This is a genomic window from Sporichthya brevicatena (assembly GCF_039525035.1).
Classification (GTDB): Bacteria; Actinomycetota; Actinomycetes; order Sporichthyales; family Sporichthyaceae; genus Sporichthya; species Sporichthya brevicatena.
Genome location: NZ_BAAAHE010000005.1, coordinates 25,930 through 73,639 on the forward strand (window position 1 = coordinate 25,930; position 47,710 = coordinate 73,639).

Here is a 47,710-nt window from a genome sequence, read left to right on the forward strand (position 1 = left end):
CCGGGAGCGGTCGTCCCTGGCCCGGACGCGCCGGCGGCGGCGGGCGCAGGTCCCGCCACCGCCACCGACACCGCCGCCACCGGCGACAAGAACAAGCCGGCGACGACCAACGGCACCGGCGCCACGGCCACCAAGCCGGCCGGCGGCACCGTCGCGTGCGGCGCGGCCGCACCGGCCGGCGGCAACGGCGGCGCCACCGACACCGGGGTCACCGAGACGACCATCAAGATCGGCGCCACGTTCTTCAACGGCGGCTTCCTGGACAAGTACAGCCAGGTGTCGCAGAACGCGGCCACCGCCTACTTCAACTACATCAACAGCCAGGGCGGCATCTGCGGGCGCAAGATCGTCTACTCACCGTGCGACACCGGTGGGACCGCCGACGGCACGACTGGCTGCCTGTCCAAGCTGGCCGCCCAGGACAAGGTCTTCATGATGGGCCCGTCCCTGGACTTCAACCTGGACATCGTTCAGAAGACCCTCGCCGACAACAAGCTGCCGTGGGTCGGCTCCTCCGGTCTGTACGACCAGGAGTTCACCAGCCCGTGGATGTACCCGACGCAGATCCCCGGCGGTTCGGTCGGCGCTCTCATCACCACCCACGCGGTGAAGGCGCTGGGCGTCAAGCGCATCGGCGTCTCGCAACTCCGTAACGGCGCCGGTCCGTCCTGCACCGGCAAGGTCAAGTCCACCGCCGAGGCCCTCGGCGCCCAGATGGTGTCGGTCGCCCTCAACGCCGACGTGGAGACCAGCCTCGACAGCCAGGTCGCGGCGCTGAAGAACGCGAACGTCGACTCGGTCCTGTTCTGCAACGACCCGGTGAACACGATCAAGTTCATCCAGGCCGCGCAGCGCACCGGTTGGAAGCCGATCTTCTTCGGCGGGTTCGTCGCCGCGGACGACGTGCCGCAGGCCGCCGGCGCGTACGGCAAGGGGATGTACGGCCTGACGATGTACGACTTCTACAAGTCGGACTCGCCGGGGCTGCGCGAGTACAAGAAGATCACCGAGTTCTACTACCCGAACACCTTCCACCACTTCTACGAGCAGGCCGCCTACGTCGGCGCCGCCGCGATCGTGGCCACGCTGAAGGCGATCGGCCCGAACGTGAACCGGACGGACTTCGTCAAGCAGCTCAAGACGATGCGCTCGTTCGACGTCGGTCTGGGCCTCAAGCTCGACTTCGCGAACCTGAAGAACGCCGTGCCGAGCGGGATCATCCTCAAGGCCGACGACAACCTGCAGTGGCAGATCGAGTCCAAGCGGTTCTCGCCGTCCGGCGCGAAGTCCAGCGTCTCGGAGAGCGTGCGTCCGGACTTCGTCGCGGACCGGACGCGCAGCCGGATCGCCCCGGCGCGGACGTTCTGATCCATGGAGAGGTTCTTCGGATATCTCGTCACGGGGCTGGCCAACGGCGCGATCTTCGCCCTGGTCGCCCTCGGGGTGGTGGTGATCTACCGGGTCAGCCGGGTGATCAACCTCGCCCAGGGTGCGATCGGCGTCTTCTCGGCGTTCGTCTTCCACTACACGCTGATGGGTGACTTCGGCCTTCCGGTCGCGGTCGCCACGGCGGGGGCGATCCTCGTCGGAGCCGTGCTCGGCGCGGGCGTCGAGAAGTTCGTCGTCCGGCCCGTGCAGTCGCGCGGCGCCCTGGCCACCCTGACCGCGACCACGGGCGTCCTGCTGCTGCTCACCGAGCTGACCGTGCAGCTGTGGGGCCCGAACAACCCGGTCATCGCCTCGGTGTTCCCGGACACGCTCGTCCGTATCGGCAACACGGGTGTGACGGTCCACCAGATCGCCACGGCCGGGCTGGTCATCCTCCTGGCCGGCGGGCTGTACTGGATGCTCGCCAAGACCTGGGTGGGCGTGGGCATCACCGCCATCGCGCAGGACCCAGGTGCGGCCCGCATCGTCGGGCTGCCGGTCCGCTCCATCGTCACACTGACCTGGGCGATCGGTGGTGCGAGCGCCGCGCTGGCCGGCCTGATGTACATCCACCTCAACAGCCTCGACCAGATCAGCCTGACGTTCGTGCTCATCTCCTCCCTGGTCGCGGCGGCCCTCGGCGGGTTCAACAGCCTGCCGCTGGCCGGCGCGGGTGGGGTCGCGGTCGGGCTGATCTTCAGCTTCGGCCAGGGGTACCAGCCGGTCGCGGGCATCGGTCAGCTGCTGGTCTTCATCGCGCTTCTGGGAGTGCTGCTGGTGCGGTCGAACAAGCCGACCCTCGACGTCGTTTCGGAGTTCTGATGGCTCGGGGCGTGCAGGCGGGCGTGGACAGCGTCAGGGACGCCGCGGATCGCGGCGTCCGGCTCACCGGCGGTCCGCTGATGAACGGCAAGGCCCTCGAAGTGGGCACGGTCGCGGCGATCGCGATCGGCCTGCTGGTCTGGCCGCTGCTGACTCCGCAGGTCGCGCACTTCTACGGGAGCCTGTCGGCGATCTACGCGTTGATCGGTCTCTCCCTGGTGATCCTCGTCGGGTGGACGGGCCAGATCAGTCTCGGGCACGCCGCCTTCGTCGGTGTCGGGTGTTACTTCGGCGCCAAGCTGCTGAACAACGACGTGCCCCTGGTTCTGACGGTCCCTCTGATCGGTCTCATCGGTGCCGCCGTCAGCCTGATCCTCGGCATCCCGTCCCTGCGGCTTCGCGGCGTGTACTTCACGATCGCCACCCTGGCATTCGGCGCGGCGTGCCAGCAGTACTTCTTCACCCGGCCCGAGGTCCGGGGCATCGCCGCCGACCAGGTCCCGCGCGCGGACCTGGTGGGCATCCAGACGACCTCCGACCGCGGTCTGTACTACGCGGTGCTGGTGGTCCTGGCGATCGCGCTGGTGCTGGCCTACAACACCCGGCGCACCGACGTGGGCCGCGTGCTGTTCGCCATCCGCGACTCCGAGCAGGCCGCTCAGGCCATGGCGATCAAGATCGCGCCGTACAAGATCGGCCTGTTCGCGGCGTCCGCCGCCCTGGCCTCGATCGCGGGTCTGTTCTACGGGATGTTGTTCCAGGCGACGCCGGCCCCCGAGCAGTTCAGTGTCCTGCAGTCGCTGTTCTACCTGGCCATGCCGGTGCTCGGCGGCGCCGAGGCGCTGCTCGGTGCCCTGGTCGGCGGGACCTTCCTGGCGGTCGGTCAGCCACTGGTCAACATGTTCGACGTCCGACTGTTCCTGGTGACGTCGATCGCGCTGCTCCTCACCCTGCTCTCCGGCTACGACGGCGTCACGGGCGCCCTGAAGGCGGCGCGCAAGGCGGTGGCGGACGCGGTGCGCGGCGAACCGGTGCGCTACGGCTCGTTCGTCCCGCACGAGGAGGTCGACCACACCCCGCCGCGGGTGCACGCCACGGTCGCGGACAGCCCACCCCCGGTGGGCAGCGTGGTTCGGGTTCGGATCGTCCCGGGGGTGCGTTCATGAGCGGCCATCTGATCGGCACCGGCCTGACGAAGCGTTACGCCGGCCTTGTCGCCAACGACAACGTCGACATCGAGGTCCGCCCCGGCGAGATCGTCGGGCTGATCGGCCCGAACGGCGCCGGCAAGACGACCTGCTTCAACTGCCTGACCGGGGCTCAGAAACTGACGTCGGGTTCGATCACGCTCGACGGCACGGACATCTCCTACATGCCCGCGAGCGAACGGGCGAAGATGGGCCTGGCCCGTACCTTCCAGCAGGCGCAGCTCTTCAAGCACCTGTCGGTGGAGGAGAACCTGCTGCTGGGGCGTCACCGGCACTACGGCGCCGGCGCGCTGCGCGCGGCGCTCGGCCTCGCCGGCGCCGCCGAGCGCAAGTCGCGCGGGATCGTCCACTCGATCGCCGACCAGTGCGGGCTCACCGAGGTGCTCGACGCCCCCGTGGGCGACCTGCCCTTCGGCACGCAGCGCATGGTGGAGGTGGCACGGGCGATCGTGCTCGAACCCACGGTGCTGCTGGTCGACGAACCCGGCGCCGGGATGGACAGCACCGAATCGGCCTATTTCGGGGCACTTCTTGCCCGAATCAGCCGTGAACGGAACATGTCGGTGCTTATCATCGAGCACGATGTCGCGATGATCCTGTCGATCTGCGACCGAATCTACGTTCTGAATTTCGGCAAGTTGCTCGCCCAGGGCACCCCGGCCGACATCCGGGCCAACGCCGAGGTCCGCGCGGCGTACTTCGGGAGCACGGTCCAGGAGGCCGCCGTATGACCGTCACGTCGCACAGCGGTGCCGCCGGCTCCCCGGCTCCCGACGCGGTCAAGGCCGTGACCGGTGCGGCCAAGCCGATTCTCGCCACCCGCGCGCTCGATGTCGGGTACGGCAACGTGCTGGCCGTCCGCCGGCTCACCCTCCAGGTCAACCCCGGCGAGATCGTCGCCCTCCTCGGACCCAACGGCGCGGGGAAGACGTCCAGCCTTCGTGGCATCACCGGTCTGGTGCGGCCGCAGGCCGGGACCGTCAGCGTCAACGGCGTCCGGATCGACAACCGCGGCCCGGCCGTGGCGGTCCAGGCCGGTCTCGCCCACGTGCCCGAGGGCCGTCGGGTGTTCCCCGAGATGAGCGTGACGGACAACCTGCGCCTCGGTGCCTGGTCCGTCCGTCGCCGCTCGAAGGTCGTCGAGTCGCGCCTCGCCGACGCCTACGCGTTGTTCCCCCGGCTGGCCGAGCGCCGTGCGCAGCTCGCCGGGTCGATGTCCGGCGGCGAGCAGCAGATGCTCGCGATCGCCCGGGCGCTCATGAGTGACCCGAAGCTGCTGCTCATCGACGAGCTCAGCCTCGGTCTGTCCCCTCTCGTGGTCGACGAGATCCTGGCTCGGCTCCTGGAGCTGAACAAGGAAGGACTGTCCATCCTGCTCATCGAGCAGTTCGTGCACCGGGCCATGGACGTGTCGGACCGGGTGTACGTGTTGAAGAAGGGGCACGTGGCGTTCAGCGGAACACCGGCGGCTGCCATCCGGATCGGCGCGGTCGAGGAGGCCTACCACCTATGAGCAACTCCAAGAGAGAGCTGCTGCGAAAGCGGGGAGTGCAGACCGCGGCGGGATCCACCGCCCTGCTGCTCACCGCCGGCGTGGCCTTCGTGTGGAACGCGCCCGCCCAGGCGGCGGCGCCGGACAACCTCGCGGTGTACTACGCCTCCAGCCACGCAACCCCGGCCAGCGTGGTCAGCCGCGTGCCGGTCGAGACGGCCGGCGGCTACCTCGTCTCGCAGAGCTCGGTCCAGATCGGCAAGTCCCAGGCCCTGGCCGCGGGCTTCACGTTGGGGCCGCTCGGCGACGCGTTCGTGGTGACCTCGGCGCCGCCCGGCACGATGACCCAGTTCCCGACCGTCGTCAACGCACAGGACCCGCCGTCGGAGACCGCCCCGCGGGAGAACTCGCTGTCCGCCGGCAACGGCGGCGGACCGAGCCTGGGCAGCGAGGTCCGCAACGCGGACCTGTCCGCGCGCGCCAGTGACAGCCCGAACGCGATCGCCAGTGCCTCCGGGCAGAGCATCACGACCCCGATCTACACCGCCGGCGCGGGCATCTCGCGCAGCGAGAGCGCGGTGCTGCCGGACGGCACCGTCCAGACCAAGGCGATCAGCTCGATCCAGAACCTGCTGATCGGCGGTCCGACCGGCCTGAAGATCGCGAACGTCGACAGCATCGCGACGATCACCATCGCGCCGGGCCAGAAGCCCGTCACGTCACTGCAGGTGCACACGTCCGGAGCGTCGTTGGCCGGCGTGCCGGTCATCCTCGACAAGAACGGCCTGCGGATCTCGGACCAGATTCCGCTCCCGGCCTCCAGCATCGCGGCCTTCAACGCGGGCGTGGCCGGACTGGCCGAGCAGGGCCTGACGTTCATCGCCTCGACCGAGACCGTGAAGGTGGGCGAGGGAGAGGCCGAGCTGTACGGGTCCGCCTTCACCTTCCGCTACAAGCTTCCGGACTCGGAGATCGAGCGGCCCAGTGACATCGGGTCGGACGAGACGTTCGAGTACGGCAAGGTCACCGCCAAGGTCACCTCGCGCGCCCTCGGTTCGCTCGGGGGTCCGGACCTGGCTCCGGCCGCGGGAACCGATGGTTCGGCGCTCCCGGGCGTCGACACCGCCACCGGTGCGGACCTGCCCGCCACCGCCGATCTCGGCGCGCTGCCGTCGACGGTCGGCGCGCTGCCGACCGTGGGGATCGGTGCCACCGCCCCGGCCGCGGCGGCTCCGGCCGGCTTCACCCTCACCCGGCCGAGCCTCGCCCCGGACCAGTTCAAGGACGGGTACCGCTACCTACTCCTGGCCGCCGCGCTGGGCATAGGCGGCCTGCTCGCCATCCTTCGCAAGCGCCCCATCGCATAGAGGAGCACCGATGAACGACCGCGTGAGAGATCTCCGACTGAAGGCACTCGCCGGTGCTCTGGTCCTGAGCGGCCTGGTCGGCGTGCTGCTCGGGTTCCTCGGTGTGCGCCGTAACGACGACATCGTGCTCCAGATGCCGTACCTCGCATCCGGTGGCCTGGTGGGGCTGGCGCTGATCGGCCTCGGCGCCATGGTGATGATCCAGCAGCAGATGCAGGAACAGAGCCGGCGGGCCGCGGCGGTGACCGAGTCGCTGGAGGAGTGGAAGGAGGCCGCGCTCGCGGAGCTGCGTGCCTTCCTCGAGAGTGCGACCCTCGAGCTCGAGGTCCGTAACCCGGCGCCCCCGCAGCGGCTGGAGAACAGCAGCGTCGGCGCCCCCCGGGACCACGTCTAGCAGGTACCTCCGCCGAGTCCCGTAGCGCCGCTCAGACCGAGCGGACGCTGCGGGACTTCGGTGTGCTGGGGGCCGGTGCCGCGATCGCGCTGACGCGCTTCCACAGCAGATCGCACACCAGCAGGGCCACCTCCAGGTCGAGGCGGTCGTCGCCGAGGGGCCGGCCGCGCACCTCCTCGGCCTTGCGGATCCGGTAGCTGACGGTGTTCTTGTGCAGGTGAAGCCGGGCGGCGGCCTCGGTGAAGCTGCCGTTGGCGTCGAGGAAACAGCGGACGGTGGCGCGCAGTCGCGCGGTGGAGTCGTCGGTGGCGGCGAGACCGCCGAGGACGCGCTCGGTCCAGTTCCACAGTTCGTCGGGGTGGTCGGTGAGCAACGCCGCGATCGCGACCTCGTCGAAACTGACGAGCTGGTCGTCGTCGCTCATCGTCTCGGCCACCTTGCGGGCCCGCTGGGCCTCGCGGAGCGTGCTCCGGAACCCGCTGAGTCGGGCCCCTGGCGAACCCAGCGCGATGCGCAGTCCGGGGTGGGCGATCAGGCGTTCCCGGAGCAGCGCCAGGTCGAGGAGCGGCTCGCTCGGTCCGCTGAGCCAGGCCCACATCGTGTGGTCGTCGGCCAGCAGCGTCAGGGGATTGCGGCCCGAGGCCTCGATCAGCAGGCGGTTCGCCGCCTGCAACGCCGCGTCCGGGTCGGGCGTCGCCGGCGCCACCCACACGATCGCGGCCTGGTGCCGACCCGAGAGCGGGGTGCCCAGCAGGTGCTCGGCGGAGCTGTCCGTGAGGTTCTCGTTCTCCAGGATCGTGCGCACCTGGGCGGTGCGGGCCGCACCCGTGCGGCTGTTCCAGCGCCGCAGCTCGGCCTCGTAGATGTCGATCAGCCCGGCGATGACCTGGTCGATGTAGCGGTTCACGCGCTGGGTGATCTCGGCGACGGCGGCGAGCGCACGGTCCGTCTCGAGGTCGGGCATCTCGCGCAGCAGCGCGAGGGACCACTCGGTGAGCCGGTGCTGACCGAGACGGTAGGCGCGCAGCAGAGCCTCGAGAGAGAGCTCGTGCTGGGCGAACCGACGGGCGTACTCGGCGGCGGCGGCCGGGACCGTGATGCTGTCGACGGGGATCTTGTGCGCGAGCACGTCGACGATGGCCTCCAGGTTGGAGGAGGTGCTCGCGACCATCAGCTGCCGCACGGTCTCGTCGTGCTGGAACTCGGGGATGACCTCGACGAAGTAGTCCGTCAGTTCGGTGGTCAGCTCAGGCAGGTTGGTGTCGATGACGCGCGCGATCTCGGAGACGACCGCGTCGACGTCGACTGGCATGGCGCGAAATATACGCCCGGCCCCGTGCTGAGTCCGATTCAAAAGCCCTTCGGGAGGCCTGTGAAGCAGGTGAACCGGCCTCGGTTGGGGGCGGTGTAACCGTCCGGGGTGAGGTGCAGCAGCCCGTAGCAGTCGTTGGCGCTCGGGGGAGCGGCGCGGTGGAAGGTGATGGGTGGGGCGAGCCCGTCGAGCGTCTCGTTGCGGACCAGCCACAACCCGTCGAGCAGCAGCGCGCGGGTGAGGGTGCCGGCCCGCGCGCGGTCGGCGACGAGCGCGAACGCCCGCTCGAACAGACGGCCCGAGGCGTACTGGCTGATGGTGTTCTGGTCGATCGAGGTGCCCGGCGCGAACCGTTCGTAGGCGGCGCGGAACGCGCGGACGCCGCCGCCCTCGGTCGCGAGGAACGGGACGTTGCCGGCACCGAGGAACGCACCGAGCTTGCGGACGTTGGGGTCGAGCGCGGCCTCGGCGGTGACCGCGAGCGCCGAGGTCGCGACGGCGGGGGTGTACCCGAGCGAGAGGCAGGACCGCGCGAAGCGTGCGTTGCCGGAGCCTTCGAGCGCGACGAAGACCGCGTCGGCGCCGGCGGACCTCAGGGCCTGGCACTCCGCCGTGTAGTCGGGTGAGGTGATCGAGGAGATCTTGCGCAGCACGACCTGCAGGCCCGAGGCCTTGGCCATCGCCTCGAAGTTCGCGTTGATCTGACCGCAGATCGCGGCCTCGACGCAGTAGACCAGACCGATCCGGTCCGAGCTCGCGGCCCGGGCGGCCTCCTTCATCGCCCCGGCGTACGCGGCGAGCGGACCGCCGCCCTGCGGGAAGAACCAGGGGCTGGAGAACCACGGCGCCTCGATCAGGTCGCCGCCGACGAACGGCACCTCGTTCTGCTCGGCGAACCGCTTCGCGGCGGCGAAGGTCGTCGGCACCCCGGCGCCGACGATCGCGATCGCCTTCTTGTTGTTCACGAGCTCGTTGAGGTTCGACGTCACGCGCGCGGGGTCGGCGGCGTCGTCCATCTGGTAGAGCTGCACCGGGTGGCACTGCACCCCGCCGCGGGCGTTGACGTCGCGCAGCCAGAGCGCGAGCCCGGTGCGCATGTTGAAGTTCGAGGCGCCGATGATCCCCGAGCTCGGGGCGGTCTGGCCGATGACCACCGGCGCCAGCGCTTTCGCACACGTCGCCCGCACTGGAGATGACATCTCTTGTGCAGGTTCCTCGCGGCGGGTCGGCGGCGCCGCAGCGGTCGCCGGGCCCGCGGCGGTCGCGGTGGCCGCGGGCCGGTCGGTGGCCGGTGCGCCGCCGGTCGTCGCGGGGACCGCGACGTCCGGGTCGGCCGGCAGGGGCGCGCTCGCGTGCACCGGGGCCGCGGCCGCGGCGCGCATGGCGGCGGTCCCGTCGGCGGCCTCGATCGCGTCGGTGGACATCCGCGTCCCGCACGCCCCGAGTGTCAGGCTCAGGCTCAGAACACCGACAAGAGCGGAGATCTGACGCCTCATCGGGAAGCGCGATCCTTCATCGCGTGCTGGTGCTCCTCGAACCAGATGCCCTGGCACGGGCCGAAGCCGACCCCGCCGTCGTCGGTCTCCCAGCGATAGACGCTGTCGTAGGTGAAGGCGTGCGGCCAGGAGACGATCGGGGACCCCGCGACGGCCCGTCCGGTCAGGCGCAGGACGCGACCGGTCGCGTCCTCGGCCTCGATCTCCTGGGCGAGCGGGTAGTACAGCTGCGGGTGGATCGCGGTGACGGTGCGTTCGACGAGGACGAGTTCGCGGATCTCGTCGCCGCGGCCGAGGAAGGAGAACATCGCGTTCGGCCCCTCGAACCCGACCTGGTTGAAGTACCGCCCGTCGTCGAGGTAGACCGGCGTCCACGAGATCGGGGCGTCGAAGCGGCCGCGGCGGTCCTCGGTGCGGTCCTGGTTCCACGAGCGGTCGCGGATCGTGTTGCAGTCGATCTCGTACGTCCGCCCGTGCAGCGTCAGTTCACCGACGCAGTGCATGAACTGCTCGCTGCCGCCGGGCGTGATCGTGCCCGCGAGATTCTCGCCGGGGATGACGGCGGCGCGGCCGACGAGCGGGCTCAGGGCCGTCTGCTCGATCTCGAACGCGGCGCGGCCGTCCGCGCTGCGGTAGGTGATCCGGGCCTTGCGGCCGAGCTCGCCGAACTCGATGCGGTAACCGCGGCTGGTCGTGATGACGTTGCCGTCGACCTCGGGCCACGGCAGCGTCATCGAGTAGTCGAGGTGCGCCATGTCGAGGACGCAGGAGTTGTCGAGCCCCTGGAAGATCTGGACGCTGCCCTGCATGAGCGGGAAGTACGGCTGGTAGCGGATGTAGCTGTAGCAGCCGATCTCCGCCTCGGGGATCTGAAAGCCGAAGTAGTGCGTGTGCGTGGTGTGCGGCGCGTACGCGCCGGCGTGCTCGCGGGGGTCGAGGCCGATCAGGTCGGTCTCGCCGGGCAGGACGGAATGACCCATCAGCGGTGCCCCGCCCATCCGGTGACCTCGCCGGCGGGGACGTCGACGCCGAGGTACCCGGCGAGCATGACGCTGGCCGGGTTGATCAGCCACATCGTCGACTCCGGCGGCAGGATCCCGGCCTCGGTCATCAGGTGGCCCGCGCGCATCACGGCGAGCGCGCCGAACGTCGCGGCGAAGCGCTCGTAGTAGTCCAGGTGCCGGGGCGTGAGGCCGGACAGCTCGGTCCAGCGCGCCAGAATCTCGTCCCGGTCGGGGAATCCGGGCGGACTCGGGGCGCCGTAACCCTCGGACCACAGGCGCAGCGCGTAGAGGAAGTACGCGAGGTCGAGCTCGGGGCTGCCGATCGAGGCGAGCTCCCAGTCCAGTGCGCCGACGACGGTCAGGTCGTCGGCGAAGAGCATGTTGCCGATGCGGGCGTCGCCCCAGGAGAGCGTCATCGGCTCGTCCGTCGGTGCGTGCGTGCGCAGGTACTCGAGGCCGGCCTCGATGACCGGGTGCGGACGGTTCTGATGTCCCGTCACGTAGAGGTGTTCGAGGAAACCGATCTGCTCGCCGATCCCGACGCGGCTGAGGCGGAGGTCGAGCCCGGCCCAGTCGACCTGCGCGACGGCGACGATCGTGGCGATCGCGTTGTCGATCAGGCGGTGCTGCTCGGCGGGGGAGAGGTCGAGGACCCACCCCGCGAGCGAGTACGGCGGGTCGTCCGGCGGCACCCGGCCGGCGATGTGGTCCATGACGAGGAACCGGTCGCCGAGAACGCGCGGGTCGAGTTCGACGCCCACGACGTGCGGCGTCGGCACCGGCGTCGACTCCGCCAGCGTCCGCATGATCCGGGCCTCGTCCTCGAGCCAGTAGGTCGGGAACAGCCCGGTGCCGTCCGGCGGCGCGACGCGCGCGACGTACGGCCGCTCGCCGGCGGTGAACAGGACGGTCTCGCAGGACAGGCCGCTGGCGGTGGGCACGGACAGGTCGCGGACCGGCTGCCCCATCCAGTGTTCGAGGGCCGCGGCGGCGCGCGCCGGGTCGATCCGATTCGCCAGGGCCACGTCGACTCCAAGTCCGTTGTGTAGTGCCGCACCACATCGTGGACTTGTGTAGTGTCACTAGTCAATGGCTGCGACGACGAAACGACCGCGCCGCGCGTCCGCCGACGTGCGGGAGCTCCTGCTGCGTGCCGCCCGGGACGAGTTCCTCGCCAAGGGCTACGCGGGCGCGACCACCAAGGCGATCGCCGCCCGGGCCGAGGTCTCGGAGACGGTGATCTTCAATCAGTTCGGCGACAAGACCGGGCTGTTCACCGAGGCCTTCGTCAGCCCGTTCGGCGAGGTCGTGGCCGAGTACCTCGACGCGCGGAACAACCCGCAGAACTCCTCACCGGCCGAACGTGTGGAGCGGTTCGTCGAGCACCTGTCCGCGCTGGCCCGCGAGTACCGCCCGATCCTGATCGCCGCGATCAACCATCGCCTCGACGGCACCGGCCCGGCCGAGGACGACCTGCTCGACCGTCTCGCCGCGGAGCTGCAGAAGATTCTCGGGATCGGCGAGCTCACCGACATCCCCGGCTTCGGCCCCGTCGGCCCCGCCACCCGGGCGAGCGCCGCCGCGATGGTGCTCGGAATGGCGCTGCTCGACGACCTGATTTTCCCCCGGAGCGCCGAGCGCCCCTCCGACACCCGCCTCGAGGCCGAGATGACCGCCGCGATCCTCAGCCGCCTCCGCGACCCCGAGGCCCCGCTATCCCACTGACCCGCTGACCCGCTGACCTGCATCGATGTCAAGAAAGGGTGACACCCCTTACTGCGCAGTAAGGGGTGTCACCCTTTTCAGGCCGCTCTCAGGTGACGCCGTCTCAAGCGGGTCAGACGGCGCCCTTGCAGGGGGCGTAGAGGGTGTTCCAGACGATCGCGGTGTACGCGTCGATCAGGGCCTCGACGGTGGCGTCGGGGGCGCCGCGGACGAGCTGGTGGAGACCGCGTTCGGCCATCCAGGTCAGCCACTCGGCGACCTCGGCGGCGGGGAGGTTGGGGTCGACGAAGCCCTCGCGCTGGCCGACCTTGATGTGCTTGCGCAGGCCGGCGGTGTTGTGGGCGATCAGGCCCATCGCGGCCTCGCGGACGGCCGGGTCGTAGGCGGCCGCGTCGAAGGCGGCGGCCATCAGGTTCGTGTGCGGCCGGTAGGTCAGCACGATCGACGAGAGCGCCTTGCGCAGGTCGTCGCGGTCGGCGGTCGCGTCCAGGCCCCACCAGTCGGTCGCGGAGTCGTCGAGGGAGTCGGTGATGTCCTCGAGCCAGGCGCGGAGCAGTTCGCCCTTGTCCTCGAAGTAGACGTAGAAGGTGGAGCGGGCGACGCCGGCCTGGGCGACGAGGCGCTCGACGGAGAGCTCGGTGAAGCTCTCGCCCTCGGCCAGCATCTGCTCGACGGCGGTGAGCAGCTTCGCGCGGATGTCGTCGCGCCGCTGCGCCCGGCTGCTCTGGGCCTTGCGCGTGATCGAGGGCATGGCCGCATTGTGACCGAACGGACGGCGCGGATCCACTAGGTGTCTGGACGGGATGTCCGAGATTTTGGACACTGGTCGTAGGATGTGTCTGGACGGACCGTCCGATTTTTCAGCCCTGCTGTCGAGGAGATCTGCTGTGCCCGAGGCCTACATCGTTGATGCCATCCGTACCCCGGTCGGGCGCCGCAAGGGCGGCTTCTCCGAGATCCACCCCGCGGACATGGGCGCGCACGTCATCGCCGCGGTCGTCGAGCGGACCGGCGTCGACCCCAACGCGATCGACGACGTCATCGTCGGCTGCCTGGACAACATCGGCTCGCAGGCGGGCAACATCGGCCGCACCGCGGCGCTCGCGGCCGGGCTGCCCGAGGCCGTGCCGGGCGTGACGATCGACCGCCAGTGCGGGTCCTCGCAGCAGGCGGTGCACTTCGCCGCGCAGGCCGTGATGAGCGGGACGAACGACCTGATCATCGCCGGCGGCATCCAGAACATGACGCAGTACACGATCCTCTGCGCGTTCGCCGCCGGCGAGCACTACGGCCTCGGCCGCACCGACCCGTGGACCGGGTCGGAGAAGTGGGCCGCGCGCTACGGCACCGACGTCCTCTCCCAGTTCGCCGGTGCCGAGGGCATCGCGGACAAGTGGAACATCACCCGCGAGGAGATGGAGCAGTTCGCGCTGACGTCGCATCAGCGCGCGCTCGACGCCCAGAAGAACGGTCACTTCGACCGCGAGATCCTCGCCTACGACACCATCACCGCCGACGAGGGTCCGCGAGCCGACACCAGCCTGGAGAAGCTCGCCGGCCTCAAGGAACTCGCGCCGGGCGGCAAGCTCACCGCGGGTGTCTCCTCGCAGATCTCCGACGGCGCGGCTGCGCTGCTCGTCGCGTCCGAGGCTGCGGTGAAGGCGCACGGACTCAAGCCCCGCGCCCGCATCCACCACATGTCGGTCATGGGCGCCGACCCGGTGCTCATGCTCACCGCGCCGATCCCCGCGACCAAGCGCGCCCTCGAGCGCACCGGCCTGAGCGTCGACGACATCGACCTGTTCGAGTGCAACGAGGCCTTCGCCTGCGTGCCGATGGCGTGGGAGAAGGAACTCGGCATCCCGCACGAGAAGGTCAACGTCAACGGCGGCGCGATCGCGATCGGCCACCCGGTCGGTGCGTCCGGCGCCCGCATCATGACGACGCTGCTCCACGAGCTCGAGCGCACCGGCGGCCGCTACGGCCTGCAGACGATGTGCGAGGGCGGCGGCGTCGCCAACGTGACCATCCTCGAGCGCCTGTAACAGCGTCGGTAGATCCGCGACCCGTCGGTTAGAGAGGCACCACGATGACCTGGCCCACCGAGGACGAGGCCGCACTCGCGACCGAGGTCGCGCGTCTGCTCGAGCGCACCGCCTCCCGCGAGGACCTGAAGGCGGCCGTGCAGCCGACCGACATCCGGCACGACGTCGCCTGGAAGCAGCTGGCGACGCAGTTGGGTGCGGCCGGCCTGGCGGTCGCCGAGGAGCGCGGGGGCGCCGGCGCGGACGTCGGTGCGCTGGCGGCGGTCGCGGAGCAGATCGGCAAGGCGTGCGCGGCCGTCCCGTTCCTGTCCACCGCGATCGCCACCACGGCGCTCGCGGCGGTCGACGACACCGAGGTGCTGCCGGTCGTGGCGAGCGGCGAGCGCTCCGCGGTGCTCGCCGCGCCGCTCGACGGCTCGCCGGTGACGGTGACGGCGGTCGGCGGGACGCTGACCGGCTCGGTCGACGTCGTCGACGCGGCGACCGCGGACGTCCTCGTGGTCGTGGCCAAGGCCGCCGGCGGGCTCGCGCTGTTCGTGGTCGAGGCCTCGACGGTGCGCCGCACGCCGCTGCACACCCTCGACCTCGGTCGGCCGCAGGCCCGCGTCGAGTTCGACGGCACCCGCGCCCGTGAGCTGGCGGCCGACGCGAAGCCGGCGCTGCAGGCGGCCCGTCAGGTCGCGCGCCTGTTGCTCGCCGCGGAGAACCTCGGCATCGCCGACTGGTGCGTCCAGACCGCGGTCGAGTACGCCAAGACCCGCGAGCAGTTCGGCGTGAAGATCGGCACCTTCCAGGCCGTGAAGCACCTGTGCGCGGAGATGTTCTTCGCGACCGAGGTTGCCCGCGCGCTGCTGGTCTCCGCGGTCGACCTGTGCCGCGGGGACGTTCGGGGCCCGGCCCGGACCGCGCTGAACGCGGCCGCGGTCGCGTGTGCCGAGGCCGCCGCGCAGGCCACCCAGGGGGCCGTGCAGGTCCTCGGCGGCATCGGCTTCACGTGGGAGCACGACGCCCACCTGTACTTCCGGCGGGCCCGCGCCAACGCCGTCCTCACCGGGTCGACCGCCACCGTCAAGGACGCGCTGGCCGAGCTGCTGATCGCCGGCAAGGGCATCGCCGAGCCGGTGCGCGCGACCAGCGACGACGTCGCCGCGATCGCCGAGCGGGCCCGGGCGTTCTTCGCCACTCACGGCCACGCGCGCGGCCGGGACGCCGACGAGGCGGCCCACGTCGCCGCGGCCCGGGCGTTCCGCGCCGCCCTCGCCGAGGCCGGCCTCGCGGGCGTCACCGTGCCGACGGAGTACGGCGGCCAGGGTTTGTCGATCGCGCACGACACCGCGGTCGCGCTGGCCGCCCGCGGCATGCACACCTTCGAGGACGTCTGCGGGATCGGGATCGGCATGTGCGTCCCGGTGTTGCTGACGCTGGGCACCGAGGAGCAGAAGCGCGCCTACATCGGGCCGCTGCTGCGCGGCGAGCAGATCTGGTGCCAGTTGTTCAGTGAGCCCGGCGCCGGTTCTGACGTCGCGTCACTGCGCACGAAGGCCGTTCGCGACGGCGACGACTGGGTTCTCACCGGCCAGAAGGTCTGGACCACCTACGCCCACCACGCCGACTACGGCCTCGTGCTCGCACGCACGGACCCGGACGCCCCGAAGCACAAGGGCATCACGATGTTCGTGCTCGACATGAAGGCGCCGGGGATCACGGCCCGTCCGCTGCGTCAGATGACCGGCGACGCCGAGTTCAACGAAATCTTCCTCGACGAGGTCCGCGTCCCCAACAGCGCGATCGTCGGCGAGCTCAACGGTGGTTGGACCGCGGCCCTCGTCATGCTGATGAACGAGCGCGTGCAGATCGGGCGTGACCCGCTCTCGATGAGCCCGCCGGTCAATTTCGCGATGCTGCGGGACCTCATCGTCGAGCGCGGCCTGGGTGAGGACGCGACGGCGCGCACCAAGCTCGCCGAGGTGTTCGTCCTGGAGCGGGGTCTGCAGCTGCTCGGGCACAAGGTTGCGGCGTCCCTGAAGCCGGGTCAGGACCCCGGCCCGTTCGCCTCGATCTCGAAGATGGGTGCTGCCCAGCTCGCGCGGTTCACCACGCAGGCGGCCTTCGACCTCGGCGGCAACGCCGCGGCCGCGTGGTCCGGCGACGACCCGATGGCCGGGGTGTGGTCGTACTCGATGCTCGCGGCGCCCGCCCTCGGCATCGCCGGCGGCACCGACCAGATTCAGCGGTCGATCGTCGCCGAACGCGTCCTCGGACTGCCGAAGGGCTGACCCAGCCCGGGGCGGCGTTGTCCGCCCCGGGAGCCTCAGGCTGCTGGCTCGTCGGGTGCGGGGCGGGGGTGTTTTCGTTCACCGCGTTCTTGTGGTCTGTCGGGTTCGATCAGGGGTGGGATCTCGACGTCGTAGACGGCGCCGAGGCGGGTGATCCACCGGATCTTGCGGTCGGACAGGCGGATGAGTTGCCAGCCGCCTTTCGATTTGAGGTCGTGGTCGTGCTCGCACAGGGGTCCGAGGTTCCCGGCCAGGGTGAGGCCGCCGCGGGCGTGGTCGAGGGTGTGGTCGATCTCCGCGCGGGTGGCGGGGAGGCGGCAGCCGGGGCCTTGGCAGGTGGTCATCCGCAGCTGGGTGTCCCGGCGTAGCCCTGGGCGGGGGAAACGGCGCCGGGCGTCCTCGGGGTCGGTTTCCTGGTCCTCGGTCGCCGGGGGCGCGGTGGCGGCCTGGTCGGCGATGTCCTCCAGTACCGGCCACCACGGCGTCAGTGCCGGGCTGGTGAGCGTGCCGTCCAGCAGAGCTGCCAGCAGGCCGGCGGGAATCAGGAGGTCGACGATGCCGTGGTCGTCCGCCCGGCGCCGCTGCCAGCCGGTGGGGCGGGCGCCGACGAGCCCGGAGCTGGTCGCGTAGCCGTCGGGGCCGGTGACCGCGAAGCGCCACTGCCCGGCCGAGAGCTGGCGGACCAGGTCGCGGGCGTACTCGGCGTGGACCGGTCCCTGCCCGGCGAGCCCGGCCGGGTCGCGGTCCAGCCCGAGCAGGGTGGAGACCTTCGCGGTCAGCTGCACCCCGTGGTGCGGGGACCGCGCCACCGGCGCCGGCGCCGGCGCCGGATCCCGCTCTGCCTCCGGCTCGGGCTCCGGCACGTCGGTCTCACCCATCTCCGCGTCGGCGGGGCGGGTGGTGGCGAGGTGGGCCAGGATCTGGCCGTCGGTGAGGTCGGCGTAGGTGCCGTCGAGCAGGTTGAGCGCGATTTCCGAGCGCAGGTGATCCACCGGCCGCGGATCACCGTCCCGCTTCGCATCATCAGCCAGCTTGCGGACTCGGGCGATCGCACCGGCGACCCGGGCGGGGTCCTGGTTCTGCGCGGCCAGGGTGGCGGTGCCGTCCTCGTTGCGCCAGGAGATCACCCGCCGGTCCCGGTGGGCCTCGGCGAACCGTCGCTGGGCCCAGTCCGGGTCCAGCTGGATCCCGAGTGTGCGGCACCGGGCCCCGATCTGCTCACTGGTCCACGGGCGGTCGGCGTCGATCGAGCAGTGCTCGAGGACCTCGTCGATGACGGTGTGGGCGTGCTCGTCGCTCATGTCCCGGGTCCAGAAGTGGATCACCTTCGCGCGTTCGATGCTCAACTCGCCGGCGGCCATGGCGGCGTGCAGTTTCGGGAAGCGGTGGACGACGGCCCAGGCGAAGTCGAGCAGTTCGTTGCCCGAGTACGCGGAGATCCGCAGCGCGGTGCGGACCTCGTCGGCGCCCCAGCGGTCCGGGGCCGCCAGGCGCACGATCTCGTCCTCGGAATCCAGGGCGCGGGACCCGACCTCGGCCACCAGGCCCAACCAGACCGCGTGGGCGGCGTTGAGCTGCCGCTGGGCGGCGCGCAGCACCGCGACCGACTCGGCCCCGGTCATCGACGCGCACTCGCCCTCGCCGGGCGCGATACCCAACGAGATGCCCCACGCACTCGGCGTGGGTAACCCTGCTGCTGTCGATGTCCCCGTCATTACTGATGAACCTAGACGGCACCACCGACAGTCCGTTTTCGTCGACGCCTGGGTCCGCCGCGGCCCTGGATCCCCGGCGACGCAACGTCTCTGACACCTCATCAGCACCACCGGCACCTGCACAAGAGATGTCATCTCCAGTGCGCGTCGGGCCTGCACAAGAGATGTCATCTCCAGTGCAGGTCGTGTGAAGAAAGGGTGACACCCCCAAGTTCGCGGGGGGCCGTGCGGGGGCGTTCGAGCGCTACTTGAGCCGGTTCTCCAGCCACTGATCGGTCGCGCCCAGCATCAGGTCGACGTGCTGCTCGAGGATCGGGAAGTGTGACGCGCCGGGGATGCCTGCGCGCGTCACCTCCGCGCTCCCGAAGGACCGCAGGTCCTGCTGGATGATCGCCGGCGGCGGGAAGACGGCGTCCGCCGTGCCGAAGACGAGCAGCACCGGCACGTCGATCTCGCCGAGGCGCAGGACGTCGTTGCCGATCCCGGCCATCACGGACTCGATCTGGCCGCACGGGTCCGGCGCCGGGGCCGGGACGTGCCGGCGCACCTCGGGCGACGCCGTGTTGAAGTAGAAGGTCTCGAGGGAGTCCTTCGCGAAGTGCACGTAGTCCTTGAGTGCTCCGGAGTCACCACCCTCGAAGCAGCTCGTCGAGGCCTTGAAGACCTCCTCGGCGGCGTAGGAGCTGGCCGCGAAGTCGCCGAAGCCCTGGTTGATGACGCCGTCGACGTTGTGGAAGCTGTACGCCGCGATGTTGGCGATCATCCCGCCGACCGAGGACCCGCCGAGGAAGACCTTCTCGAAGGGTGCCGCGGTGCGTCCGGCGACCTGGTAGTCGCCGGCCCTGAGGGCGTCGACCATCTGGCCGGCCACGTCCGCCTCGGAGCCGAAGCACGTGCCGAGACCCGCGGGGTGGTCGCTCTTGCCGTAGCCGAGGCGGTCGACCGCGATCGAGACGTGGCCGAGTGCGGCGAGCGAGCGCGCGTAGTTGTGGCCCGGGATGTCGAGGTGGAAGTACTCGGAGGTCCAGGTGACCGCGTGCAGGTACAGCGTCGCGGCCCGACCGCCGGCGACCGTCTCGCGGGGGCCGATGACCACGCCGCGGATCGTGTAGTCCTTCCCGTCGCTCGCGCACGGGACCGTGGTCCGATTGGTGTTCTTCACCGCGAAGCTGATCGGCACCTCGACGATGTCGAACGGGTTCTGGGTGGAGGCGGCGGAGGCGGCGGAGGTCCCGCCCGGCGCGCTGAGCAGGCCGGCGGTCAGGACGCCGGCGACGAGGCCGGACAGAAGGGGACGCATCGGGCGATCATCTGTGTTTTTCTCAGGAGATCGCAATGGTCAGATTTCGGCGGTACCCCGGACGACAATATCCGGACACGATGACTAGACACTGTGTCTGGCCTGGGCCAGAATTGCCCGCATGTCCTCTGCGAAGCGCACCGTCGACGTCCTCGTGGTCGGATCCGGGCACAACGGCCTGATCTCCGCCGCCTACCTCGCCAAGGCCGGCCTCGAGGTCCAGGTCCTGGAGGCGTACCAGTCCCCGGGCGGTATGACGTCCACGACCGAGGTCGAGGACTGCCCCGGCTACAAGGTCAACGACGCCTCGATCCAGCCGTCGCTGTTCCGGACGACGACGATCATGAAGGACCTCCAGCTCGAGGAGAAGTACGGGCTGAAGATGCGGGTCATCGACCCGGTCCACCTGCAGCTGAACTACGACCACACCTCGCTCGGCCTGTGGCGGGACGCCCAGAAGACGGCCGACGAGCTGGCGTACTTCTCGAAGAAGGACGCCGCCGCGCTCAAGGACCTCTACTCGATCATCCACGCGGCCGTGGACATCGGTCTGCCGATGATGCAGACCTCGCCGACCCGGCCGGACCCCCGGGCGATCCTCGAGCTGGCCAAGCAGTCCCTCAAGCACCGCTCCGAGCTGCTCGCGGTCGGGCGGTGGATGCGGGCGACGGAGATCGAGGTCCTCGACGAGTCGTTCGAGTCCGACCCGATCAAGGCGTGCGTGCTGATCGGTCTGCCGTTCATGTCCTACGACTCGGACTTCTCCGGCTGGTCGCTGATCTACCTCGGCATCATCACCAAGTACGGCGTCGCGATGTTCGAGGGCGGCACCGGTGAGCTCCCGCGCGCGCTGATCGACCTGATCACTGACCACGGCGGCAGCATCCGCTGCAACGCCGAGGTCGAGCAGATGGTCATGCGCAACGGCCGCTGTGTCGGTGTCCGGCTGAAGAACGGCGAGGAGATCTACGCCCGCCGGGGCGTGCTGACCGCGTTCAGCCCGAAGCGCGTGCTGCGCGACATGCTCCCGCCCGGCACCCTGCCCCCGCACCTGGCGAACCGTGTCGCGAACATCCCGACCCGGTCGCGTGGGTTCGCCGACATGAAGCTCGACGTGCTGACCAAGGGTCAGATCCGCATGGACAAGATCAAGGCCAAGCGGAAGGACGACATCGACCCGCGGCTCCCGGCCAACGGCTACCACAACTACGAGCAGGTCAAGGCGGCGCAGATCGCCTGCAAGCGCGGCGAGATGCCGCAGCACATCCCGGGCCTGGCGCAGATCTCCACGGCGCTGCCGTCGAACGCGCACTTCGCCCCGCCCGGCTGCGACGTCTTCTGGTTCTGGTCGGGCCTGACCCCCAACGACCCGCACATGGGCTGGGAGGCGGCCCGCAAGCAGGCGGCCGAGACGATCATCAGCCAGAGCGACCACTACTACGAGGGCATCGAAGAGCTGCAGATCTACAGCCGGGTCCGCATGCTGCCCGACATCGAGGAACGCTTCTTCGCGATGGACGGGTCGGTCTACCACACGGACCCGCTGATCACCCGGTTCGGCCCGAACAAGCCGGCCGTCGGCTTCGCCGGGTACTCGACGCCGATCCCGGGTCTGTTCCTCACCGGCTCCGGCACGCACCCGGTCGCGGGCATCAGCGGCATGCCCGGCCAGAACGCGGCGAAGACGATGCTCAAGGTCTTCCGCCGCGAGGACCGCAAGGGTCGGTCCGCCGCGGTCGAGGAGGCCCGGTTCTGGGAGGGCGTCGAGAGCGCCGACGCCTACACCGGCTCGACGCCGCCGGCGACGTCCTAGTCCACGCAACAGCCGTCGGCATCTGTCCGGCGTCGTGAGAGAGGTACGAGACATGGCACCGGTCGACACCCTGGGGCAGGACCAGCCGGTCGGGGACTGGGGACAGATCGTCGGGACGGGGCTCACCTTCGCCCTGGCGTTCCTGGCGGTCGGGTACGTCCTCACCGTCGCGCGGCGCGACCGGATCACCTGGCCGTTCTTCCTGCTGCTCTCCGGTGGTCTCACCTGCCTGATGGAGCCGCTGTACGACCACCTCTACGGGTTGTGGTTCCACGAGGAGAACCAGTGGAACCTGTACGAGACGTTCGGTAGCTCGCAGCCGGTGTGGGTGCCGGCGGCCTACGTCGCCTTCTACGGCGGGGCGTCGGTGTTCGTCGCGCGGACCCTGATGCGCACCCCGAACATGCGCACGGTTTGGACGATGTACTTCGCGGTCGCCGCCATGGCCATCGCCGCCGAGATCGCCTACGTCAGCGTCTTCGAGCTCTACAGCTACCAGGACGACCAGCCGTACAAGTTCTTCGGCTACCCGCTGTTCCTCGGGTTCACGAACGCGATGTCGGCGCTGGTGGCGGGCATCCTCGCCTTCCGGATCGCCCCGATGCTGCCGCGGGCGCTGGACCAGGTCGCGCTGATCGCGATCGTGCCCGGCGCCTTCGCCTTCGGCCTGTTCGGCACGGGGATCCTGTACCTGTCGGTGCGTCACGGCTTCGAGGACCCGCCGATGCCGCTGGTCTACGTCGCCGCGTTGACGGTCCCGCTGGCGATCGCCTCGACCGTCCGGTTGCTCGGGATCTGCCTGGTGCGGACCGCAACCCCGACACCGGTGGAGTCGCGCCCGACGTCGGTGTCCGTCTAGCCGTGGGAGTGCGCGACCAGCTCACCCTGACCGGATCCGTCCTGCGGGTGGGGGCCACCGTCGCGTCCGAGCGGGCGCGGGGTCGTGGCCCCGTCACCGCGCCGGACGCCGTTCCTGCTCGCGTCGAGGACCTCACGCCGGAGTGGCTCACCGCGGCGCTGTGCCGGGAGCGGCCGGGCGCCCGCGTCGTCGGCGTCGAGCTCGGCGGTGGGTCCGAGGGGACGAGCTCGCGGCGGGCGCTGACGGTGTCCTACAACCACGCAGGGGCCGGTCTGCCGACCGCGGTCTACGCGAAGTCGACTCCGCGCTTCGTCTCGCGTGTGCTCGTCGGCGTCACCGGCGCGGCCGGGGCAGAGGCGCTGTTCTACGACCGCATCCGGCAGCACCTCGACATCGGTGCGCCCGCGGGCTACGCCGGTGCCTGGGACCCGCGCAGCTGCCGGTCGATGGTGCTCGCGGAGGACGTCAGCGTCACCCGCGGCGCGACGTTCCCTGACGCCGCCGTGCAAATCGACCGCCTCGGCGCGGAGAGCATGGTGCGCGAGATGGCGCGCTACCACGGCGCGCTCTGGGAGGACCCGCGGCTGGACCGCGAGTGGACGACGCTGCGCGACGCCCTGACGTGGCAGCGGAAGTTCAACGCCTCCACCGGCATGGACGCCGGGGCGGTGTTCGCGTTCCGCTTCGCCAGCGAGGAGATCCCGGCCGCCCTGCACGCCCGACGCCGCGAGGTCCGGCCCGCGTTCGCCCGGTCACTGGAGGTCAACGTCCGGCTGCCGCGCACCCTGTTGCACCAGGACGTGCACCCGCGGAACTGGTTCCACCTGCCCGACGGGGCGCTCCATCTCTACGACTGGCAGGGCATTGCGAAGGGCAACTGGGCGCTCGACGTCGCCTACGCGCTCAGCGCGGCGCTCGACGTCGAGGACCGGCGAGCCTGGGAGCGGGACCTGATCGCGCTCTACCTCGACGAGCTCGCCGCCGCCGGCGGAAAGCCGCCCTCGTTCGAGGACGGCTTCCTCGCCTACCGGCAGCAGATGCTGCACGGTCTGGTCTTCTGGACCTACACCCTGCTCGTCGGCAAGATCTCCGAGCTCCAACCCGAGACCTACGTCCGCACCTTGATCCGGCGTACGTCTCAGGCGGTCGTCGACCTGGAGACGCTCGACCTGCTGCGGAACTGACGCTACGTCGCGGGCAGCGGCTGCTCGCTCTTCGGAAGCATCCGGAGCAGCAGCGGCACCATGACGAGAAACCAGGCGCCGAAGACCACGACCGGGATGTAGAAGCCGAGCAGGCCGTTCCAGGCGAGCGGGCCGGACTCGAAGAGCGGGATGAAGCTCGGCGGCACGAGGCCGATCGCGACCCACAGGTTGAAGTACGCGACCCATCGCGGGACCAAGGGCTTCGGCATCTGCAGGATGATCATCGCGATCGCCGCGTACTGCAGGAAGAACGGCGCGGCCGGGCTGAAGGTCAGAATGAAGCCCAGGTCGTGCAGGGTCTGGGTGGTCTCGTTCGGCCCGTCCGGGCGGAAGCCGGCGACGGCGAGGATCAGGAAGTTGAAGCTGAAGTAGACCGTCCCGAAGACACCGATGACGGTCTGCGTGATCGGCATGACCGCATCCGGCGTGCACTTGCGCAGCATGACGCCGATCGCGAGTGTGAACGTCGCGTAGAGCGTGCCGCCCATGAAGCAGACGATCATCCCGGCCTGCTTGAGACGTTGGTGGTCGTTCCAGACCTCGGCCACCTCGGCGCCCGTGAGTTCGGGGGAGGGCGGCGGGAAGAACCCGGCCATCACGAACAGGCCGAAGAAGACCATGAGGACGCAGATCGGCCCGGTCCACACGAGGATCCGGAGGTTCGTGATCGTCGCTCGCGGGAGCCCCGCGAACGGGTGGGCGGGCGCGGCGGTGCCCGCGGCGGACTGTTCGAGAACCATCGACGCCTCCACGGGCGATGACAAATCGCGCCAGATGTAAACAGAACCGCTCTGTTGTACGCTCCGAGCTGTGCCACCGTCAACCCGCACCGCGCACTCTGCGCGGGCTCAGGCGCGCGAGCAGGTCCTCGCCGCGGCCCGCGCGTGTTTCCGGCGCGACGGCGTGAAGGCGACGACGATGGAGCGCGTCGCCCGCGAGGCCGGCGTCAGTCGCCAGTTGGTCTACAAGCTCTTCCTCGGACGCCGGGAGCTCGTCGAGGCCGCGGTGTCCGCCCGGACCCGCGAGATCGCCGACGAGATCGCGGCCGAGCATGCGACCGAGGGCCCGATCGCCGATGTCGCCGAGCTGTTCACGACGGTCTCGGTCGCGGTGATCGAGCGACTGCGGTGGGATTCGGAGCTCGCCGTCCTGCTCGCCCCCGGCGGCCCGATCACCTTGCACGAGGCCCTGTGGAGCGAGGAGCTCACCGAACGCGGCGAGCGGTTCTGGTTCCCGATGCTGGAACGGGCGCGGGCCGAGGGTCTGCTGCGTTCCGACCTCTCGACCCGCGACCTGTCCGACTGGCTGCGCACGGTCTACACGTCGATGATTCTCCGCCCGGACCTGCATCCGGACGACGAGCGCGAGATCATCCAGCGCTTCGTCCTGACCTCGCTCGCGATGGTCATGCGTCCGAGCTGACCGGCCGATGAAATTCTGGCGTCGTGACTCTGCTTCCTCCTGAGCTCTTCAACTACCGCGATCTCGGCGGCCACCCCGTGCCCGGTGGGCGACTGCGGACGGGGCTGCTGTTCCGGTCCAACGCCGTCGTCGGGTTGCCGCACGACATCGCTGCCCGTCTCGGGCTGCGCACCGCGCTCGACCTACGGGAGCCGGGGGAGAAGTCGGCCGAACCGCCGACCGCCGGCTCGGCGCAGGTGCACGAGGTGGAACTGATCGCGGCCGACCCGGCCGCTCCGCACAATCTGCGGCCGTTCACCTTCTGGTTGGCCGAGAACCGTGGTCACCTGCTGGCCGACGCGGTCCGCGTCCTCGCCCGCGAACCGCTGCCGACCGTCATGTTCTGCTCGTCGGGCAAGGACCGCACCGGGGTGCTCTCCGCTCTGGTGCAGTCGGCGCTCGGCGTCGCCGAGGACGCGGTGCTCGAGGACTACGCCCGGACCGAGAAGTTGATGCCGTCGGACTATCTCGCGCTCGCTCTCGAACGGTCCCGTCGCGCCGGCCTGCCCGCGGACCAGTCGCTCGACGACTTCGGATCCCCGCCCGATCTCCTCGCCGCCGTCCTCGCCGGGATCCGGGAGCGGCACGGCGACGTCGCCCAATACCTGGTCGACCACGGGTTCGCCCCGACCGACCTCGACCGGCTGCGGGAACACCTCGTCGAGTCGTGACTGTCCCTCAGGTCAGTTTGTCGGCGCAGACCTTGTTTGCGCGGAGGTGGTGAGGAACAGTTCCGGGGCAGGATCGGTCGAGCTCAGGAGACGACGATGTCCACCTCGGGTCCACTGCCCACCGCCCTCGACGGGATCACCGCCGACTGGCTGACTGCCGCCCTGAGTGTTCGTGCGCCGGGGACGGTGGTGCGCTCGGTCGAGGTGGAGTCCGTCATCTGGGGGACGGCGACGAAGGTGTTCCTCCGTGCCGAGTACGAGACCTGCCCGCCGGACGGGCCGCCGGCGGCGCTGTGTCTCAAGGGCGGGTTCGACGACACGATGCGGGCCGTCGCCGGGATCGGGTACCAGGTGGAGGCCCGGTTCTACCGCGACATCGCCGCCCTGCTCGGTGACGCCGTCCCGCGGTGCTGGTACGCCGCCGAGGACCCGGCGGGCAACCAGGGGCTGGTCATCGTCGACGACCTGCGCGACACCGGCGTGGTCTTCGGCGGGCCTTCGGTGCGCTTCGACGTCGACCAGGTCGCGCAGGGCCTTGCGACGCTCGCGTCCGTCCACGGGCGGACCTGGCAGCGCCGGGGCGTCGGGTCCCTCGACTGGCTGACCGTCGGCTCGATGCTGTTCCGTCCGGTGGTCGAGAGCTTCCTGACCCCCGCCCACTGGGACGCGTACCAGCAGCTACCGCAGACCGGCGCCTTCGACGACGCCCTGCGCGACCGCGATCGTGTCGACCGCGCCGTGCACCTGCTGTGGGCGTCCGACGACGCCGCGCCGCTCTCGGTCTCGCACGGCGACCCGCACGTCGGGAACACCTACGTGCCCGCTGACCGCGTCCCGCGCTTCCTCGACTGGCAGACCACCTGTCTCGCGCCGTGGTCCGACGACGTCGCCTACTTCCTCGTCGGCGCGCTGGAGGTCGAGGACCGCCGCAAGCACGAGGAGGACCTGCTCCGGCACTACCTCGACGCGCTCGCCTCCGCCGGTGGCGAGGCCCCGTCGCACTCCGAGGCCTGGGACGCCTACCGGCGCCACCACCTCCACGGCCTGATGTTCGCCCTCTGCCCGCCGGAGATGCAGCCCGCCGAGGTCTGCCGGCAGATGGGGGACCGCTACGCCACCGCCGCCCTCGACCACGGCACCCTCGCCCTCGTCCTCGGCGACTGAGCACGTCGACGGGAGTGCACAAGAGATGTCATCTCCAGTGCAGGCGACGGCCCCAGCCGGCCTGCGTGTGAAAAAAGGGTGACACCCCTTACTGCGCAGTAAGGGGTGTCACCCCTAGTGCCTAATGGGTTTAGATTCGGCCTGTGACTCGATCCGAGCCGGCGACCTTCGGCGTCGCGATGCCGTTCTACGACCACCAGGCGGACTACGAGTCCCTGCTGACGTTCGCGCGGCGGGCGCACGAGCTCGGGTTCGACGGGCTCTGGGTCTCGGACCACCTCGTGGTCGGGCCGCCGCCGGAGAACTCGCGGACCTGGTACGACGTGCCGACCCTCCTCGCGGGGCTGGCGGCGCACGTCCCCGGCATGACGCTCGGGACCGACGTGCTGATCGTTCCCTATCGGCACCCGTTCCTCGCCGCGAAGATGCTGGCCACGCTCGACGTGATCAGCGGCGGCCGGCTGATCGTCGGGGTCGGGGCGGGGCACTCGCAGCACGAGTTCGACGTCCTCGACGCTCCGTTCGCCGGCCGCGGCGAGGTCATCGACGAGTACCTCCAGCTCTGGAAGGCCGTCTGGACCGACGGGCCCGCCGTCTTCACCGGCAAGCACGTCCGGCTCGACGAACCCGAGCTCGGGCCGCGGCCGATCTCGAAGCCGCACCCGCCGATCTGGGTCGGTGGCAACGGCCCGGCCGCGATCCGCCGCGCAGCGACGCACGGCGACGGCTGGCACCCGCTCGCGCTCCCGCCCGAGGTCTACGCCGCCGGTGCCGCGCAGCTGGCCGAACTCGCCGACCGTGCGGGCCGGCCCACCCCGACTCTGTCGTACAGCGGCTACTTCGGCGAGATCACGCCGAAGCCCGTCGACACCGACCGCCGCGTCCCCCTGACCGGCGGCGTCCAGCAGGTGCTCGACGACATCGGCGCCTACCGCGACCTCGGCGTCACCAACGTCGTCTTCCGTCTCGCCGCACCGCACCTGACCAGCGATCAGATCCTCGACCAGCTCGAACTGGTCGCGACCGACGTCCTGCCCCACGCCCGATAGGAGCCCCCTCGTGCCCACCGCCCTCGCCGACGTCCCGCCGGAGCTGCAGACCGACTTCGACATCTACGACCCGTCGCTCGCGGCGCCGGTCGACCGCGTCCAGGAGGAGCTGGCGGCGCTGGCGAAGCGGGGCCCGATCCTGTACTCCAGCAAGCACGGCGGGCACTGGATCGTCCTCGGCTACGACGAGGTCCACGAGGTTCTGCGCGACCCGGAGCGATTCTCCAGCTTCCCGAACAACATCATGCCCCACGGCGGCGAGAAGACCCTGCCGCTCGAACTCGATCCGCCGGAGCACACCGCCTACCGGCACGCGCTGCAGCCGCTCTTCAGTCCTTCCCGCATGCGCGCGCTCGAGGAGCAGATCCGCACCACCGTCACCGAACTGCTCGACGGGTTCGCCGCGCGCGGCGAGGCGGAGTTCGTCTCCGAGTTCGCCCACGAGCTGCCCGCGCGGGTCTTCCTGTCGCTGATGGACCTGCCGCTCGAGGACGCTCCGCTGTTCACCGAGGCGACCAACACCTACATGCTCGGCAAGCCCGGGGCGTCGGAGGAGGAGTCCAACGCCGCCCGCGAGGACGCCATGTTCCGGATGTGGAGCTACTTCGGCGCCCTCGTGGCGGAGCGGAAGTCGCGCGCGGTCCCGGGCGACGACGTCACCAGTCAGATCATCTTCGGCGACGTGACGATCGACGGCGTTCCCCGCAAGTTCACCGACGCCGAGTTGCAGAACATGTTCTTCCTGCTCCTGATCGCTGGTCTGCACACCGTGCAGGGCTCGCTCGGCTGGGCGGTCCAGCACCTGACCGAGCACCCCGACCAGCACCGCAGCCTCACCGAGGACCCGGCGCGCATCCCGTCGGCCGTCGAGGAGATCCTCCGCATCGAGGCCGCCGTGCACCCGGGGCGCCGCGTCGTCACCGACACCACCCTCGGCGGGGTCGCGCTGCGCGCCGGTGACCAGCTCCTGCTCAGCCTCGCCGCCGCCAACCGCGACGGCCGGCAGTTCGACGCCCCGGAGAGCTTCGACGGCACCCGCGAACCGAACCGCCACCTCTCGTTCGGCTCCGGCCCGCACCGCTGCCTGGGCTCGCACCTCGCCCGCGTCGAGCTGCGGATCGCACTGGAGGAGCTGCACCGCCGGATCCCCGACTACCGCCTGGCCCCCGACGCCGTGACGCTCTGGCACGCGAGCCAGGTGCGCGGCGTCCTGCAGTTGCCGATCGTGTTCACCCCCGAGGCCTGACGGCCGGTGTGACGCACTCGGGTTAGGTCCATTCTGGACGGTTGTGGTTCGATCAGGGGTTACCAGCGAGTAGAAGCGAGGAGAGCCCGTGGCTTTGTCGACCCGGTTCACCGACCTGTTCGGGGTGGAGCACCCGATCGTGTGCGGGGGTATGACCCGCGTCGGGACGCCCGAACTCATCGCGGCGGTGGCGAACGCCGGCGCCCTCGGGTTCATGCCGGCCCACAACTCGCCCACCCCCGAGGACCTGGTCAAGGACATCGCGCGGGTGCGTGACCTCACCGACCAGCCGTTCGGCGTGAACTTCACGATCCTCCCGGCGCGGCAGCCACCGCCGTGGGAGGAGTACATGCGCGCGACGGTCGAGAGCGGCGTTCAGGCGATCGAGACCGCGGGCCAGAACCCCGAGCCCTACCTCCCGCTGTTCAAGGAGGCCGGGGTCAAGGTGCTGCACAAGTGCACGAGCGTGCGGCACTCCCTCAAGGCCGAGCGCATCGGCGTCGACGCGGTGAGCATCGACGGCTTCGAGGCCGCGGGGCACCCGGGTGAGGACGACGTCCCCGGCCTGGTCCTGATCCCGGCCCTGGCCGACAAGATCGGTATCCCGTTCATCGCCTCCGGCGGCTTCGCCGACGGCCGTGGCCTGGCCGCCGCGCTCGCGCTCGGCGCGCAGGGCATCAGCATGGGCACGCGGTTCATGTGCACCGTCGAGGCGCCGATCCACGAGAACGTCAAGAACCAGATCGTCGCGAACGACGAGCGCAGCACGAACCTGATCTTCCGCCAGCTGCGCAACACCGGCCGCTACGCCAAGAACGGCGTCACCGACGAGATCGTCCGCATTCTCAACGAGGGCGGCACGTTCGAGGACGTCGCGCACCTCGCCTCCGGCGAGAAGGGTGCGGTCGTGCTGCAGACCGGCGACCTGGAGGCCGGCGTGTGGTGCGCGGGGCAGACCCAGGGTCTGATCTCCGACATCCCGACGGTCGCCGACGTCGTCACGCGCATCGTCGCCGAGGCCGAGTCGGCGCTCGACCGGGTGGCGGCGCTGCGGCGGTAGTTGCCACCCGCCGCACGCGGTTCACACCGTGAGGGGCACAGCACCGGAGACGTGCTGTGCCCCTTGACGATTCGCCTGAAATCTATACCCTGTAGGTAACGCACACAGGTATGGACTGGTCAGTGGCTGTGTGCTTACCTAAAGGAGTAAGGTTTTGTCCGAGGAGCTCGCTACAGGAGTCGGGATGGACGAGGTCGCTCTCGATCGGGAACGCCGCATCCGCCGGGCGCTGCAGTTGCTGCGTGAGAACACCACCGACAAGTTCGACGACACGCTCACCTTCACCGCCGGTGAGCACGTCGACCCCGTGGTGGCCGAGCGGGAGCGCGAGCTCATCTTCGGGCGTGTTCCGACGATCGTGGCGCACAGCAGCGAGATCCCGCAGCCCTACGACTTCGTGACGCTGCAGCTCCCGCGCAACAAGGTCATCGTCGCCCGCCAGCCCGACGGTGGCGTCAAGACCTTCGTGAACCTCTGCCGGCACCGCGGCGCCCTCCTCGAGGAGGAGAGCTTCACCGGCTGCGGCCGGGCGCGCCTGTTCTCCTGCCCGTACCACCGTTGGTCGTACAACATCGACGGCTCGCTGCGCACGATCACCCGCGGCACCACCTTCGGTGACATCGACAAGTCCAAGCAGGGCCTGATCGAGCTCCCGACCGAGGAGCGCCACGGCTTCATCTGGGTCGTCGACAACGCGAACGCCACGATCGACGTGCAGAACTGGCTCGGCCCGGACATGGACTCGATCCTCGAGGGCTACGGCCTGGCCGACCTGGTCGCCGTCCGCGCCGAGGGCTTCGACGAGCCCGTCAACTGGAAGATCATGCAGGACGCCTTCCTCGACGGGTACCACATCGCCTACGCGCACCCGAACACCGCGGCGAAGCACATCCACACCAACGTCATGGCCTTCGAGGACTTCGGCCGGCACTGCCGGTTCATCGCTCCCCGTAAGACCATCGACAAGTGGATCGACGTCGACCCGCCGGAGGACGAGAGCCTGGTCCCGCACGTCACCGAGACGCAGTTCCTCGGTCCGTGCCACACGCTCCTCAAGCAGCCGGATCACTACCAGTTGCTGACGTTCCGCCCCGACCCGGTGCACCCGGACCGCTCCTACATGGAGATGCGTCTGATGGTGCCGCCGCAGGAGCGCACGTCGCTCACGCCGGAGAAGTGGCAGCGGCTGTGGGACAAGAACTGGGAGATCCTGCTCGCCGTCCTGCACGCCGAGGACTTCCCGCTGCTGCGCGCCTCGCAGACCGGGATGGGCAGCAAGGACGCCGGCACGATGGTCATGGGTCGCAACGAGACCGCGAACCAGGTCTTCCACCGCGAGGTCCGGCGGATCATGGCCGCGGCGGACGACGAGATCGCCCCGCCCCTGCCGGCGATCTCGGCGGGCGTCGTGGCGCCGCCGGTCGTCGAGACCCCGGTCAAGTCCTGACCTGCCGACGCGACGTCAGAAACGTTGAGGTAGAACCACTTCGATGATCACGGTCGAGGTACGCGACGAGCTGTCCGAGGAGGAGAGCGCCGAGCTGTCGGCGCTCATCTCCTCCTCCGCCGTCTACGACGAAGAGGCTGGTTTCTCGACGGTCGACCTGCAGGCCGACCTCGACGACAACCATGAGGTCTTCCAGGTCCTCGCGCGCTCCACGCCGGGGTTCCACGGGTCGGAGGAGACCCCGCTCGTCGCGTACTTCCGACTGTCCGTCGACCGGGCCGGTGGTGCCGTGGCCCAGATGCTCGTGAAGCCGGAGTTCCGGTCCCTCGGCATCGCCACGCTCATGATCGAGACGCTCGCCGACCGTCCCGGCGACGGCTTCGCCGGGACGGGAGCGGTGAGCATCAGTTGCTGGGCGCGCGGGAACCACCCCGCCGCCGAGCGCATGTCCCGCCGTTTCGGCGCCGAGGTCGAGGGCGCGACCTGGATCCTGTACCGCGGTTCGGAGCAGCTGACGGTCGATCCCGCTGACGAGGGCGCGGTTCTGAGGGCCCGTCACGACGGCTTCGTGCACGACCAGACGGACGTCCGCTACGTGTGGCGCGTCCCCGCGGTCCCGCTCGTCGGCTGACGCCCGTTCGTCGAAGCGGTGCGGTCAGCCGACGCTGACGCCCGCCTGCGCCATCGCGCCGCGGAGCATCGCGCGGACGACCTCGGCGAAGAGTTCCTCCGTGGTGTTCCACGGGTTCGCGGCGACCGCGCGTGCCAGGTTGGTGTCGGTCGCGGGGTTCAGCGCGGGAAACGGCGTGCTGCGGTTCTCGGCGCCCTTGGTCGCCGTGATCAGCGCGGCGCCGACGGTCAGGGTCTCCAGGCCGTCGAGCACGAGCGCATGCACCTCGACCGGCACGCCGGCCTCGGCCAGCAGCTCGGCCGCAGCGTCGTAGAGCACGGAGAGCTGGTCACGCGGGAGGAACTCCAGCAGGATCGGCGCCACGTTCGGGTGCTTGAGGATCGTCCGGCGGAAGTTCACCGCCTGCTCGACGAACCAGTCCATCCACCGGTCCGGGTCCCGCTCCTTGGGGAACGGCGTCTGCCTGACCACGAGGCGGGCGACCTCGGCCATGATGTCCGCCCGGTCCGCGAAGTGGTGGTAGAGCGAGGGCGCCCGGACCCCGAACTCCCTGGCCAGCCGCGGTGTGCTGCACGCCGCCAGGCCCTCGCTGTCGATGATCCGCAGGGCGGCAGCGACGACGGAATCACGGGTCAGCAACGGCTGGGACGGGCGTGCCATGAGGGCAGTATGCCCTACTACCTGAAGGTTTCTGACCAAACGAACGTGATGTTTGCGCAGGTCGGAGCCCTTGGACGGAATAACCTACAGTGATAAGGTTTAGGCAGCCGAAGCGAAGGATGCTCTCCGCCCATGCATCGCTATCTGAACTTCGTCGACGGTGCCTGGAGCGACAGTGCTGCTCCGCGCCTCGACGTGGACAACCCGTCCACCGGTGAGGTCGTCGCGACCCTGCCGGACTCGACGACCGCGGATGTCGACGCCGCGGTCGCGGCCGCCCGCCGTGCCTTCGTCGACGGTCCCTGGGCACGGATGTCGCCGGCCGACCGCGCCGACGTCGTGCGCGCCCTCGCCGCTGCGCTCGAGGCCCGGTTCGACACCCTGGCCGACGGCCTGGTCGCCGACACCGGGACCACCGCCCGCCTGGCCCCGATGCTGCAGGCCGGCGCCCCGCTGGCGCACCTGCGGGACTTCGCCGAGATGGCTCCGCTGCTGAGCGAGCCGGTGCCGTTCCCGATCCAGACCACCCCCGGCCTCGGCCAGTGGGAGTTGCACCGGGAGCCGCTCGGCGTCGTCGCCGGCTTCACGGCCTACAACTTCCCGCTGTTCCTCGCGGTGTGGAAGGCCGCGCCGGCGATGCTCGCGGGCAACACGGTCGTGCTCAAGCCGTCGCCGCTCACGCCGTTCGGCCTGAACGCGCTCGCCGAGGCCTGCCTCGAGGTCGGCCTCCCGCCGGGCGTGCTCAACATCGTCCACGGCGACCGCATCGCGGGGCAGGCGCTCGTCGCGCACCGCGACGTGGACCTCGTGACCTTCACCGGCAGCACCGAGGTCGGCAAGGCCGTCATGGCCGCGGCGGCCACGACCGCCAAGGAGGTCATGCTCGAGCTCGGGGGCAAGTCGCCCGGGATCGTGCTCCCCGACGCGAATGCGGAACTCGCGGTCCGGGGAACGCTGTTCAGCAGCATGATGAACAGCGGCCAGGCCTGCGTGGCCACCACCCGGATGCTCGTGCCGGACTCGCGCTACGACGAGTTCTGCGAGCTCCTGGCCGAGCGCGCCGGTGAGATGGTCCTCGGCCCCGCCGACGACCCGCTGACCGACGTCGGCCCGGTCATCAGCGCCCGCCAGCGCGAAAAGGTGGAGAAGTTCATCGCCACCGCCGTCGAGCAGGGCGCCCGCGTGCTCGTCGGCAACGATCGGCCCGACGGCCTCCCGGCCGGCGGGCACTACGTGAGCCCGACCGTGCTCGTCGACCTCGACAACGACAACGTCGCGGCCAAGGACGAGATCTTCGGCCCGGTGCTCTCGGTCATCCGGTACTCCGACGTCGAGGACGCGATCCGCATCGCCAACGACAGCGAGTACGGGCTGGCCGCCTCGGTCTGGGGCACGGACCTGGGGCGCGCCCGCGACGTTGCGAGCCGCGTCCAGTCGGGTCTTTGCTGGATCAACGACGTCGCCCAGGCCGACGTGCGACGGACCCCGTTCGCGGGCAAGAAGCAGAGCGGTGTCGGCTCCGAACTGGGCACCGACGGTCTGTACGCGTACACGAAGACGAAGAGCCTGTACACCGCGCTCGACGCGGACATCGACGCCCGGCCGTACTCCGCGGTGGGCGGTGAGTGGGAGTGACACAGATGAAGGTCGACATCGACCGCGAGAAGTGCGCCGGCCACGGCCGTTGCTACGTCTTCGCCCCGGACGTGTTCGAGCCGGACGACGAGGGCTACGCCGTCGCCATCAACAAGACCCCCGGCGAGCGCGACCGCGACGCCGTGCTGAAGGCTCAGCGCAACTGTCCCGAGCAGGCTGTCATCGTGGACGAGACCACGAAGAGCGAGGTGGCGTGATGACCGACGTGATCGCGGAGCCGCAGGCGGGCGGCTGCCCGTTCAAGACGGCGGACTCCCCGGAGATCCAGACCGACTTCGACATTCACGACCCCAACCGGGTCGAGACGGTGCACAGCGACTACGCCGAGCTGCGCGAGCGCTGCCCCGTCGCCCGTTCCACGAAGTGGGGCGGCCACTGGGTGATGACCCGTTACGAGGACATCATGGAGGTCATGCGCAAGCCGGAGATCTTCTCCAGCGAGTGCGTGAACATCCCGCCGACCATCGGCCAGGACGGGCCGATGATCCCGCTCGAGATCGACCCGCCGGACCACACCACGTACCGGCAGATCATGACCCCGCTGTTCTCGCCGACGCGTATGCGCAAGCTCGAGCCGGAGATCCGCGCGCTGGTCCTCGAGCTCCTCGACCAGATCGGCGACGCGACCGAGATCGACTTCATCGACGCCTTCGCCAAGGAGCTCCCGACCCGGGTGTTCCTCAAGCTCATGGGCTGGCCGGAGACCGACGCCGAGCGCATGAACGACTGGGTCGACCGCATCGTGCTCGGTCTGCCCGGCGCGTCCGAGGAGGAGAACACCGCCTTCCGCATGGAGGCCGCGCTCGAGACCTACGGGTACTTCGCGGAGATGATCGACGACCGCATCGAGCAGCGCGACAACGAGGGTCAGCGCGAGATCGACGCGGACACCGCCGACGTCACCGACGTCCTCGTCAACGCGAAGTTCGGCGACCGTGAGCTCACGCAGTTCGAGATGCTGAACATCTTCTTCCTGATGATGATCGGCGGCCTGCACACCGTGCAGGGTCAGCTCGCGCACAGCTGGATCCACCTCGCGCAGAACCCGGCCAAGCGCAAGGAGCTCGTCGATCACCCCGAGCTCGTCTCCGCGGCCGTCGAGGAGATGCTCCGCCTCGAGGCCGCCGTCGCCGGCGCCCGCGTGGTCAAGGAGGACGTCGTCGTCGGCGGCGTGCAGCTCAAGGCCGGCGACCGCGTCCTGATCCCGCTCGCGGCCGCGAACCGCGACCCGGAGAAGTTCGAGAACCCGGACGACATCGACTTCACCCGCGAGCCGAACCCGCACGTCACGTTCGGCGGCGGCCGACACCGTTGCCTCGGTTCGCACCTCGCGCGCATCGAGCTCAACATCGCTTTCGAGGAGTGGCACAAGCGGTACCCGGACTACCGGCTGCACCCCGAGAAGCCGTACAAGAAGCACCTGAGCCAGGTCCGCGGCGTCGAGAGTCTGCCGCTCCTGCTCAACCAGTCCATCTGACCGGCCCCCTGCCACACACACACGGGAGAACCCAATGGCAGTCAAGCTCGGAACCGTCGACTTCTACCAGGCCATGGCCGATGCGCTGAACAGCGATCCGGAGTGGGCCGACAAGGGCAAGAACCTCAACTACCGCATGGTCTACAACTACGAGGCCCCGATCGAGGGCTCGTTCCACGCGAAGTTCGAGAACGGCAAGGTCATCGAGGTCCGCGACGCGTCGCCGCAGGACGCCGAGGAGGCGGACTTCGTCATCTCCGGCTCGTCCGACACCTGGGCCGGCGTCTTCAAGAAGGAGATCAACCCGACGGTCGCCCTGACCCGGGGTCAGCTCCGCGTCCGCGGCAAGATGTCGCAGCTGCTGAAGAACATGTCGGCGTTCCAGTACGTGATCACCGCCATGACCCAGGTCGAGTTCGAGTAGGTCTGCAACCTTGACGACGCTCCAGCGCTTCGGGCTCGAGGGCCCTTCCCACAACCGGCACGACGAAGGCCACTGGGACGGCCTGCGAGCGGGTGAGCTCCGGATCCAGCGCTGCACCTCGTGTGCGCGCTGGATCTGGATCGCGCAGCCGCTGTGCCCGTCCTGCCACACCTTCGACCCGGGGTGGGAGGCCGTCGAGCCCGTGGGCGTCGTCTACGCCTGGACCCGCACGCACCGCGCGTTCCACCCGACCGCCGAGGTGCCGTACACGACGGTCCTGGTCGAACTGCCCCAGGCCGGCAACACCCGGATCCTCGGTCTCTACACGGGGACCGAGGACCCGGTGATCGGCTCCCGGGTGGTGGGGACCTTCGAACCCGCCCCGGACGAGCAGAGCTGGCCCCTGATCCGCTGGAGTGCGGTATGAGCATCCGCGGAGCAGCCGCCGTCGTCGGCGTCGGGCAGACCCCGTACTACAAGCGCAACACCGCGCCCCGCAGCACGCGGGGTCTGGTCGCGGAAGCCGTGCTCGACGCCGCGCGCGACGCCGGCATCGACCCCCGCGACATCGACGGCTTCGCCTCGTGGGGCGACGACCCCACCGAGGGCACCCACCTCGCGACCGCCCTCGGCGTGCGCGAGCTGCGCTGGTCCTCGCTCGCCTGGGGCGGCGGTGGCGGCGGGCAGGTCCCGTCGATCCTCCAGGCCGTCGCGGCGATCGCGACCGGCATGGCGAACTGCGTCGTCGTCTACCGCGGCATGAACCAGGCCGAGGAAGGCCGGCTGCCCTACGCCAAGGGCCACTTCGACACCCAGTACTCCGCGCACGGGATTCTCACGCCGGTCCAGACCTGCGCGCTGCGCACGCAGCGGATGCTCGAGATCGACAAGGTCCCGCCGTCGGCGCTCGAGGCCCTCGCGCTCGCCGGCTACCACCACGCGCAGAACAACCCGGGCGCCGTGGCCTACGGCCAGCCGCTGGACGCCGAGGCCTACCGCGCCTCGCGCCTGATCTCCGAGCCGCTGCGCCTCAACGACTGCTCCCGCGAGAACGACGGCGCCGGCGCGATCCTGCTGGTGTCCGCCGACCGTGCGAAGGACACCCGCGGCAAGCCGGCCTACGTCCTCGGCGGTGTCCAGGGGTTCGTCGCCGGCTGGGGCGAACTGACGGAGAACCACAATCCGTACACCTCCAACGGCCTGCTCCCGCCGATGGTCGAGCGGCTGTGGCGCGAGTCCGGGGTCGGGGTCGACGACGTCGACGTCACCCAGGTCTACGAGAACTTCACCGGGCCCGCGGTGGCCGCGCTCATCGACGTCGGTCTCGTGCCGGCTGGCCCCGCCGCCGGCGAGGTCATGACGCTGGAGAACCTGACGGTGGAGAAGGGTCGCCTGCCGATGAACACCGCCGGCGGCAACCTTGCCGACGGGTTCGTCCACGGCATCGGCGTCGTCCTCGAAGCGGTCCGCCAGATCCGCGGCGACTCCCCGAACCCGGTCGCCGACGCGAAGGTCTCGCTGCTCCTCGGCGGCCCGATGGCCCCGCAGGTCGGCGCGATGTTGTTCGGTTCCGCCGACGCGCTCGCCTGAGGCCGTCCGCCGCATTCCCCTTCTCTCTGTTCTTCGTCTCCGGAGGCATTGGTGTCGGATCTGCTCGTCGACGGTGCGTGGCTCGCGAGCCGGCTCGGTTCGGACGACCTCGTCGTCCTGGACTGCTCCGTCACGAACGTGATCCACGAGGGCGGCGGTTTCGAGCTCCGCAGCGGGCGTGAGGTGTGGGAGCAGGGGCACATCCCCGGCTCGCAGCACGTCGACCTGCTCGCCGACCTGTCGGACCGGAACTCGCCGATCCCGCTGATGGCGCCGCCGGTCGACCAACTGCGCGCGGCGCTCGTGGCGGCCGGTGTGGCGGACGGCCGGCAGGTCGTCCTCTACGACAACAACCTCAACCTGTGGTCCACGCGGGTCTGGTTCATGCTGCGCGCGGTGTCGGTCGACGCGGTGGTGCTCGACGGCGGCTGGCAGTCCTGGACGGCCCAGGACCGGCCGGTCGAGACCGGCGCGGGGGCTCCGGTGGTGCCCGGCACGCTCACGCTCACCCCGCGGCCGACGCTGTTCGTCGGCAAGGACGACGTGCGCGCGAGCCTCGACGACTCCTCGACCTGCCTGATCGACGCGCTCCAGGCGGAGGTCTTCCGCGGCGAGCGGCAGGACTACGCCCGCCCCGGCCACATCCCGGGCGCGCGGAACGTCCCGTACCCCGACCTCGTCGACCACGAGACGCACCGCTTCCTGCCGCTGGAGGAGCTGTGGGCGAAGTTCGCGCACGCGCAGGCGGACTCGGCCGAGCGTGTGATCACCTACTGCGGCGGGGGAGTGGCCGCCTCGGCCGCGGCCTTCGTGCTGCAGCGACTCGGCGTCGAGAACGTCTCGGTCTACGACGGCTCGATGATGGAGTGGAGCTCCGACCCCGAGCTCCCGCTGGTGACCGGCGAGAGCTGACAGCCCGTCAGCCCGCGGGTCGGGCAGCGGGTCAGTCAGTCGGTCAGCCGGCCGGCTGCCGCAGGGCGGCGATGACGTAGGTCGACATCCAGTCGCGGATGCGGTCGTCGTCGAGGCCGAAGCCGGCGGCGTTCTCCACCAGGGCGAACTGGGCGAACATGATCCACTGGATCAGCTCGTCCAGCGGGCGGTCGGTGCGCAGGCCGTGGTGCTCCTGTGCGTCGGTGAGCAGGGGGGTCCAGAACTCGCCGAGAATCGCGAGCACCCGCTCGGACTCCAGGAACATCGGCGTCAGTTGCGCGAATTCGGCGTCGACGAGCAGCCGCACGTACGGATTGGCGAGGGACTCCGCCACCGTCAGGTACGCGGCGTGGGCGATCCGGTCCAGGCCGCGGCCGCGCAGCCGGCGGCGGGTGCTGTCGAGGATCTGCTGCACCTGCCGGGCGACGACCTCGAGGATGAGGTCGTCCTTCGACGCGAAGTAGTAGTAGACCGTCGGGCGCGAGACGCCGAGCGCGTTCGCGACGTCGTCCATGTTGGTCGCGCGGATGCCCTGCTTCTCGAAGCAGGCGAGCGCGGCGTCGTGGATGCGCGTCCGCGGGTCGTTGCCAAGGGCCGACTTCGGACCGCGCTTGCGGCCCCCGCTCCCGTCGTCCCCCATGGCGGTGAGTTTAGGGCTGCCCGCCGGCGCCGACGGCAGCCGAATCGAAATATTGACAGTCGCACCTATAAGTCAGTATTTATGGAGCACAACGAAACCCACGTCACGTAACGTCCCAGGTCAGGCGCGAGTTACCTACGCGTAGTAAGTGCCCGCTCGCTTCGGGTGAAGATGTCCGGAACGTGTCCGGCGTTCCCGGTTCGCCCGTTGACGACGTGGACATGTCTCCTTAGACTAAAGCCTGTAGGTTTCATCGGCGTTGCTGCGGACGCCATCCCGACGATCACCCGTTCGGGGGCACCGCGGCCAGCAGTGAGGGGTCACCAGGGTGACGATCACGTCGAGGGCAGCTGTCCTCTTCGAAGCACCGGGGGAATGGGAGATCGTCGAGGTTCAGGTCGACGAACCCAAGGAGCACGAGGTGCTCGTCCGCTACGTGACCGCGGGTCTCTGCCACTCCGACGACCACGTCGCCAAGGGTGACGTGCCGATGGCGCACCTGCCGATGTGCGGTGGCCACGAGGGCGCCGGCATCGTCGAGGCCGTCGGCCCCGGTGTCCGCAACCTGCAGCCCGGTGACCACATCATCGCGGCGTTCATCCCGAGCTGTGGCCACTGTCGCTGGTGTGCGAGCGGGATGCAGAACCTCTGCGACAACGGCGCCTTCATGATGATGGGCACCCAGCTCGACGGCACGTTCCGCATGCACCACAAGGGTCAGGACGTCGCGCAGACCTCCCTGGTCTCCACGTTCTCCGAGTACGCCGTCATCCCCGAGTGGGGGGCGCTGAAGATCGACAAGGACCTGCCGCTGCAGTCCGTCGCGCTCCTCGGCTGCGGTGTCCCCACCGGGTGGGGTTCGGCCGTCAACGCCGCGCAGGTCCGCCCCGGTGACGTCGTCATCGTCATGGGCACCGGCGGCATCGGCATCAACGCCGTCCAGGGTGCGAAGCACGCGGGTGCGGCGCGAATCATCGCCGTCGACCCGGTGCAGTTCAAGCGCGAGAGCGCACTGAAGCTCGGCGCCACCGACGCGGTCGAGAACATGACTCAGGCGACCGACCTCGCGCAGTCCCTGACGAACGGTCAGGGCGCTGACTCGGCCATCGTCACCGTCGGTGTCGCCAAGGGCGAGCACGTCGGCCAGGCCTTCGCCTCGGTCCGCAAGGCCGGCACCGTCGTGCTCACCGCGGTCTCGAACATCGACGAGTCGAACATCCCGGTCAATCTCTTCGAGATGGCCATGTTCCAGAAGCGGATCCAGGGCGCGCTGTTCGGGATGATGTCGCCGCAGGCCGCGATTCCGCACTTCTTGAACCTGTACAAGCAGGGCCAGCTGCACCTCGACGAGCTCGTCTCGAAGCGGTACCCGCTGGAGCAGATCAACACTGCGTACGCCGACATGCACGCGGGCACCAACATCCGTGGAGTGGTGGACTTCTGATGGCAGCGACCCTGGTCTCGGCGCTCCGGTGGTGGGCGCGTACCCGCGGCGACGACGCGGCGTGGATCCTCGAGGACGACACGGTCTCCTTCCGTACCGCGCAGGACTGGACCTCCCGCATCGGTGAGGACCTCGTCGCCCGCGGCGTGCAGCCGGGCGACCGCGTCGGCGTCCTCGGCGGCAACTCGCTCGAGTGGGCCGCGGCCGCTCTCGGCGTCCTCAAGGCCGGCGGCGTCGTGGTTCCGCTCAACCCGCGTCTGGTCGGGCCGGAGCTGCACAAGATCCTCTCGACCGCCGGCGCCACGGCCGTGATCCACGAGCCCGCCTTCGAGCCGGTGCTCAAGGAGGTCGTCGGGATGGGGCTGGAGCTCCAGACCATCGCCCTCGACGCCGTCGCTGACGTCCGCCCCGAGGCGGGCGCGGACCCGAACGACTTCGTCGTCGACGTCGACCCCGAGGCCCCGGCCATGGTGATCTTCACCAGCGGCTCGACCGGCCTGTCCAAGGGCGTCATCTGCACGAACCGTCAGCTGCTCTCGATCGCCTTCGAGGCCAGCCTGACCGAGGAGGGCATGCGGCCGGGCGGTACGACCCTGCTCGTCCTCCCGCTCGCCTTCACGCCGGGTCTCGTCTGGGGCCTGTCGCTCTCGGCGATCCTCGGCACCACGCTCGTCGTGGAGAAGACGCTCGACCCGACCCGCGCCGTCGACCTGATCGAGAAGCACAAGGTCGGCGCCCTGTTCGGTGTCCCGCTCATCTTCGGCGCCATCGCCTCGGCCCCGAACTTCGCGAGCGCCGACCTCTCCTCGCTGACGTCCGCGTTCACCGGCGGCGCCCCCGTGCCCGTGCCGCTGCTCCAGGCCTGGGGCAGCAAGGGTGTGAAGCTCCGTCAGATCTACGGCATGACCGAGGCCGGCGGCGTCGCGACCGCCACCCTCGTCAAGGACGCCGACCAGCACCCCGACTCGTGCGGCCACGGCTCGGTCTTCACCGAGTTCCGCATCGTCGACGCCGAGGGCAACCCGTGTGCGCCCGGCGAGAACGGCGAGATCCTGCTCCGCGGCCCGGGCATGACGCCGGGCTACTGGGGCGACGAGGAGACCACCGCGCAGGCCATCCGCGACGGCTGGATCCACAGCGGCGACCTCGGCACCACGACCGAGGACGGTCGGCTCAAGTTCGTCGACCGGCTCAAGGACCTGATCATCACCGGCGGCATCAACGTCTCCCCGGTGGAGATCGAGCAGGTCATCGCGGCGATCCCCGGTGTGACCGAGGTCGCGGTGATCAGTGCGCCGGACGAGAAGTTCGGTGAGACGCCGGCTGCGATCCTCTTCGCGGACGGTTCGGTGACCGTGGAAGCGGTCGTCGAGCGGTGCAACGAGCAGCTGTCCAGCTACAAGGTCCCGCGGTACGTCGTGCTCTCCGAGGAGCCGCTCGCCAAGCTCCCCAACGGGAAGCTCGCCAAGGTCGCCATCCGCGAGCAGTACGCGGATGTCGCAACGACGCATCCAAAGGTTCGCTAAACCCGCACGCTCTCGGTTCCCTCGACGGATTATCTGTCGAATACCTTTAGATAAACCCCCCGATCTTCACCGCACGGCACGAAGGGACCCCCACCCATGAGCGGTAAGCACAAGCGAGCCAAGTTCGCCGGAAGCCGGCGGCGGGTCGCGGCGACGGCGATTGCCACGGTGCTCACCCCGGCGGCTGCCACGTTCGGCGCCCCGGCCGCCTCCGCCGCCCCGGCGGAGGAGGACCCGTTCGGTGCGGTATCGGACTTCGGTTCGGGCACGTACGCCGGCAAGGCGTCCGCGGACGGTGTCCGTGCGACGGTCGCGCTGCGTGACTACCTGATCATCGAGGACTTCGTCGACGGCGGCGGTCCGACCGCTCAGGCGGCGCTGGACAGCCTCGGGGAGAGCACGGCGTACTCCTCGCTCCCGTACCCGGGTGCGACCGGTGTGGCCCTGCCCGGTCTGGTCTCGACGCTGTCGGGCAAGTCGGTTCCCTCGTACCCGTTCTACGTGTCGAGCCAGAACCCCTCGAACCCGACCGAGACGGTCCGTCAGCCCGGCTACCTGATGCACGCCGAGTCGGCGGCCGAGCGGTCCGCCGCGCAGACCCAGCTGGGCTCGTCGACGAACACCGGTGAGGAGCTGGGCACCTTCGCCAACGCGAGCGTGGACTTCGTCGGGGGGACGATCACCTCGCTCGGTGAGGCGCGCACCCGCCTGGCGGTCGGGCCGGTGCAGCTCAACGGTGCCTTCTCCCGCGCGGTCGTGACGGTCGCCCCGGGCGGCAAGATCACCAAGTCCTCGACGTTCGAGACCGCGCTGCGCATCGGCAACACCGTCATCGGCGTGACCGACAAGGGTCTGGTCGTCGGCGACCAGAACGCTCCGCTGGACCCGGCCCGCCAGGTCGAGCAGGCCGTCACCCAGGCCGGCGTGACGGTCAAGTTCCTCCCGGCGGTCGAGACCGCGGACTCGATCCTGTCCTCCGGGCTGGAGATCAGCCTGGTCCAGGCGATCCCGAACGTCGGCACCGCCAAGGGCGTCGTCAGCTACATCATCGGCCGCACGTTCGCGCAGGCGACCGCGTCCGGCTTCACCTCGGGTGCGACCGGGACCGGCACGCCGCTCCCGGCGAACGAGACCCCCGCGGCCCCGGCCGCTCCGGTGGCGGGTGTGCCGTCGCTCGGTGACGTCGACGCGGGTGCCCTCCCGGAGGCCCTGCCCGGCGCGCTCCCCGGCGCCGTCGCCGGCGGTGCTCCGGTGCCGACCGCGAACTTCGTGAACGCCGGCATCGCCCAGCCCAAGCTGACCGAGCTGGAGTTCTACCCGATCCTCGCCGCGATCGTTCCGATCCTGCTGCTGGCGGCCGTCGGTGCCCGCCGCTTCGTGTAGCCGGCACTGCGTGTGATCGCCGGCCCTTTAGACCTCCGAACCGAACCGATCTGAGGACCCGAAGATGGAATTCGTGAAGTGGTGCCGCCTGCAGTGGGACCGGGCCTTGTCCGTGGCGGCGATCCTCGCCGGTGTTGTTCTCGTCATCCTGGGCTGGATCGGCGTCTCTGACACCCCGTACATCGCCAAGCAGGTGCCGTTCGTCGTCTCGTACGGCATCGGTGGCCTCGTGCTGATCATCATCGGCTCGACGCTGTGGCTGTCGGCGGACATGAACGACGAGTGGCGCACGCTCGACCGCCTCGAAGAGGCGCAGCGGGCCAACATCGTCGACCGTTCTGAGCTGACGGCTCTTCAGGACCGTCTGCGCGCGCTGGAGAGCCGCGCGGACGCCCGGGCGTCCGAGCTCAGCCGTTCCCACTGATGGCTGGGAGCACGGTTCTGTCGCGTAGCGCGGGAGCCGGAAGCCGGGCCGCCGGACGGCGCCGGCCGGGTTCACCGCCCAGCCTGATCGCCGCGGCGATCCCGGGTGCGCTCGGTGTGCTGCTTCTGATCCTGGGCTGGATCTCGGTCAGCGGTGAAGCCGCGTTCGACGATCAGCAGTCCGGCCTGAACATCGCGATCCTCGGCGCGCTCGTCGTGCTGATCGGGTGCGGGTTCTACCTGTTCATGTTCCGCCGTCGCATCCAGCGCCGCATGCGTGCGGTGCGGAGCTCGGTCTTCGGGGAGGAGGAGGACTGATGGACACCTGGTTGCCCTTCGTCGTCATCGGCATCACTGCCGGTGCGATCTACGGTCTGGCCGGCGTCGGCCTCGTCCTCACCTACCGGACCTCCGGCGTCTTCAACTTCGCCCACGGTGCGCTCGCGACCGCCGGCGTGTACCTGTTCTACGAGCTCTCGGTTCAGCGCTCCTGGCCATGGTGGCTGGCCGCGATCGTCTGTGTGGCAGTTTTCGGTGTGCTGATGGGCCTGGCGCTCGAACAGGTCGCGCGCCGGTTGGCCAAGGCACCCGCGTCGGTCATCGTCGTCGCGACCGTCGGCATCCTGCTGATCATTCAGGGCGCCGCCGCCGAGCGGTACGGCTCGCAGACGATCACCATCGACCAGTTCCTGCCGACGGACACCTTCGACATCTCCGTCTCGGTCGGTTACGACCAGCTGATCACCACGCTCGTGGGTGTCGCGATCGCCGCCGGCCTCGCGATCCTGCTCGGCCGGACCCGCATCGGTATCGCGATGCGCGGTGTGGTCGACGACTCGGACCTGATGGAGCTGACCGGTCTGTCCGGCCCGGCGATCCGCCGGTTCGCCTGGATGATCGGTGGTTCGGTCGCGGTCGTCTCGGGCATCCTGCTCGCTCCGACCATCGGTCTGGACCCGGTCCGTCTGACCTACCTGGTCGTCCAGGCCTTCGGTGCCGCGGCCATCGGTCGCTTCCGCAGCCTGCCGTGGACGTTCATCGGCGGTCTGATGATCGGCGTCGCCGCCGCGATCGGGCAGAAGCTCGAGGCGGAGAACTCCGCGCTGCTGGGTCTGCCGGCCTCGGTGCCGTTCATCGCCCTGTTCGTGATGCTGATCGTCGCCGGCAAGCGCGGTCTGCCCACCCCGGCGCCGGTGCGCCGTCAGCAGCCGGAGACCTTCACCCCGCTCCCGCTGGGTGTCCGTGCGGGCTTCGGCCTGGCGCTCGGCGTGCTGGTGATCGCCCTGCCGGGCCTGGTGGACGCCCGTCTGCCGGTCTTCACCCAGGCCGTCGGTCTGGCGATCATGTTCATGTCGCTGTCACTGCTGGTGAAGATGTCGGCGCAGGTTTCGCTGTGTCAGGCCGCCTTCGTCGCCGTCGGTGCGGTCGCGTTCTCCCGCCTGTCGACCGAGGCGCACCTGCCCTGGCTGCTGGCGCTGATCGGCGCGGGTCTGATCACGGTCCCGCTCGGCATCATCGTCGCGCTGCCGGCGGTTCGGCTGGCCGGTATCTACCTGGCGCTGGCGACGTTCGCGTTCGGCCTGCTGATGGAGAACCTGATCTACCGCAAGGGGATCATGTTCCCCCAGGGTGGTGTGCGCGAGGCTCCGCGGCCGAACATCCCCGGGTCGGGGGAGGCCAGCGACAAGGAGTTCTTCTACATCGCGGTCGCGATCCTGGTTGCGGTCATCGTCGCCGTCATCGTGCTGCAGCGCTCGCGTCTGGGTCGCCTGCTCCGCGCCATGGCGGACTCGCCGCTGGCGCTGTCGACCTACGGCACCGGCACCACGACCACGCTCATGCTGCTGTTCGCGATTTCGGCGTTCTTCGCCGGCATCGCCGGTGGCGTGCTCGCGGTCGGCACCGGCGCCGCCGGTCCGGGTGGTCTCGGGTCGCTGCAGTCGCTGCTGTGGGTCGCGATCATCTCGATCACCGGGTCGAACCTGATCCGGTCCTCGATCATCGCGGCGCTGCTGCTGGCGGTCATGCCCTCCTACGTGACCGAGCTGAACCCGAACTACCAGTCGATCATGTTCGGCGTCGCCGCCGTCCTGGTCGCGCTGCTCGCCGCCAAGGAGTTCGACCCGGTCGCGTGGATCCGCGAGAACCTCGCCACCTCCGCCCGCATCGGCACCCGGGGCCCGATCCCGAGCCGGGCCGCGGACGGCGGTTGGCGCCGGGCCGCGAGCTCGCGCCAGCCCGTTGCGGCGGCGGCCGCGCGGCGGGCTGCCGGTGAGGGCGAGGACGACGACCAGCCGATCGAGCTCGCATCGACGGGAGGCTCCCGATGAGCTCACCGAGCGCCGACACCACGGCAACCCTGCAGATCCGTGAGCGCAAGGATCTGCCCGGGCTGAACATCGACGGTCTGACGATCCGGTTCGGTGGCCACACCGCGGTGAACCACCTGACGATGAGCGCCCCGATCGGTCAGGTCACCGGCCTGATCGGACCGAACGGCGCCGGCAAGTCGACGACGTTCAACGCCTGCTCGGGTTCGCTCACCCCGGCGGAGGGTTCGATCACCTTCGACGGCGTCGACCTGACGAAGGCTCCGGAGTCCAAGCGGGCGCACCTGGGCATCGGGCGCACCTTCCAGCGGATCGAGCTCTTCGACTCCCTGACGGTGCGTGAGAACGTCCAGCTCGGCCGGGAGGCCCGGCTCGCCGGCACCTCGCCGATCACCCAGCTCCTGCCCCGCAAGGGCGAGCGGGCGATGGTCGCGGAGGCGGCCGAGCGTGCCATGGAGCAGTGCGGGATCCTCGACGTCGCCGGTGCCCGCGCCGGTCGGCTCTCGACCGGTCAGCGCCGCCTCGTCGAGCTCGCCCGCGCGCTGGCCGGGGACTTCCGGCTGCTGCTCCTGGACGAGCCGTCCTCGGGTCTGGACCACTCCGAGAGTGATGCGTTCACCGCGCTGCTCCGTCAGGTGGTCGCCGAGAACGGGATCGGCATCCTCATCGTCGAGCACGACATGAACGTCATCTCGGGGCTCTGCGACTACGCCTACGTCCTCGACTTCGGCCAGCTGATCTTCGAGGGTCTGCCTCGCGAGGTCCTGAGCTCCGAGATCGTCCGCAAGGCCTACCTCGGTACGGAGGATCTCGGCATCTCCGACGCCGACGAGACGGACCCGCCCGCCGATCCGGGCAACCTCAACGGAACGGGGCCGCACCGTGACCACGCCTGACGCGAACTCCACCGCGCGCCCCATCCTCGAGGCGCGCGGGGTGACCTCCGGCTACGGCGAGAAGACCGTCGTCCGCAACATGAGCCTGACGCTGCCGGCCGGCGCGTCGATGGCGATCCTGGGCCCGAACGGCGCGGG

The 47,710-nt window shown here is 70.0% G+C and carries 45 protein-coding genes; 35 read left to right on the top strand and 10 right to left on the bottom strand.

What is annotated here, in order from left to right; genetic code table 11:
• The 7 genes from ABD401_RS02410 to ABD401_RS02440 form a co-directional block, all read left to right on the top strand.
• Positions 1–1,368: ABC transporter substrate-binding protein (locus ABD401_RS02410; RefSeq protein WP_344601197.1), on the top strand; the 1,368-nt coding region annotated here is incomplete at its 5' end.
• Between the two features lie 3 nt (positions 1,369–1,371).
• On the top strand, positions 1,372–2,250 hold the full coding sequence (locus ABD401_RS02415; RefSeq protein WP_344601199.1) for a branched-chain amino acid ABC transporter permease: 879 nt from the start codon (positions 1,372–1,374) through the stop codon (positions 2,248–2,250).
• The gene (locus ABD401_RS02420) at positions 2,250–3,416 is read left to right on the top strand and encodes a branched-chain amino acid ABC transporter permease (RefSeq protein ID WP_344601201.1); all 1,167 of its coding nucleotides are present in this window, start codon (positions 2,250–2,252) and stop codon (positions 3,414–3,416) included. The genes ABD401_RS02415 and ABD401_RS02420 overlap by 1 nt, the downstream gene beginning before the upstream one ends.
• On the top strand, positions 3,413–4,189 hold the full coding sequence (locus ABD401_RS02425) for an ABC transporter ATP-binding protein (protein ID WP_344601203.1): 777 nt from the start codon (positions 3,413–3,415) through the stop codon (positions 4,187–4,189). Before ABD401_RS02420 ends, ABD401_RS02425 begins: the two co-directional genes overlap by 4 nt.
• Positions 4,186–4,971, top strand: a complete 786-nt coding sequence (locus ABD401_RS02430; protein ID WP_344601205.1) for an ABC transporter ATP-binding protein — start codon at positions 4,186–4,188, stop codon at positions 4,969–4,971. Before ABD401_RS02425 ends, ABD401_RS02430 begins: the two co-directional genes overlap by 4 nt.
• A complete protein-coding gene (locus ABD401_RS02435) occupies positions 4,968–6,317 on the top strand; it encodes a hypothetical protein (protein ID WP_344601207.1) in 1,350 nt (449 codons plus the stop codon). Before ABD401_RS02430 ends, ABD401_RS02435 begins: the two co-directional genes overlap by 4 nt.
• 10 nt (positions 6,318–6,327) lie before the next feature.
• Entirely contained in the window at positions 6,328–6,711 is a 384-nt protein-coding gene (locus ABD401_RS02440; RefSeq protein WP_344601209.1) for a hypothetical protein, read from the top strand.
• Positions 6,712–6,742: 31 nt separating this feature from the next.
• Here ABD401_RS02440 and ABD401_RS02445 read toward each other — a convergent pair whose 3' ends face one another.
• From ABD401_RS02445 to ABD401_RS02460, 4 genes are read right to left on the bottom strand one after another with little or no spacing between them, the layout of a single operon-like run.
• The gene (locus tag ABD401_RS02445) at positions 6,743–8,023 is read right to left on the bottom strand and encodes a PucR family transcriptional regulator (RefSeq protein WP_344601211.1); all 1,281 of its coding nucleotides are present in this window, start codon (positions 8,021–8,023) and stop codon (positions 6,743–6,745) included.
• Positions 8,024–8,061: 38 nt separating this feature from the next.
• Positions 8,062–9,519, bottom strand: a complete 1,458-nt coding sequence (locus tag ABD401_RS02450; RefSeq protein ID WP_344601213.1) for an ABC transporter substrate-binding protein — start codon at positions 9,517–9,519, stop codon at positions 8,062–8,064.
• On the bottom strand, positions 9,516–10,517 hold the full coding sequence (locus tag ABD401_RS02455) for a DUF7064 domain-containing protein (protein WP_344601215.1): 1,002 nt from the start codon (positions 10,515–10,517) through the stop codon (positions 9,516–9,518). Before ABD401_RS02455 ends, ABD401_RS02450 begins: the two co-directional genes overlap by 4 nt.
• Positions 10,499–11,548 carry a phosphotransferase family protein gene (locus ABD401_RS02460; protein WP_344601217.1) on the bottom strand — a complete coding sequence of 350 codons (1,050 nt, stop codon included), beginning with the start codon at positions 11,546–11,548 and terminating at the stop codon, positions 10,499–10,501. Before ABD401_RS02460 ends, ABD401_RS02455 begins: the two co-directional genes overlap by 19 nt.
• A 64-nt stretch (positions 11,549–11,612) precedes the next feature.
• Between ABD401_RS02460 and ABD401_RS02465 the strand changes: the two genes are divergently transcribed.
• Complete coding sequence (locus ABD401_RS02465) at positions 11,613–12,248, top strand: TetR/AcrR family transcriptional regulator (RefSeq protein WP_344601219.1); 636 nt, start codon at positions 11,613–11,615, stop codon at positions 12,246–12,248.
• A gap of 112 nt (positions 12,249–12,360) precedes the next feature.
• Here the strand turns inward: ABD401_RS02465 and ABD401_RS02470 are convergent, their stop codons facing one another.
• Positions 12,361–12,999, bottom strand: a complete 639-nt coding sequence (locus tag ABD401_RS02470; protein ID WP_344601221.1) for a TetR/AcrR family transcriptional regulator — start codon at positions 12,997–12,999, stop codon at positions 12,361–12,363.
• A 136-nt stretch (positions 13,000–13,135) separates the two neighbouring features.
• Between ABD401_RS02470 and ABD401_RS02475 the strand changes: the two genes are divergently transcribed.
• Positions 13,136–14,293: an acetyl-CoA C-acetyltransferase gene (locus ABD401_RS02475; protein ID WP_344601223.1), complete on the top strand. Its 1,158-nt coding sequence runs from the start codon at positions 13,136–13,138 to the stop codon at positions 14,291–14,293.
• 44 nt (positions 14,294–14,337) lie between these two features.
• Positions 14,338–16,569 (top strand): acyl-CoA dehydrogenase family protein, encoded by a 2,232-nt coding sequence (locus ABD401_RS02480; protein ID WP_344601225.1) that lies wholly within the window; start codon positions 14,338–14,340, stop codon positions 16,567–16,569.
• Positions 16,570–16,604: 35 nt separating this feature from the next.
• Here the strand turns inward: ABD401_RS02480 and ABD401_RS02485 are convergent, their stop codons facing one another.
• Positions 16,605–18,191 carry an HNH endonuclease signature motif containing protein gene (locus ABD401_RS02485; protein ID WP_344601284.1) on the bottom strand — a complete coding sequence of 529 codons (1,587 nt, stop codon included), beginning with the start codon at positions 18,189–18,191 and terminating at the stop codon, positions 16,605–16,607.
• A 337-nt stretch (positions 18,192–18,528) separates the two neighbouring features.
• Positions 18,529–19,584, bottom strand: coding sequence for an alpha/beta hydrolase (locus ABD401_RS02490; RefSeq protein ID WP_344601227.1), 1,056 nt, complete (start codon positions 19,582–19,584; stop codon positions 18,529–18,531).
• 121 nt (positions 19,585–19,705) lie between these two features.
• Between ABD401_RS02490 and ABD401_RS02495 the strand changes: the two genes are divergently transcribed.
• From ABD401_RS02495 to ABD401_RS02505, 3 genes are read left to right on the top strand one after another with little or no spacing between them, the layout of a single operon-like run.
• Complete coding sequence (locus tag ABD401_RS02495) at positions 19,706–21,397, top strand: phytoene desaturase family protein (RefSeq protein WP_344601229.1); 1,692 nt, start codon at positions 19,706–19,708, stop codon at positions 21,395–21,397.
• Positions 21,398–21,449: 52 nt separating this feature from the next.
• The gene (locus ABD401_RS02500; protein WP_344601231.1) at positions 21,450–22,256 is read left to right on the top strand and encodes a hypothetical protein; all 807 of its coding nucleotides are present in this window, start codon (positions 21,450–21,452) and stop codon (positions 22,254–22,256) included.
• A 2-nt stretch (positions 22,257–22,258) separates the two neighbouring features.
• Complete coding sequence (locus ABD401_RS02505; protein ID WP_344601233.1) at positions 22,259–23,440, top strand: hypothetical protein; 1,182 nt, start codon at positions 22,259–22,261, stop codon at positions 23,438–23,440.
• Positions 23,441–23,442: 2 nt separating this feature from the next.
• On the opposite strand, the gene ABD401_RS02510 is transcribed toward ABD401_RS02505, so the two are convergent.
• A complete protein-coding gene (locus tag ABD401_RS02510; RefSeq protein ID WP_344601235.1) occupies positions 23,443–24,201 on the bottom strand; it encodes a hypothetical protein in 759 nt (252 codons plus the stop codon).
• A 70-nt stretch (positions 24,202–24,271) separates the two neighbouring features.
• Here ABD401_RS02510 and ABD401_RS02515 point away from each other — a divergent pair, with 70 nt between their 5' ends.
• The 8 genes from ABD401_RS02515 (at position 24,272) to ABD401_RS02550 (ending at position 32,190) form a co-directional block, all read left to right on the top strand.
• Positions 24,272–24,883: a TetR/AcrR family transcriptional regulator gene (locus ABD401_RS02515; RefSeq protein WP_344601237.1), complete on the top strand. Its 612-nt coding sequence runs from the start codon at positions 24,272–24,274 to the stop codon at positions 24,881–24,883.
• A 23-nt stretch (positions 24,884–24,906) separates the two neighbouring features.
• Entirely contained in the window at positions 24,907–25,593 is a 687-nt protein-coding gene (locus ABD401_RS02520; RefSeq protein WP_344601240.1) for a tyrosine-protein phosphatase, read from the top strand.
• 96 nt (positions 25,594–25,689) lie between these two features.
• A complete protein-coding gene (locus tag ABD401_RS02525) occupies positions 25,690–26,757 on the top strand; it encodes an oxidoreductase family protein (RefSeq protein WP_344601242.1) in 1,068 nt (355 codons plus the stop codon).
• 143 nt (positions 26,758–26,900) lie between these two features.
• Positions 26,901–27,806, top strand: coding sequence for a TIGR03619 family F420-dependent LLM class oxidoreductase (locus ABD401_RS02530; RefSeq protein ID WP_344601244.1), 906 nt, complete (start codon positions 26,901–26,903; stop codon positions 27,804–27,806).
• A 10-nt stretch (positions 27,807–27,816) separates the two neighbouring features.
• Entirely contained in the window at positions 27,817–29,052 is a 1,236-nt protein-coding gene (locus ABD401_RS02535) for a cytochrome P450 (RefSeq protein WP_344601246.1), read from the top strand.
• A 94-nt stretch (positions 29,053–29,146) separates the two neighbouring features.
• Positions 29,147–30,112: an NAD(P)H-dependent flavin oxidoreductase gene (locus ABD401_RS02540; RefSeq protein WP_344601287.1), complete on the top strand. Its 966-nt coding sequence runs from the start codon at positions 29,147–29,149 to the stop codon at positions 30,110–30,112.
• Positions 30,113–30,296: 184 nt separating this feature from the next.
• Positions 30,297–31,559: an aromatic ring-hydroxylating oxygenase subunit alpha gene (locus ABD401_RS02545; RefSeq protein ID WP_344601248.1), complete on the top strand. Its 1,263-nt coding sequence runs from the start codon at positions 30,297–30,299 to the stop codon at positions 31,557–31,559.
• 43 nt (positions 31,560–31,602) lie between these two features.
• Positions 31,603–32,190 carry a GNAT family N-acetyltransferase gene (locus ABD401_RS02550; protein ID WP_344601251.1) on the top strand — a complete coding sequence of 196 codons (588 nt, stop codon included), beginning with the start codon at positions 31,603–31,605 and terminating at the stop codon, positions 32,188–32,190.
• 24 nt (positions 32,191–32,214) lie between these two features.
• Here ABD401_RS02550 and ABD401_RS02555 read toward each other — a convergent pair whose 3' ends face one another.
• Positions 32,215–32,850 (bottom strand): TetR/AcrR family transcriptional regulator, encoded by a 636-nt coding sequence (locus ABD401_RS02555; RefSeq protein WP_344601253.1) that lies wholly within the window; start codon positions 32,848–32,850, stop codon positions 32,215–32,217.
• Between the two features lie 132 nt (positions 32,851–32,982).
• Here ABD401_RS02555 and ABD401_RS02560 point away from each other — a divergent pair, with 132 nt between their 5' ends.
• From ABD401_RS02560 to ABD401_RS02590, 7 genes are read left to right on the top strand one after another with little or no spacing between them, the layout of a single operon-like run.
• Positions 32,983–34,485, top strand: coding sequence for an aldehyde dehydrogenase family protein (locus tag ABD401_RS02560; RefSeq protein ID WP_344601255.1), 1,503 nt, complete (start codon positions 32,983–32,985; stop codon positions 34,483–34,485).
• Between the two features lie 5 nt (positions 34,486–34,490).
• Positions 34,491–34,703 carry a ferredoxin gene (locus ABD401_RS02565; protein ID WP_344601257.1) on the top strand — a complete coding sequence of 71 codons (213 nt, stop codon included), beginning with the start codon at positions 34,491–34,493 and terminating at the stop codon, positions 34,701–34,703.
• Complete coding sequence (locus tag ABD401_RS02570) at positions 34,703–35,983, top strand: cytochrome P450 (protein ID WP_344601259.1); 1,281 nt, start codon at positions 34,703–34,705, stop codon at positions 35,981–35,983. The genes ABD401_RS02565 and ABD401_RS02570 overlap by 1 nt, the downstream gene beginning before the upstream one ends.
• A gap of 34 nt (positions 35,984–36,017) precedes the next feature.
• Positions 36,018–36,407, top strand: a complete 390-nt coding sequence (locus ABD401_RS02575; protein WP_344601261.1) for an SCP2 sterol-binding domain-containing protein — start codon at positions 36,018–36,020, stop codon at positions 36,405–36,407.
• Between the two features lie 10 nt (positions 36,408–36,417).
• A complete protein-coding gene (locus ABD401_RS02580; RefSeq protein ID WP_344601263.1) occupies positions 36,418–36,834 on the top strand; it encodes a Zn-ribbon domain-containing OB-fold protein in 417 nt (138 codons plus the stop codon).
• Positions 36,831–37,997 carry a thiolase C-terminal domain-containing protein gene (locus ABD401_RS02585; RefSeq protein ID WP_344601266.1) on the top strand — a complete coding sequence of 389 codons (1,167 nt, stop codon included), beginning with the start codon at positions 36,831–36,833 and terminating at the stop codon, positions 37,995–37,997. The genes ABD401_RS02580 and ABD401_RS02585 overlap by 4 nt, the downstream gene beginning before the upstream one ends.
• 51 nt (positions 37,998–38,048) lie before the next feature.
• Positions 38,049–38,909, top strand: coding sequence for a sulfurtransferase (locus tag ABD401_RS02590; protein WP_344601268.1), 861 nt, complete (start codon positions 38,049–38,051; stop codon positions 38,907–38,909).
• 43 nt (positions 38,910–38,952) lie between these two features.
• Here the strand turns inward: ABD401_RS02590 and ABD401_RS02595 are convergent, their stop codons facing one another.
• The gene (locus tag ABD401_RS02595; RefSeq protein ID WP_344601270.1) at positions 38,953–39,570 is read right to left on the bottom strand and encodes a TetR/AcrR family transcriptional regulator; all 618 of its coding nucleotides are present in this window, start codon (positions 39,568–39,570) and stop codon (positions 38,953–38,955) included.
• 334 nt (positions 39,571–39,904) lie between these two features.
• On the opposite strand from ABD401_RS02595, the gene ABD401_RS02600 reads away from it, so the two are divergent.
• The 7 genes from ABD401_RS02600 to ABD401_RS02630 all read left to right on the top strand — a co-directional run bounded on the left by ABD401_RS02600 (position 39,905) and on the right by ABD401_RS02630 (position 47,572).
• Positions 39,905–41,014, top strand: coding sequence for an NDMA-dependent alcohol dehydrogenase (locus ABD401_RS02600; protein WP_344601289.1), 1,110 nt, complete (start codon positions 39,905–39,907; stop codon positions 41,012–41,014).
• A complete protein-coding gene (locus tag ABD401_RS02605) occupies positions 41,014–42,540 on the top strand; it encodes a class I adenylate-forming enzyme family protein (protein ID WP_344601272.1) in 1,527 nt (508 codons plus the stop codon). The genes ABD401_RS02600 and ABD401_RS02605 overlap by 1 nt, the downstream gene beginning before the upstream one ends.
• Positions 42,541–42,636: 96 nt before the next feature.
• Complete coding sequence (locus ABD401_RS02610) at positions 42,637–43,923, top strand: hypothetical protein (protein WP_344601274.1); 1,287 nt, start codon at positions 42,637–42,639, stop codon at positions 43,921–43,923.
• 64 nt (positions 43,924–43,987) lie between these two features.
• Positions 43,988–44,347: a hypothetical protein gene (locus tag ABD401_RS02615; RefSeq protein WP_344601276.1), complete on the top strand. Its 360-nt coding sequence runs from the start codon at positions 43,988–43,990 to the stop codon at positions 44,345–44,347.
• 116 nt (positions 44,348–44,463) lie between these two features.
• Positions 44,464–44,664: a hypothetical protein gene (locus ABD401_RS02620; protein ID WP_344601278.1), complete on the top strand. Its 201-nt coding sequence runs from the start codon at positions 44,464–44,466 to the stop codon at positions 44,662–44,664.
• Positions 44,664–46,676 carry a branched-chain amino acid ABC transporter permease gene (locus tag ABD401_RS02625; protein ID WP_344601280.1) on the top strand — a complete coding sequence of 671 codons (2,013 nt, stop codon included), beginning with the start codon at positions 44,664–44,666 and terminating at the stop codon, positions 46,674–46,676. The genes ABD401_RS02620 and ABD401_RS02625 overlap by 1 nt, the downstream gene beginning before the upstream one ends.
• Positions 46,673–47,572, top strand: coding sequence for an ABC transporter ATP-binding protein (locus ABD401_RS02630; RefSeq protein WP_344601282.1), 900 nt, complete (start codon positions 46,673–46,675; stop codon positions 47,570–47,572). Before ABD401_RS02625 ends, ABD401_RS02630 begins: the two co-directional genes overlap by 4 nt.
• Positions 47,573–47,710 lie beyond the last annotated feature (138 nt).

Bases quoted from the DNA above. Each gene is read 5' to 3' on its own strand.
- ABD401_RS02415 (WP_344601199.1), top strand. From the start codon at position 1,372: ATGGAGAGGTTCTTCGGATATCTCGTCACGGGGCTGGCCAACGGCGCG.
- ABD401_RS02420 (WP_344601201.1), top strand. From the start codon at position 2,250: ATGGCTCGGGGCGTGCAGGCGGGCGTGGACAGCGTCAGGGACGCCGCG.
- ABD401_RS02425 (WP_344601203.1), top strand. From the start codon at position 3,413: ATGAGCGGCCATCTGATCGGCACCGGCCTGACGAAGCGTTACGCCGGC.
- ABD401_RS02430 (WP_344601205.1), top strand. From the start codon at position 4,186: ATGACCGTCACGTCGCACAGCGGTGCCGCCGGCTCCCCGGCTCCCGAC.
- ABD401_RS02435 (WP_344601207.1), top strand. From the start codon at position 4,968: ATGAGCAACTCCAAGAGAGAGCTGCTGCGAAAGCGGGGAGTGCAGACC.
- ABD401_RS02440 (WP_344601209.1), top strand. From the start codon at position 6,328: ATGAACGACCGCGTGAGAGATCTCCGACTGAAGGCACTCGCCGGTGCT.
- ABD401_RS02445 (WP_344601211.1), bottom strand. From the start codon at position 8,023: ATGCCAGTCGACGTCGACGCGGTCGTCTCCGAGATCGCGCGCGTCATC.
- ABD401_RS02450 (WP_344601213.1), bottom strand. From the start codon at position 9,519: ATGAGGCGTCAGATCTCCGCTCTTGTCGGTGTTCTGAGCCTGAGCCTG.
- ABD401_RS02455 (WP_344601215.1), bottom strand. From the start codon at position 10,517: ATGGGCGGGGCACCGCTGATGGGTCATTCCGTCCTGCCCGGCGAGACC.
- ABD401_RS02465 (WP_344601219.1), top strand. From the start codon at position 11,613: ATGGCTGCGACGACGAAACGACCGCGCCGCGCGTCCGCCGACGTGCGG.
- ABD401_RS02470 (WP_344601221.1), bottom strand. From the start codon at position 12,999: ATGCCCTCGATCACGCGCAAGGCCCAGAGCAGCCGGGCGCAGCGGCGC.
- ABD401_RS02480 (WP_344601225.1), top strand. From the start codon at position 14,338: ATGACCTGGCCCACCGAGGACGAGGCCGCACTCGCGACCGAGGTCGCG.
- ABD401_RS02485 (WP_344601284.1), bottom strand. From the start codon at position 18,191: ATGACCGGGGCCGAGTCGGTCGCGGTGCTGCGCGCCGCCCAGCGGCAG.
- ABD401_RS02490 (WP_344601227.1), bottom strand. From the start codon at position 19,584: ATGCGTCCCCTTCTGTCCGGCCTCGTCGCCGGCGTCCTGACCGCCGGC.
- ABD401_RS02495 (WP_344601229.1), top strand. From the start codon at position 19,706: ATGTCCTCTGCGAAGCGCACCGTCGACGTCCTCGTGGTCGGATCCGGG.
- ABD401_RS02500 (WP_344601231.1), top strand. From the start codon at position 21,450: ATGGCACCGGTCGACACCCTGGGGCAGGACCAGCCGGTCGGGGACTGG.
- ABD401_RS02510 (WP_344601235.1), bottom strand. From the start codon at position 24,201: ATGGTTCTCGAACAGTCCGCCGCGGGCACCGCCGCGCCCGCCCACCCG.
- ABD401_RS02525 (WP_344601242.1), top strand. From the start codon at position 25,690: ATGTCCACCTCGGGTCCACTGCCCACCGCCCTCGACGGGATCACCGCC.
- ABD401_RS02545 (WP_344601248.1), top strand. From the start codon at position 30,297: ATGGACGAGGTCGCTCTCGATCGGGAACGCCGCATCCGCCGGGCGCTG.
- ABD401_RS02550 (WP_344601251.1), top strand. From the start codon at position 31,603: ATGATCACGGTCGAGGTACGCGACGAGCTGTCCGAGGAGGAGAGCGCC.
- ABD401_RS02555 (WP_344601253.1), bottom strand. From the start codon at position 32,850: ATGGCACGCCCGTCCCAGCCGTTGCTGACCCGTGATTCCGTCGTCGCT.
- ABD401_RS02560 (WP_344601255.1), top strand. From the start codon at position 32,983: ATGCATCGCTATCTGAACTTCGTCGACGGTGCCTGGAGCGACAGTGCT.
- ABD401_RS02565 (WP_344601257.1), top strand. From the start codon at position 34,491: ATGAAGGTCGACATCGACCGCGAGAAGTGCGCCGGCCACGGCCGTTGC.
- ABD401_RS02570 (WP_344601259.1), top strand. From the start codon at position 34,703: ATGACCGACGTGATCGCGGAGCCGCAGGCGGGCGGCTGCCCGTTCAAG.
- ABD401_RS02575 (WP_344601261.1), top strand. From the start codon at position 36,018: ATGGCAGTCAAGCTCGGAACCGTCGACTTCTACCAGGCCATGGCCGAT.
- ABD401_RS02585 (WP_344601266.1), top strand. From the start codon at position 36,831: ATGAGCATCCGCGGAGCAGCCGCCGTCGTCGGCGTCGGGCAGACCCCG.
- ABD401_RS02595 (WP_344601270.1), bottom strand. From the start codon at position 39,570: ATGGGGGACGACGGGAGCGGGGGCCGCAAGCGCGGTCCGAAGTCGGCC.
- ABD401_RS02605 (WP_344601272.1), top strand. From the start codon at position 41,014: ATGGCAGCGACCCTGGTCTCGGCGCTCCGGTGGTGGGCGCGTACCCGC.
- ABD401_RS02610 (WP_344601274.1), top strand. From the start codon at position 42,637: ATGAGCGGTAAGCACAAGCGAGCCAAGTTCGCCGGAAGCCGGCGGCGG.
- ABD401_RS02615 (WP_344601276.1), top strand. From the start codon at position 43,988: ATGGAATTCGTGAAGTGGTGCCGCCTGCAGTGGGACCGGGCCTTGTCC.
- ABD401_RS02625 (WP_344601280.1), top strand. From the start codon at position 44,664: ATGGACACCTGGTTGCCCTTCGTCGTCATCGGCATCACTGCCGGTGCG.
- ABD401_RS02630 (WP_344601282.1), top strand. From the start codon at position 46,673: ATGAGCTCACCGAGCGCCGACACCACGGCAACCCTGCAGATCCGTGAG.